The sequence below is a fragment of the Streptomyces sp. NPDC043685 genome (genome assembly GCF_056436585.1).
In genome coordinates, this window is the sequence record NZ_JBWKCH010000010.1 from 1 (window position 1) to 55,204 (window position 55,204).

The 55,204-nt window shown below is 69.0% G+C and carries 51 protein-coding genes and 15 pseudogenes; 34 read left to right on the top strand and 32 right to left on the bottom strand.

Going from position 1 to position 55,204, the window contains the following annotated elements:
• Positions 1-120: 120 nt before the first annotated feature.
• Both AC0665_RS29425 and AC0665_RS29430 read right to left on the bottom strand, forming a co-directional pair.
• Positions 121-714 (bottom strand): annotated as a pseudogene (locus tag AC0665_RS29425) (MobF family relaxase); the annotation flags it as partial.
• A gap of 356 nt (positions 715-1,070) precedes the next feature.
• Positions 1,071-1,589 (bottom strand): pyridoxamine 5'-phosphate oxidase family protein, encoded by a 519-nt coding sequence (locus AC0665_RS29430; protein WP_478610179.1) that lies wholly within the window; start codon positions 1,587-1,589, stop codon positions 1,071-1,073.
• Between the two features lie 431 nt (positions 1,590-2,020).
• Here AC0665_RS29430 and AC0665_RS29435 point away from each other — a divergent pair, with 431 nt between their 5' ends.
• Complete coding sequence (locus AC0665_RS29435; RefSeq protein WP_478706123.1) at positions 2,021-2,419, top strand: peptidase inhibitor family I36 protein; 399 nt, start codon at positions 2,021-2,023, stop codon at positions 2,417-2,419.
• Positions 2,420-2,541: 122 nt separating this feature from the next.
• Here AC0665_RS29435 and AC0665_RS29440 read toward each other — a convergent pair whose 3' ends face one another.
• Positions 2,542-3,018, bottom strand: a complete 477-nt coding sequence (locus AC0665_RS29440) for a hypothetical protein (RefSeq protein WP_478610180.1) — start codon at positions 3,016-3,018, stop codon at positions 2,542-2,544.
• 891 nt (positions 3,019-3,909) lie between these two features.
• Between AC0665_RS29440 and AC0665_RS29445 the strand changes: the two genes are divergently transcribed.
• Positions 3,910-4,284, top strand: a complete 375-nt coding sequence (locus AC0665_RS29445) for a DUF6228 family protein (RefSeq protein WP_478706272.1) — start codon at positions 3,910-3,912, stop codon at positions 4,282-4,284.
• A gap of 574 nt (positions 4,285-4,858) precedes the next feature.
• Here AC0665_RS29445 and AC0665_RS29450 read toward each other — a convergent pair.
• The 3 genes and pseudogenes from AC0665_RS29450 to AC0665_RS29460 form a co-directional block, all read right to left on the bottom strand.
• On the bottom strand, positions 4,859-5,095 hold the full coding sequence (locus AC0665_RS29450; protein WP_478610182.1) for a hypothetical protein: 237 nt from the start codon (positions 5,093-5,095) through the stop codon (positions 4,859-4,861).
• Positions 5,096-5,232: 137 nt separating this feature from the next.
• A pseudogene (locus tag AC0665_RS29455) lies at positions 5,233-5,424 on the bottom strand (GGDEF domain-containing protein); the annotation flags it as partial.
• 165 nt (positions 5,425-5,589) lie between these two features.
• On the bottom strand, positions 5,590-5,955 hold the full coding sequence (locus AC0665_RS29460) for a MerR family transcriptional regulator (RefSeq protein ID WP_478706124.1): 366 nt from the start codon (positions 5,953-5,955) through the stop codon (positions 5,590-5,592).
• A gap of 96 nt (positions 5,956-6,051) precedes the next feature.
• Between AC0665_RS29460 and AC0665_RS29465 the strand changes: the two genes are divergently transcribed.
• A complete protein-coding gene (locus tag AC0665_RS29465; RefSeq protein ID WP_478610185.1) occupies positions 6,052-6,531 on the top strand; it encodes a hypothetical protein in 480 nt (159 codons plus the stop codon).
• Positions 6,532-6,749: 218 nt separating this feature from the next.
• Here AC0665_RS29465 and AC0665_RS29470 read toward each other — a convergent pair whose 3' ends face one another.
• Positions 6,750-7,028 carry an NUDIX domain-containing protein gene (locus tag AC0665_RS29470; RefSeq protein WP_478706125.1) on the bottom strand — a complete coding sequence of 93 codons (279 nt, stop codon included), beginning with the start codon at positions 7,026-7,028 and terminating at the stop codon, positions 6,750-6,752.
• 35 nt (positions 7,029-7,063) lie between these two features.
• On the opposite strand from AC0665_RS29470, the pseudogene AC0665_RS29475 reads away from it, so the two are divergent.
• From AC0665_RS29475 to AC0665_RS29485, 3 genes and pseudogenes are all read left to right on the top strand, one after another.
• Positions 7,064-7,432 (top strand): annotated as a pseudogene (locus AC0665_RS29475) (DUF6192 family protein); the annotation flags it as partial.
• Positions 7,433-7,435: 3 nt separating this feature from the next.
• On the top strand, positions 7,436-8,281 hold the full coding sequence (locus tag AC0665_RS29480) for a hypothetical protein (protein ID WP_478706126.1): 846 nt from the start codon (positions 7,436-7,438) through the stop codon (positions 8,279-8,281).
• A complete protein-coding gene (locus AC0665_RS29485; protein WP_478706127.1) occupies positions 8,278-8,505 on the top strand; it encodes a hypothetical protein in 228 nt (75 codons plus the stop codon). Before AC0665_RS29480 ends, AC0665_RS29485 begins: the two co-directional genes overlap by 4 nt.
• Positions 8,506-8,719: 214 nt before the next feature.
• Here the strand turns inward: AC0665_RS29485 and AC0665_RS29490 are convergent.
• Positions 8,720-8,815, bottom strand: a pseudogene (locus AC0665_RS29490) (IS5/IS1182 family transposase); the annotation flags it as partial.
• Between AC0665_RS29490 and AC0665_RS29495 the strand changes: the two are divergent.
• On the top strand, positions 8,771-9,106 hold the full coding sequence (locus tag AC0665_RS29495; RefSeq protein ID WP_478706128.1) for a hypothetical protein: 336 nt from the start codon (positions 8,771-8,773) through the stop codon (positions 9,104-9,106). The pseudogene AC0665_RS29490 and the gene AC0665_RS29495 overlap by 45 nt on opposite strands.
• 499 nt (positions 9,107-9,605) lie before the next feature.
• Here the strand turns inward: AC0665_RS29495 and AC0665_RS29500 are convergent, their stop codons facing one another.
• From AC0665_RS29500 to AC0665_RS29515, 4 genes and pseudogenes are all read right to left on the bottom strand, one after another.
• Positions 9,606-10,157 (bottom strand): EF-hand domain-containing protein, encoded by a 552-nt coding sequence (locus AC0665_RS29500; RefSeq protein WP_478610187.1) that lies wholly within the window; start codon positions 10,155-10,157, stop codon positions 9,606-9,608.
• Between the two features lie 126 nt (positions 10,158-10,283).
• Positions 10,284-12,596 carry a molybdopterin-dependent oxidoreductase gene (locus AC0665_RS29505; protein WP_478706129.1) on the bottom strand — a complete coding sequence of 771 codons (2,313 nt, stop codon included), beginning with the start codon at positions 12,594-12,596 and terminating at the stop codon, positions 10,284-10,286.
• A gap of 219 nt (positions 12,597-12,815) precedes the next feature.
• Positions 12,816-13,354 (bottom strand): annotated as a pseudogene (locus AC0665_RS29510) (MobF family relaxase); the annotation flags it as partial.
• Positions 13,355-13,602: 248 nt separating this feature from the next.
• The gene (locus tag AC0665_RS29515) at positions 13,603-14,202 is read right to left on the bottom strand and encodes a TetR/AcrR family transcriptional regulator (RefSeq protein ID WP_478706273.1); all 600 of its coding nucleotides are present in this window, start codon (positions 14,200-14,202) and stop codon (positions 13,603-13,605) included.
• 55 nt (positions 14,203-14,257) lie between these two features.
• On the opposite strand from AC0665_RS29515, the gene AC0665_RS29520 reads away from it, so the two are divergent.
• The 3 genes and pseudogenes from AC0665_RS29520 to AC0665_RS29530 form a co-directional block, all read left to right on the top strand.
• Complete coding sequence (locus AC0665_RS29520) at positions 14,258-14,722, top strand: SRPBCC family protein (RefSeq protein WP_478610189.1); 465 nt, start codon at positions 14,258-14,260, stop codon at positions 14,720-14,722.
• A 125-nt stretch (positions 14,723-14,847) separates the two neighbouring features.
• Positions 14,848-15,520, top strand: a pseudogene (locus AC0665_RS29525) (IS5 family transposase); the annotation flags it as partial.
• A gap of 213 nt (positions 15,521-15,733) precedes the next feature.
• Positions 15,734-15,973 (top strand): annotated as a pseudogene (locus tag AC0665_RS29530) (DUF2399 domain-containing protein); the annotation flags it as partial.
• A 171-nt stretch (positions 15,974-16,144) separates the two neighbouring features.
• On the opposite strand, the gene AC0665_RS29535 reads toward AC0665_RS29530, so the two are convergent.
• Positions 16,145-16,549 carry a hypothetical protein gene (locus tag AC0665_RS29535; protein WP_353602669.1) on the bottom strand — a complete coding sequence of 135 codons (405 nt, stop codon included), beginning with the start codon at positions 16,547-16,549 and terminating at the stop codon, positions 16,145-16,147.
• Between the two features lie 476 nt (positions 16,550-17,025).
• Positions 17,026-18,786: pseudogene (gene mobF / locus AC0665_RS29540) on the bottom strand (MobF family relaxase).
• 257 nt (positions 18,787-19,043) lie between these two features.
• On the opposite strand from mobF, the gene AC0665_RS29545 reads away from it, so the two are divergent.
• Entirely contained in the window at positions 19,044-19,298 is a 255-nt protein-coding gene (locus tag AC0665_RS29545; protein ID WP_478706130.1) for a hypothetical protein, read from the top strand.
• A gap of 271 nt (positions 19,299-19,569) precedes the next feature.
• Here AC0665_RS29545 and AC0665_RS29550 read toward each other — a convergent pair whose 3' ends face one another.
• Positions 19,570-19,992, bottom strand: a complete 423-nt coding sequence (locus AC0665_RS29550) for a hypothetical protein (protein WP_478610190.1) — start codon at positions 19,990-19,992, stop codon at positions 19,570-19,572.
• 917 nt (positions 19,993-20,909) lie between these two features.
• Between AC0665_RS29550 and AC0665_RS29555 the strand changes: the two genes are divergently transcribed.
• Positions 20,910-21,059, top strand: a complete 150-nt coding sequence (locus AC0665_RS29555; RefSeq protein WP_478706282.1) for a hypothetical protein — start codon at positions 20,910-20,912, stop codon at positions 21,057-21,059.
• 225 nt (positions 21,060-21,284) lie between these two features.
• On the opposite strand, the gene AC0665_RS29560 is transcribed toward AC0665_RS29555, so the two are convergent.
• Complete coding sequence (locus AC0665_RS29560; protein ID WP_478706131.1) at positions 21,285-21,890, bottom strand: TetR/AcrR family transcriptional regulator; 606 nt, start codon at positions 21,888-21,890, stop codon at positions 21,285-21,287.
• 159 nt (positions 21,891-22,049) lie between these two features.
• Here AC0665_RS29560 and AC0665_RS29565 point away from each other — a divergent pair, with 159 nt between their 5' ends.
• On the top strand, positions 22,050-23,186 hold the full coding sequence (locus tag AC0665_RS29565; RefSeq protein ID WP_478706132.1) for an MFS transporter: 1,137 nt from the start codon (positions 22,050-22,052) through the stop codon (positions 23,184-23,186).
• Positions 23,187-23,908: 722 nt separating this feature from the next.
• Here AC0665_RS29565 and AC0665_RS29570 read toward each other — a convergent pair.
• Positions 23,909-24,397 carry a hypothetical protein gene (locus tag AC0665_RS29570; RefSeq protein ID WP_478706133.1) on the bottom strand — a complete coding sequence of 163 codons (489 nt, stop codon included), beginning with the start codon at positions 24,395-24,397 and terminating at the stop codon, positions 23,909-23,911.
• Between the two features lie 173 nt (positions 24,398-24,570).
• Between AC0665_RS29570 and AC0665_RS29575 the strand changes: the two genes are divergently transcribed.
• Entirely contained in the window at positions 24,571-25,341 is a 771-nt protein-coding gene (locus tag AC0665_RS29575) for an aminoglycoside phosphotransferase family protein (RefSeq protein WP_478706134.1), read from the top strand.
• A 66-nt stretch (positions 25,342-25,407) separates the two neighbouring features.
• On the opposite strand, the pseudogene AC0665_RS29580 reads toward AC0665_RS29575, so the two are convergent.
• Positions 25,408-26,179, bottom strand: a pseudogene (locus tag AC0665_RS29580) (transposase).
• A gap of 336 nt (positions 26,180-26,515) precedes the next feature.
• Here AC0665_RS29580 and AC0665_RS29585 point away from each other — a divergent pair.
• The 3 genes from AC0665_RS29585 (at position 26,516) to AC0665_RS29595 (ending at position 30,435) form a co-directional block, all read left to right on the top strand.
• Positions 26,516-27,094 carry a hypothetical protein gene (locus tag AC0665_RS29585; RefSeq protein ID WP_478610196.1) on the top strand — a complete coding sequence of 193 codons (579 nt, stop codon included), beginning with the start codon at positions 26,516-26,518 and terminating at the stop codon, positions 27,092-27,094.
• A gap of 478 nt (positions 27,095-27,572) precedes the next feature.
• On the top strand, positions 27,573-29,552 hold the full coding sequence (locus AC0665_RS29590; protein ID WP_478706135.1) for an APC family permease: 1,980 nt from the start codon (positions 27,573-27,575) through the stop codon (positions 29,550-29,552).
• Between the two features lie 400 nt (positions 29,553-29,952).
• Positions 29,953-30,435: a hypothetical protein gene (locus tag AC0665_RS29595; RefSeq protein ID WP_478706136.1), complete on the top strand. Its 483-nt coding sequence runs from the start codon at positions 29,953-29,955 to the stop codon at positions 30,433-30,435.
• A gap of 153 nt (positions 30,436-30,588) precedes the next feature.
• On the opposite strand, the pseudogene AC0665_RS29600 reads toward AC0665_RS29595, so the two are convergent.
• A pseudogene (locus tag AC0665_RS29600) lies at positions 30,589-31,064 on the bottom strand (ATP-binding protein).
• A gap of 200 nt (positions 31,065-31,264) precedes the next feature.
• On the opposite strand from AC0665_RS29600, the gene AC0665_RS29605 reads away from it, so the two are divergent.
• Positions 31,265-31,642: an STAS domain-containing protein gene (locus tag AC0665_RS29605; protein WP_478706137.1), complete on the top strand. Its 378-nt coding sequence runs from the start codon at positions 31,265-31,267 to the stop codon at positions 31,640-31,642.
• 46 nt (positions 31,643-31,688) lie between these two features.
• Here the strand turns inward: AC0665_RS29605 and AC0665_RS29610 are convergent, their stop codons facing one another.
• Positions 31,689-32,033: an STAS domain-containing protein gene (locus AC0665_RS29610; protein ID WP_478706138.1), complete on the bottom strand. Its 345-nt coding sequence runs from the start codon at positions 32,031-32,033 to the stop codon at positions 31,689-31,691.
• 117 nt (positions 32,034-32,150) lie between these two features.
• Positions 32,151-32,495 (bottom strand): ANTAR domain-containing protein, encoded by a 345-nt coding sequence (locus AC0665_RS29615; protein ID WP_478706274.1) that lies wholly within the window; start codon positions 32,493-32,495, stop codon positions 32,151-32,153.
• Positions 32,496-33,100: 605 nt separating this feature from the next.
• Here AC0665_RS29615 and AC0665_RS29620 point away from each other — a divergent pair.
• Entirely contained in the window at positions 33,101-33,298 is a 198-nt protein-coding gene (locus tag AC0665_RS29620; RefSeq protein WP_478706139.1) for a hypothetical protein, read from the top strand.
• A 648-nt stretch (positions 33,299-33,946) separates the two neighbouring features.
• On the opposite strand, the gene AC0665_RS29625 is transcribed toward AC0665_RS29620, so the two are convergent.
• A complete protein-coding gene (locus tag AC0665_RS29625) occupies positions 33,947-34,357 on the bottom strand; it encodes a thioredoxin family protein (RefSeq protein ID WP_478706140.1) in 411 nt (136 codons plus the stop codon).
• A 287-nt stretch (positions 34,358-34,644) separates the two neighbouring features.
• Between AC0665_RS29625 and AC0665_RS29630 the strand changes: the two genes are divergently transcribed.
• Positions 34,645-35,076 carry an ATP-dependent DNA ligase gene (locus tag AC0665_RS29630; protein WP_478706141.1) on the top strand — a complete coding sequence of 144 codons (432 nt, stop codon included), beginning with the start codon at positions 34,645-34,647 and terminating at the stop codon, positions 35,074-35,076.
• Between the two features lie 689 nt (positions 35,077-35,765).
• Here AC0665_RS29630 and AC0665_RS29635 read toward each other — a convergent pair.
• Positions 35,766-36,554 (bottom strand): tetratricopeptide repeat protein, encoded by a 789-nt coding sequence (locus AC0665_RS29635; RefSeq protein WP_478610203.1) that lies wholly within the window; start codon positions 36,552-36,554, stop codon positions 35,766-35,768.
• Positions 36,555-36,795: 241 nt separating this feature from the next.
• Here AC0665_RS29635 and AC0665_RS29640 point away from each other — a divergent pair, with 241 nt between their 5' ends.
• Together AC0665_RS29640 and AC0665_RS29645 are read left to right on the top strand one after the other, a co-directional pair.
• Positions 36,796-37,053: a DUF6221 family protein gene (locus AC0665_RS29640; protein WP_478610204.1), complete on the top strand. Its 258-nt coding sequence runs from the start codon at positions 36,796-36,798 to the stop codon at positions 37,051-37,053.
• A 77-nt stretch (positions 37,054-37,130) separates the two neighbouring features.
• Positions 37,131-37,574: a hypothetical protein gene (locus AC0665_RS29645; RefSeq protein ID WP_478706142.1), complete on the top strand. Its 444-nt coding sequence runs from the start codon at positions 37,131-37,133 to the stop codon at positions 37,572-37,574.
• Between the two features lie 262 nt (positions 37,575-37,836).
• Here the strand turns inward: AC0665_RS29645 and AC0665_RS29650 are convergent, their stop codons facing one another.
• Both AC0665_RS29650 and AC0665_RS29655 read right to left on the bottom strand, forming a co-directional pair.
• Entirely contained in the window at positions 37,837-38,370 is a 534-nt protein-coding gene (locus AC0665_RS29650) for a hypothetical protein (RefSeq protein WP_478706143.1), read from the bottom strand.
• 86 nt (positions 38,371-38,456) lie between these two features.
• Positions 38,457-39,047: pseudogene (locus AC0665_RS29655) on the bottom strand (transposase family protein); the annotation flags it as partial.
• A 118-nt stretch (positions 39,048-39,165) separates the two neighbouring features.
• Here AC0665_RS29655 and AC0665_RS29660 point away from each other — a divergent pair.
• The gene (locus tag AC0665_RS29660) at positions 39,166-39,297 is read left to right on the top strand and encodes a hypothetical protein (protein ID WP_478610206.1); all 132 of its coding nucleotides are present in this window, start codon (positions 39,166-39,168) and stop codon (positions 39,295-39,297) included.
• A 366-nt stretch (positions 39,298-39,663) separates the two neighbouring features.
• Here AC0665_RS29660 and AC0665_RS29665 read toward each other — a convergent pair whose 3' ends face one another.
• The 4 genes and pseudogenes from AC0665_RS29665 to AC0665_RS29680 form a co-directional block, all read right to left on the bottom strand.
• Entirely contained in the window at positions 39,664-39,885 is a 222-nt protein-coding gene (locus tag AC0665_RS29665) for a hypothetical protein (protein ID WP_478610207.1), read from the bottom strand.
• Between the two features lie 79 nt (positions 39,886-39,964).
• Positions 39,965-40,243: pseudogene (locus AC0665_RS29670) on the bottom strand (ankyrin repeat domain-containing protein); the annotation flags it as partial.
• Between the two features lie 332 nt (positions 40,244-40,575).
• Complete coding sequence (locus tag AC0665_RS29675; protein ID WP_478706144.1) at positions 40,576-42,099, bottom strand: NHL domain-containing protein; 1,524 nt, start codon at positions 42,097-42,099, stop codon at positions 40,576-40,578.
• A 189-nt stretch (positions 42,100-42,288) separates the two neighbouring features.
• Positions 42,289-43,386 (bottom strand): PLL family lectin, encoded by a 1,098-nt coding sequence (locus AC0665_RS29680; protein WP_478706145.1) that lies wholly within the window; start codon positions 43,384-43,386, stop codon positions 42,289-42,291.
• A 1,102-nt stretch (positions 43,387-44,488) separates the two neighbouring features.
• On the opposite strand from AC0665_RS29680, the gene AC0665_RS29685 reads away from it, so the two are divergent.
• The 10 genes and pseudogenes from AC0665_RS29685 to AC0665_RS29730 all read left to right on the top strand — a co-directional run.
• Entirely contained in the window at positions 44,489-45,199 is a 711-nt protein-coding gene (locus tag AC0665_RS29685) for a TNT domain-containing protein (protein ID WP_478706146.1), read from the top strand.
• 14 nt (positions 45,200-45,213) lie between these two features.
• Positions 45,214-45,459: a hypothetical protein gene (locus AC0665_RS29690; RefSeq protein ID WP_478706147.1), complete on the top strand. Its 246-nt coding sequence runs from the start codon at positions 45,214-45,216 to the stop codon at positions 45,457-45,459.
• Between the two features lie 183 nt (positions 45,460-45,642).
• Positions 45,643-46,233, top strand: a complete 591-nt coding sequence (locus tag AC0665_RS29695; protein ID WP_478610212.1) for an isochorismatase family protein — start codon at positions 45,643-45,645, stop codon at positions 46,231-46,233.
• A gap of 657 nt (positions 46,234-46,890) precedes the next feature.
• A complete protein-coding gene (locus tag AC0665_RS29700) occupies positions 46,891-47,322 on the top strand; it encodes a copper chaperone PCu(A)C (protein ID WP_478706148.1) in 432 nt (143 codons plus the stop codon).
• Positions 47,319-47,624: a hypothetical protein gene (locus tag AC0665_RS29705; protein WP_478706149.1), complete on the top strand. Its 306-nt coding sequence runs from the start codon at positions 47,319-47,321 to the stop codon at positions 47,622-47,624. Before AC0665_RS29700 ends, AC0665_RS29705 begins: the two co-directional genes overlap by 4 nt.
• 328 nt (positions 47,625-47,952) lie before the next feature.
• Entirely contained in the window at positions 47,953-48,585 is a 633-nt protein-coding gene (locus AC0665_RS29710) for a hypothetical protein (protein ID WP_478706150.1), read from the top strand.
• Positions 48,570-48,743: pseudogene (locus AC0665_RS29715) on the top strand (flavoprotein); the annotation flags it as partial. The gene AC0665_RS29710 and the pseudogene AC0665_RS29715, both read left to right, overlap by 16 nt.
• Before the next feature lie 31 nt (positions 48,744-48,774).
• A pseudogene (locus AC0665_RS29720) lies at positions 48,775-49,655 on the top strand (IS5 family transposase); the annotation flags it as partial.
• A complete protein-coding gene (locus tag AC0665_RS29725; protein WP_478706151.1) occupies positions 49,648-50,208 on the top strand; it encodes a GNAT family N-acetyltransferase in 561 nt (186 codons plus the stop codon). The pseudogene AC0665_RS29720 and the gene AC0665_RS29725, both read left to right, overlap by 8 nt.
• Positions 50,209-50,357: 149 nt before the next feature.
• Positions 50,358-50,660 (top strand): annotated as a pseudogene (locus AC0665_RS29730) (telomere-associated protein Tap); the annotation flags it as partial.
• Positions 50,661-50,741: 81 nt separating this feature from the next.
• Here AC0665_RS29730 and AC0665_RS29735 read toward each other — a convergent pair.
• On the bottom strand, positions 50,742-51,335 hold the full coding sequence (locus AC0665_RS29735; protein ID WP_478610214.1) for a TIGR03086 family metal-binding protein: 594 nt from the start codon (positions 51,333-51,335) through the stop codon (positions 50,742-50,744).
• 115 nt (positions 51,336-51,450) lie between these two features.
• Between AC0665_RS29735 and pdxR the strand changes: the two genes are divergently transcribed.
• Positions 51,451-52,902: a MocR-like pyridoxine biosynthesis transcription factor PdxR gene (pdxR, locus tag AC0665_RS29740; RefSeq protein WP_478706152.1), complete on the top strand. Its 1,452-nt coding sequence runs from the start codon at positions 51,451-51,453 to the stop codon at positions 52,900-52,902.
• A 366-nt stretch (positions 52,903-53,268) separates the two neighbouring features.
• Here the strand turns inward: pdxR and AC0665_RS29745 are convergent, their stop codons facing one another.
• A complete protein-coding gene (locus tag AC0665_RS29745; RefSeq protein ID WP_478706153.1) occupies positions 53,269-53,634 on the bottom strand; it encodes an STAS domain-containing protein in 366 nt (121 codons plus the stop codon).
• Positions 53,635-53,642: 8 nt separating this feature from the next.
• Positions 53,643-55,085, bottom strand: a complete 1,443-nt coding sequence (locus AC0665_RS29750; protein WP_478610217.1) for a PP2C family protein-serine/threonine phosphatase — start codon at positions 55,083-55,085, stop codon at positions 53,643-53,645.
• Positions 55,086-55,204 lie beyond the last annotated feature (119 nt).

A 55,204-nucleotide genomic window follows, 5' to 3' on the forward strand; every position in this document is an offset into this window, starting at 1 on the left:
GGACCGCCTGGCGGTAGTCCCGCGCGGTGACCGCCTTCGGGTAGAGGGTGTCGTACCGGCGCGGCGCCCAGTAGCGGCGGGCGAGGGCCTCTTAGGCGTTGGGCTGGTCTTCCGGGGTGCTCACGTGACTCCTCCTGAACTCCGGCCCGGCGTGTGCTGGACGCCGGGCTGCTGGGTGTGCGGCGGCGGGACCGCCGCCGGGGCGGGCTGCGGACGCAGGCCCCTTGTCCTGGATCGTGGCGGCCACCTGCGCAGCGGCGGCTTCGAGGGTCTGGCGGGTCTGCTCCACCGCGTCGATGCCGGTCTCCGACTCCACGAGGCGGCCGTCCTTCTGGTCGGCGCGGAACGGCCGCGGGTGCGACCTCGAGGCGGCGGGCAGTGCGACGGCGTACAGGCGCGGGCGGGATCTCATGCGCTCCGCTCGACGCGCGGCGCGGACCCGGGCGGCCAGAGCACCGGCAGCGAGGCGGGCCCGCTCGTACGGGGCCGCCGTGCGGCTGCGGGCCAGAGGGCGCAGCACGGCCTAGACCTCGGTGTCGCGCGGGTACAGGGCGCGCAGATCTCAGTCATCCTCCGGCCGCGCCCAACGGGGCGGGTGTAGTCGTCGACGACCGCCTGCACGATCTGTTCATCCAGGGCCGGCTGGTGTGGCCGGCCGCGTAGGACGTAGGAGAGGTGGCGGCGGGCTTCGGCGAGTAGGTGGTGTTCTCCGAACTACGCTGAAACGCTCAGTGGTCTTCGCCGGTAGGGGGCTCTTCGCGCATACGGGGCCCCTCGCCGGTACGGGGGACGAGCCGGATGACGGGCAGCAGCGCCGCGGCGGTGATCTGTTGCCGCGGCGGCCCGGACCTGCAGGCGCAGCTCGACCTCGAGCAGGGGTAACCCCTGCTCGAACGCAGCGAAGCGGAGTTGAGAGCCTGGGGGCGGGGCAGTCTCGGGGCGCTGCTGTACCGGCGGGCGCTGGGCGAGGCCGTCGCCATGGCGCTGGCGGTACGCGACGGCGCGCCGTCGACCGCCCCCCACCCACCCCACGTACGCGCAGGTGCAGGCCCTCGTCGACGGGCCCGGCGTCACGTGCCGGTGAGCTTGTCGAGGTCGGGGGCGTAGACGGTCATCCAGTGCGGGTTCAGCCGGTAGTAGACGACCTCACGGTTCCAGTCGAAGGCGTCGTCGCCGTAAAAGTCCTTCAAGTAGGCGCGCAGTTCCTGCCAGTCGGCCGTGGTCTCGGCGTCCTCGGGGTTCAGCTCCTCCACCGTGCCGTGGGTGAACACGCCGAGGTCCTCGCCGCGCATGTGCGCAACGCTGGCAGCCGGACGGGCCGCGAGATGACGGGCCTTGGCGGCGTTGCGCGCCGTGCCGAAGTGCCACCGGCCGTGCAGGAAGTGCCCGTCGGCGCCGCTGATCCGCGGTTCGCCCTTTGCGGTCACCGTGGAGAGGGCGAGCGTGCACATGCCGGTGAGGACCCCGGTGAGCCGCGCCGCCGTGATGGTACGGCCCTCGACGATCGAGCGGAGGTGTGCGGTCGAGCCGGAGAGGGAGGAGTCGAGGAGGGACTGGAGCTTGTCGAGTTCTTCAGGGGTTTCGCGCATACGTCCATCGTCGGCCGTAAACCCGACATCCTCTGTCGTCATTGATGCCACCGCCCCCTCCGCAACGATCACGGACGCTTCATCGACGACGAGTCCTGGGGCCACCACCGCCACGGCGGCCGCCACCACCCCTGACCCAACACCGTATGCGCGAACTGAACTGAACACCTCACCCACGCCCCGATACCAAACTGACGCGCCCGGCTTCCCCGGCCGGGCGCGTTTCGTCTACTCGGACCGCCCTGGCGCTGGCGAGTCGCACCGGCGCTGCGCGTCAGGTTCCTCCGCTGGAGTGAACCGGCGGGCAAAGCCGCCCGGCCGGCCCTTCGCAGCCCGTATCTCTGGTGCCGTGATCAAGAAACCTGTTGCGTGCCGGGGCCGTCGCCGCCCTCGTCCTGTCCTCGATGTGTGTCACGGCCTCCGCTTCCGGCGTGCCCAGCACACAGCGGGCCGCCATCGACTACCACGCCGGCTACGTCTGCATCTACCCCGAGATCAGTTTCGGTGGGCAGCCCTGGGTGCGGCGGGCCTCTGACGGCAGCGTGAAAGATCTTCCCTCCGCGATCCGTGACCGCGGCAGCTCTGTACGAAACAACTCCGACCGCACCGCCCGCGTGTACGAGAAGCGCAACCACAGCGGCCGGCACGTATGCGTCACCCGCAGCGGCGGCTCCATCCACGACCTGCGCGGCTACAACCTCAACGACCAGACTCGCTCCCTGAAAATCAACCGCAACGACTGCGGCTGGCCCTCCCCCACTCACCCACCCAGGCAGCCGTTCGTGCGCAGCGGTCAGCCCGGCCCGGCAAGCATCACCGCACGGGGCTGATCAGCATGCGCGGTCGCGAAGGGCGGTCGCCTACGCGGCGAAAGGCTCTGCAGGGCTTCAACCGAACGATCTTCCGGCTGGGTCGCACACGGTCACATGGGGCAGTCCCGTTGGCCCTCCGGTCAGGTGTGGATGGCGAGCTTGAATTCGGCGAGCACGAGATTGCGGGCGGCGCTGTCGCTGTGAGAGACGAGCAGCGCGAGCGGCGTGCCGACGGCGGTGAACAGGCCGTGGCCCTTGGTGAAACACTGCATGCCGGGCGACGGCGGACGGTGGTCGGTGGCCGTCGAGTCATAGCCAGTAGACAGGTTCAGCGGATCGCGGACGAAACGGTCCCGCAGCTCGGTGTAGGAGCCGTCCGCCCACTGGATCATCGCGTACAGCTGGCCCCAGCCCGCGGTGGAGGGCCAGATCAGGCCGGCGCGGTCGTCCGTGGCCCAGTTGGTGACGGTGTAGCCGTCCGGCTGGGCGGCCTGGTGCATGTTGTGCGCATCGTACGACTCGCCGGAGCCGAACGGGAAGCGGACGATGTGGTAGGCGCCGTCGGCGGGGATCGACTGCGGAGCGTCGGTTTTCAACGAGCATACGTAGACGGTCACTCGGGTCTCCCATGCAGTGGGCTGTATGACGCGGGTTTGGGCTTCTGTTTAGCACGGGCCATCAACCCTGCAGCCCCGTTCAGCATCCGCATCGAGGGCAACGGCGACACCCCGTCCTGACATGACGAAGCGGCCCCGCTCCCCTGCCGAGACACCGCGACCACCGAGTGTGGCGCGAGTCGTGACGGCGGATGTACACGGGTTTGGGTTCTGGCACAGCTTCTGTGCAACGGCCACTCTGAGTGACGGTTGAGCCTCTCAGGGCGGCATCGAAGTCGCCCGAAAATGAGCCGTCATCGAGGTGGCTGGGCTCAAAGTGCGGGGCGTGGAAGAGGTCGTGCTCCGGCTGAAGCCGACGCAGGAGCCCAGGACGTCGCACTGCCCCGCTGCGGCGAGTGCGGACGTGCATGCCGCTACGTCGGCAGCAGCACCGGAGACGGTGGGGATGCTCGCCCTGCTTCGACAAGCCGGCCGTCTGCGCGGGCTGCCACGAAGAACGACGCGTCGTCAGCCGGGACCGCAATGGCGAGCCGCGGTGCGGGAACTGCCCTGACATCGACGGTGATCCGCTGCGGGAACTCACCGAGCTGATCACGAGCCTCGATCCCACATTCACCGCAGATGCCGTCCAGGCGGCGCTTGAACGAGCCACCGTCCGGCCCGCCGGGCAGCGGCGCCTGGCTGCGTAGGTCAGAACGAAGAGCACTTGTCGGTGGGAGCTGGGAACAGTTGGTTGCTGCTGGGCCGCCGAATGTTGATGAGAAGTAGCAGCGGTCCCGGGCCACGGAAACGTGATGTCGTCAACGTGTTGACGTCCGTATCCTTCGGCGGGTGAGTCTGATCGAGGTGGGTCCTGGGCAGGTCGAGCTCGTCGTGTGAGGGCCGGGGGCGCTGGCGACCTCTGTCCGGTTGTTCGACTGGTCGCGTGCTGATGAGTACGAAACCGTCTTCGCGGTGGAGGCCGTTGCTGATGCTGTGCGTGCACGGCTCGAGAACATGACCGTCACCGTCTGGGATGACATGAGCGAGTTTTTCGACGGCCTCGCGCGAGACTTCCGTGGCTGGGAGGGGGAGCGGGTCTGGACCAGCAACCACCTGGTCCTGACGGCGACCTTCGGCTCGGGTGGGCATGTGTTTTTGGACTGGACTCTTCGGTCCGGCTTCTTTCCCGGTGACTGGAAGTGCACGGTGACGACCGTGATCGAAGCCGGTGAAGGGATGACGGCTGTAGCTGCGGACCTGCGGGAATTCCTGGGCCAGGGGTAGCGCAAGGGTTCCTGAGCGGGCGACAACTGGCCTGATGAGTCATCGCTCTCCGTGGATGTGACTTCCCCTGGCGTGTCCTCTCCATCGCCTGGCGGCAGGTCGTCGGGGGTCTCGTCGTCTGGCTGCTCTTTCACGCGCCAAGGATCCCCCACCAGAATGACGCAAGTCGTCCTGTTTTCTAGGAATCGACCAGTGCGGGACGTGCCACGGTCCGAGCCGGCCGTCGCAGGGCACCGGCAGGGCCAGCGGGTGGACGTCGTCCAGGTCCAGGTGGAAGCGGTCGGGCTGCGCCCAGGGGCCGCACGCCGCGCCGGGGTCGGTGTGGGAGCCGGTGATGCGGACGATGCCGAGGACCCCGCGGGTGGGCAGCTCGTGCCCGTGGATCGTGCGGGCCACGAGCGGGTTGCGCAGCGCGGCCCGGTCGGTCCCGGCTCCGGCGTGCAGCAGGCGCCAGCCCGGCGCCCAGGCCCGGGGCCGGTTCTCCACGCGCTTGTCGCCGTGCAGGATGCAGGCCGCCCAGGGCTGCTTGATGGTGATGCCGCGGATGTGGTCCGGGCCTACAGCGTTGGCTTTTTCACGCGGCGGCTCCCAGGGTGCTGGTGCCGGGCCGCCCGGCGCGCCGGCCGTTGATGGACGGCACGGTGGCGTGGGAGCGGTCGGCGAGTACGGCGCGGCCGGTGTGCTTGCCCGCGTACATCGCGGCGTCGGCGGCCCGCTGCAACTGCGACAGGTCCGTCGTGCCGAGGACGTCGGCGGAGGCCGCGCCGATCGACGCGGCGACGTCGACCAGGGCGCCGCCGTCGACCTCCACCGGCTGCGCGAGCAGCGTGGTGAGCTGGGCGAGACGGAGTTCGCGGCGGGTGGGTCCGATCCGTACGGCGAAGGTGACTCGTCCCCTCCGATCCTGCCGACCGCCCCGCGGCTTCCCGCCCAGGTGGTGAGGCGCTGCGCGGTGGCGGCCAGGACGGGGTCGCCGGCGGCGTGCCCGCCGGGTCCGTCGTTGATCTCCTTGAAGTGGTCCAGGTCCACGATCCCGAGCAGGGCGTGGTCGCCGTACCGGTCGGTGATCTGGCGGGCCTTGGCGGTGAAGCCGTCGCGTCCGAGCAGTCCGGTGAGCGGGTCGCGGCGGGCGGCGGACAGTTACCTGTGCAGGGTGACCGCGTGCACGGTCCAGCCGGTCAGTGGCACGGCGAGTGTGGTGATGAACAGGGCGCGTTGCCCATCGGGGCCTGTACACGCACGGTGGAGGCCATACTGGTCTCTTTCTCTCGTCTTGTACGGGATGGGTGGCCCGGGGCGGCCGACTCATCCGGGTTGGCCACCTGCCCGCAACGGGCATCCGGTGCCGACGCGCGCGGCGAGTTCGGCGCGCAGGGTGGCGAGTTCGGCCATGCGTGCGTCGACGACGTGGATCTTTTCCTCGAACAGCGCGGACAGCGCCTCCGCGACGTCCGGTGCCCCACGCAGTTCCTCGCCGTTCCGCGCGATCTCCGCCAGAGAGAATCCAAGTGTCTGTGAGGTGCGGACGTAGTGCAGCCAGGCCACTGCCTCGGGTGGGAAGTCGCGATAACCATTGGCCAGGCGCCGGCCTGCGATGAGGCCGACCTTCTCGTAGAACCGGATCGTGTCCCTGGTCATCCCCGTCTGCGCGGCCAGCTCTCCGATGCGCATACCCCGGCGCCCCCTTCGGATGATGAACTTGACCTTGGACCGTACTCCACTGTTTAGCGTGAGGCTTCGCTGACCCCGACAAGCCGGAGCCTCGTCATGAGCCATCCCTTCACCCCCGCACGTCCCGCCTATCTTCATGTCGTACGCGCGAGCGCCTGGTACGACCTCGTCATCACCGCGGGATTCGCGACACCGTGGACATACATGCTGGTGCACGACGCGCTCTCTTCATTGGGCGACGCACTTGGGTTGGGGTTCCTGCCCGAACTCGACCCATGGCAGACCCTGTACGCAAACCTGATGGGGTCGGTCGTGATCGTCTGGGCCGCCCTGCGCATCGTCCGGCCGCTGCCGGTGCACGGACTGCTCGACAGCATCGCGCGCATCCTGTTCTCAGCGTGGATGGCGTACGCGCTGGCCCACGGCGCCTCGCGGATATTGTGGCCGTTCTTCACCGTCGAGGTGGCGTGGGGCATCGTCCAGCTTGTGCCGTGGCGGCGGAACCGACACACCAACCTGGTGGACGACGACGCCGGCCCGACCGATGGGCACCCGCTTGGCACGGCAAGTCAATGACACCCGGGTTGGGAAACGTGGACAGTCCCTGCACCGGCCGCTCCTCACGCATACTCGGCTTCGCCGAACGTGGCGCCTGATCAAAGGCGCAGGTCAGTCGCTACCGCTGTCGGTCATGTCCCTCGGTGCCGGCTGTTGAGCACCAGGCTGGCCAACTGAAGCCCCGGCCAGGTGAGGCCGGGGCGGCACGGAGGAACGCCGCGTCCCTCGAGGAAGGTTCAGCCAGCCGTGACCCTCGCCAGGATGTCGGCGTGGTCGAACGCGAGGTCCGGGAGCGCGTACAGGGGCCACCAGCGGGCGGCGGTGGCGTCGTCCCCAGCCGTCGGCCTGACCGGCGTCGGCAGGGTGGCCGTGTAGGTGACGCTGACGTGCCGGCCGCGCGGGTCACAGCCGGGGGCGTCGAAGGCGCCCACCTGCCGCCGGTCGTCGGCCGGGACGGTGATGCCGGTCTCCTCCTCCAGCTCGCGGGCCCCGGCCGCCAGGCTGGTCCCCCCCACGTCCACATGGCCACCGGGCAAAGCCCAGCAGCCCTCGAACGGGTCTGGCGTTCAAGGCGATGGGCGACGACACCGCCCGCCACCAGGTCAACCGCGCCCAGGTCGAACGCGGCCAGCAGGCGCGCGAGGGCTCCGAGGAGAACAACCCGCTCGCCCCGGCGATCCGCGCGATCGACCGGTCGGTGGAGTTCCTCGACCTCGTCACCGCCTGCCACGCGTTCGTCGCGGCGGCCGGCCGTGTCGTCCCGGGCCTGCGCGACCGGCAGCTCGGTGACGACGAACGCGTCCTGGTCCACGAGAACGTCGCCCGAGTGCGGGCCACCCTGGACTGGATCGAGACGGCCGTCGACACCGGGAAGGTCGACGTCGACGGCGAACTGGCCCGGCTCCTGCGAGGCGAATAGCCGGTGCCACGCGCTTCCGAGCGCAGATCGGCGGCCTCCCAGCGGCACGCCGACACCGTCCGGTTCGTGCTCTTCGAGGCCCGCCCGGCCGGGCTGACCTTCCCCCAGCTCGTCCGCTCGGGCGAGCTGACGCCCAGCCAGACCCGCGCAGGCCTGGCCTGCCTGCGCGACATCATCGCCGAACGGGGCTGGCCGCCCCTGATCTGGACGAAGAAGGACGGCTACCGGTTCTGCACCGACACCGCCGAACTCCAGGCCTACGAACTCTCGATCGTGAAGGAGAAGCTCACCGACCTGGACCAGGGCCGGTCGGCCGAGATCGGGACCGCTGGCCAGACACCGGCGCTGCGCCTGCGCGCCCTGGTGAACCTGCCGTGGGCCGACCCGGACGCGCTGGAGGTCAGCAAATCCCGGCGTACGCTGCTTGAACAGCAGCTTGCGCACAGCGCGGTGGCCGGCGCGGTGACGATGCTGTCCCGGCGTCGGGGCGCGGAGTTGCCCGCCGCTCGCTGGGAACGGGGGCCCTTTGGCAACTCGGCCCGTTCCGTGGGGTACAGCTGCACGATCGCCGCACCGGACGGCGGCCCGGCCGTGAAGGCCTCCGTCATGCTCGCCCTGCCCACCACGATGGAGTCCACCCGTGGTCGCCTGCGCGGACGTCCTGATCGAGAATCCGGAGGCCTGGGCCGCGCTCCTCGGTCCCCGCGGGGACACGCAGCTGGGCCTCGACGAGGCCCAGCCCGTGCTGCTCGCCGCGTGGGAGGCGGCCGCCGAGCTCCTGCCCGACGTCGTCGGCGACCCGGCTGGGCTGTCGCGGGGCCGCCCCGCCCACCACCGAACTGCGGATGACGTGCGAACAGCCCGCCGACAACGGCGTCCTGCCGGATCTGGACACGCAGGTCGACCTGACGCCGCTCGGCCCCAACGACGGCGGCCCCAGGTCGCGGACGGCCGTCACCATCACCACGGCGCCCGCCATGGTCCGCGCAGAGCGCCAGCGCCTGCTGCGGGAGGCGCTGGTCTACATGGCTCGCCAGTTCGGCTACGTCGACGCCGAGGTGGACCTCCTGTAGGACCGGACTGTCTGCACGAAGACCGAGGAGAAGTTGTCGTGGCCCACCGTAGTGAACGCGGAAGCGTCAGCGTTGGACTGACCTGCGGTGACACGTCCCCGCAGGTGTCCGGGACGTGCCACCACTCGGTTTCCCCAGTGCGGAGCCGCCTAAGTACTGTCCCGTAAATGATCTTTGAGTCGCCTCGGGCGTAGCTGCCATACCGCCCGTTGGGCTATCCGGCGAGGGCGAGGTTGTGCATCCGGGCGATGCCGAGCATGGCGTGGTGGACGCCGTCGCCTTTGAAGCGGCAGTCGCGGAGGATCTTCCAAGGGAGACCGAGGGGTTCGTCCTCTCCGAGATGTCGGGCTTCGGCGGCGAGCGCCCGTGGAGCGAGGTGTCCACCGTTCTGGAGCCATTCCTCGATCATCCGGATGCCGGCGGCGACGACCTCTCGCCTGCCGACTGCGCGGTGATCCTGCCCCGGTTGGAGGCGATCATCGATCAGTGGGCGCGGGAGGGCGGCGACCAGCTCCTCAAGCAGCACATTGCGGACGCCCGCCAGTTGGCAGGCGTCCTGCGACTCTGCATCGAGAAGGACGTCCCGCTGGCCTTCCTCTGAAGCCCGCCGACCACTGATCCCACTTACGGGACAGCACTTAGCACAGACGGGCAGCCGCCCCCGGCGGGCGACGGCCCACCGCGTCGGACCAGTCCCCGCAGTCCACTGCTTCCACCACTCCACCGTGATCTGCCTGGTCGCGACGATGGGCGGCTCAGCTGCCGCGGCGTCCATGAGCAACAACCGCGCGTGCTGGCGCTTGATGGGGCCGGTGTCCGGGGCGGCCCGGTGAGGCAGCCAGGGCGCGGCGACCAGGGCAGGATCCCGCGAGCGTCCCGGGGAAGGTGTGAGCATTCGATCAAGTGCCAAGGAGATTTCACATCGGGCTGCGCCGCCAGTTGTGCAGGTCTCCTTCGGCGTCACGAAGGGCCGGCAGGACGCGCAGCGCCACTTCGCGACGGATAGCGCGCACGTCTCAAGTCGCCCGCCTGCGGCGTCCCCTCCCTGGCCCTGCTGAGGCTCTGGCATAAGCGCTGGGCCGGGGCAAATCCGGGGATTGTCAGGCGGTGACCTTGCCGAAGATGTGGTTGGCGGGAGCGTCGGGGTCGTTGCCGTAGAAGAACTCTTCGAGTGCCCCGTGGAACTCGTCACGGCTCAGTCCGCCGGAACCATCGAGGTCCAGAGCGGCGAAGACGGCGGCGCAGTCCTCGCCGGGGACGGCGGCGACCGAGCTGAACATCTGCTGGAATTCGGCCTGGTCGATCTTGCCGTCTCCGTTGAGGTCGACGAGGTCGAAGAAGCAGTTGGTGACCGGCGCGATCTGGTGCGGGTAGAACGCGCGGTCGGTCAGGACACTCTTGAAGCCTTCGGTCATCTCACGCACATCGACCTTCCCGTCACCGTCCTGATCCATCGGGGCGATGACGTTCGACCAGAACTGGTCCATCCCCTCGATGAGCCGGCGGACGGTCTCGGCATCAGGCGTGGTCTCGCGGGCGCTGATGTAGCGCTCGCTCATCTTGCGGACGTCGTGCTGGGTGATGAACCCGTCGCCATCGACATCGGCGCCCCTGAACCACTGGCCGTACTTGAGGTCTTGAAGTGCAGTCATGACTGCGTACCGTATTCACGCAGTTACGGCGGCGCAAAGGTCCGAGTGGATGCTGGGCACCGGTCGGACCTGCCGACCTGGCGCCTGACGAGGGTGAACACGCCATACCGTTGAGTTGGCTTCGTTTCACTGTTCGAGGTGTGGTGGTGTGAAGGCGAGTACCTCATCGACCGGCCCGTCGTAGACCTCGACATCGACGAGAGCACTGTGCGCACTGGGTCCCTGGGACAGACGCGAGCACCCGCGGTCCCCGGTGAGGGTGTTGGGGTTGCCGTGGCGGTCCAAGGTTCCGCTCCGGCCCGGCTGGGCTGGGTCCCACCACGCTCCGGTGGACAGCTGGATGACGCCGGGCATGACGGCGTCCGACAGGATCGCGCCCGCCAGGCAGCTGCCTCGGTCGTTGAAGACACGCACGATCATGCCGTTCTCGATACCGCGAGATGCCGCATCTTGCGGGTTGATCGTTACAGGCTCGCGGCCGTGGATCTTTGACTTGAGGCTGTGGCTACCGTTGTCGTACTGGCTGTGCAGGCGTGAGGCGGGCTGATTCGAGATCAGGTGCAGCGGGAAGCGGTCCGCCAGGTCGGCGCGAAGCCATTCCACGGGTTCGAACCACGCCGGATGTCCGGTGCAGTCGTCGTAGCCGAACGAGTCGATCTCCTCGGAGAAGATCTCGATCCGGCCCGACGGCGTCGTCAGGGGGAAGCGCTGCGGATCGGAGCGCAGTGCTTCGAAGCTGCCCGGAAACGGACCGCTGAGTGCCGGCAGTTCGACACCGCAGGCGCGTTGCCAGAAGTCGTCGAAGTTTGGCAGGGCCGCGTCGTCGCCGAGGTTCGCCCGTGTCTGGTCGTAGAGGTGCCGGACCCATTCGATCTCGGAACGCGACTGGGTGAACTCGCGCTCATAGCCGAGCCGGGCGGCCAATGCGGCGAAGATCTGGTGGTCGGTGCGTGCCTCGCCGGCCGGCTCGCGGACCTTCGGCATCGCGACCAGGTGAGGGTCGGAGAACCCCGCGGCGAAATCGTCGCGCTCCAGGCTGGTCGCGACGGGGAGCACGATGTCGGCGAACTTCGCCGTGGTATTCCACCAGGCTTCATGGACCACCACCGTGTCCGGGCGCTGCCAGGCTCGGGTGAGGCGGTGGAGGTCCTGGTGGTGGTGAAAGGGGTTTCCTCCGCACCAGTAGATCAGGCGCAGGTCCGGCAGGGTCAGGCGCTGACCGTCGTAGTCGATAGTCGCGCCCGGTTCCAGCAGGGTGTCGGCGATCCGGGCGACCGGAATGAAGTCCGCAACAGGGTTCGCCAACCGCGGCATCGACGCCACAGACGGTCGGCCCGGGGCAACACCGGTCGCGTCCATTGTCGCGTAGCCCGCGCCCCAGCCGCAGCCGGGCCGGCCCAGCGAACCCGCCATGGCCGCCAGCACGACCGACATCCAGATCGGCTGTTCACCGTGGTCCGCCCGCTGTATGGCGTAGTTGACCATGACGAGGGAACGCTGTGTGGACAGGCGACGGGCGAGATCGAGGATTGTGTCGCGGCTGATGCCCGTAATCCTCGCGGCCCAGTCGGCGTCCTTGACGACGCCGTCCACGTCGCCGGTCAGGTAGGAGGCGAAGCGGTCGAATCCCTCGCAGCAGCGGATGAGGAAGTCCTCGTCATGCCAGTCGTTGACCAGCATCGTGTGCGCGATGCCGAGCATCAAGGCGGTGTCGGTGTTGGGGATGACCGGCAGCCACTCGGCGTCGAGGAAGTCGGCGGTGTCACTGCGGATCGGGCTGACGTTCACGAACCGCACCCCGGCCTCTCGGCACTTCCGCTGCAGGTCCCGCGTCTGGTGCCGGGCCAGCCCGCCAGGGTTGACCTGGCTGTTCTTCAGAGCCAGCCCCCCGAAGGCCACCACGAGCTCACAGCTCTCGGCGATCTCGTCCCACATCGGCATCCGGGACTGGTAGCTCCACGGAGCCCCGCCGATCACATGCGGAAGGATGACCTCAAGAGCGGCGGTGCTGTACGTGTTGCGGGAGTCGGTGTAGCCCCCGCCCAGCGCCAGGAACCGCTGGAGCTGACCCTGCGCATTGTGGAAGCCACCCGCGCTGGCCCAGCCGTACGAGCCGCCGAACACCGCGCTGTCCCCGTGCTGTGCGCGCACTCGGCGCAATTCCTCGCTCACCAGCGTGAGCGCGTCGTCCCAGCTGACCTCTACGAAGGCGTCCGCACCTCTGGCCGTTTCATCGGCGCGCGGCAAGCCGTTGAGCCACCCTTTGCGTACCGCGGGTCGCAGCACACGCGCACTGTCCTCAGCAGCCGTCACCATGCCCGGGCCGATCGGTGACGGCGCGGGGTCATCACCCCGGGGCTCAATGCGCACCAGCTGACCCGAATCGACCACGGCTACGAAACTGCCCCAGTGCGTTGCCACCGGCATGCGTCGTTCCACCGTGCACCAACTCCATCCCTGAAGTCTCTCCGGCTTTCGAACAACGGCCGCTACACCATAGGGGTCCCGCGTCAGTCAGCGGCCTGCGGAACACAGGCTCCCCCTGGCGGATGCTGCCCAACCCTGACGGTGCGCACGACTCCCACCGCCGCCACTCAACCGGAGCCCGGAGCGCCTCTGTCGACCGCGACCTGACCGTCGTACGGATGCCGGACTCGGGCCGGAGCGGAACGGCCGCGGGTGCGACCTCGAGGCGGCGGGGACCCCGACGGCGTACGGCCGGGGGCGAGAGCCCCGGCGCTCCGCTCGCCGCGCGGCGCGAACCCGGGCGGCCAGAGCGCCGGCGGCGAGGCGGGCCCGCTCGTACAGGGGCGCGGACCGCTTGCGGGCCAGTGGGCGCAACACGGCCTGGTCCTCGGTGTCGCCCGGGTACAGGGCGCGCAGGTTGGCGGTCATCCTCCGGCCCCGGCCGACGGGTCGGGTGAAGTCGTCGACGGCCGCCTGCACGATGCGGTCGTCCAGGCGGGCTGGTGAGGCCGGCCGCGCAGGGCGTAGGCGAGGTGGCGGCGTGCTTCGGTAAGGAAATGGTGGCGCGCGAAGGCGCCGCGCATCATGTACATCATGGCGACGGTGTCCACGGCCGCCAGGGCGACGTCGACCACCGGCCGCACCCGCGCCCACACCGCCGCAGCCGCTGCCCGCGCCCGCGCTCGCACGGCGAACTGGTCGACGACGTGGGCACCGTACGCCCGGACCGCCCGGAACAACCCCGGCCCGCGGCGCTGCGGGTTGTCTTCCGGGCCACGGGATGCTTCCCGGCCGGTCCGGTGGTGCGCGGCGTGGAAGGGATCCGGCTATGACGTAGTCGTTGCCTCAGCCGATGCTCACCGTGGCCGTGGACAGTCCTGCCCAGCCCGCTGGGTTCGCGGCGGAGCCGAAGTGGGACGGTTCTCCAGACGCTTCGTATGTGTCTCGGAAAACCTGCGAGGCCTGATCGGTGATCTCCTCACTCCGAGCCGTAGTACAGCCGGAGGAACTCCTCCATCGCCGCGTCGACGCCGGCGCGGTCACCGGTGGCGAGCAGGTCCAGCAGCAGGCCGCGGACGGTGGCGAGTCCCAGCCTGGCTCGGTTCCGGGCCAGGGCAGGGTCCGCCCCCGCCCCGACCTCGGCGGCCACCAGCGGCTCCAGCCAGTCCGTCACCAGCCCTTTGAGGAACGGGGCGGTCTCGGGGCGGCCGCGCAGCGCGCGTCCGCAGATTTCGAAGAAGAGCCGCTCCTGACCGGCTAGCCGAGGGGCCGTGAGCTGCCGCCACAGCAGCCGCGCGACATCGGCGGGCGAGAGACCGGGCTCCAGGCGGAGCCGGGACAGCACGTCGCGCTGGCGTCGCTCCGACATCCGGACGATCTCAACGAGCAGCTGTTCCTTGGAGCCGAAGTAGTGGATCAGCATGCGGTGGCTGACGCCGATCGCGGCACCCAGCCTGCGCAAACTCAGGTCCGAGATGCCGTGTGCCGCGACGTGGTCGACAGCCGCGTCCACCAGTTGTGCGCGCCGAGCCCCGTGCGCGCCTTGCTCGGCCTCGTCTTCGGGATGCGAGTCGTCCATGGTCACCACGTCACGACTGTACCGATCGATACATGGCGCATGTACCGTGTGGTACATGAAGTCTGTCACTGTGTCGATCGACGTACCTCAGACTCCCGAGCAGGTCTACGGCTTCCTCGACGTCATGGCGAACCACGAGCGGTTCACCGACCACTACCTGACCAACTGGCGCTACACCGGCCCCGCCAGGGGCATCGGATCGTGCGCCACGGTCACCGCCGCGCTGGGCGGCACGAAGACCGACGTCACCATCGATGTCGTCGAGGCCGAGGCCCCTCGGCGCATCGTGGAACGCAACGTCAGCGCGGCAGGCCGGCGGCAGGGCCACGGCACCTACACCATCGAACCGCTGCCCACCGGCGGGGCCCGCGTCTCGTTCACGTACACGTGGGTACGCGCCCCGCTCGCCGACCGGCTGCTGGCCCCCGTCGTACGGGCCACGATGCGGCACGCCAACCGCACGGTCATGCGACGCCTGGCCACCGAGTTGGCCTGCCACGTGTCCGCCGCCGAATCCTGACGGCGGTACGTGCCGCCCCTTTTTCCCGGCGCAGGCCCGACACCCACCGGGGCCCTGCCCTCGGGCACGGACACCTCTAGCCGGCGCTGCGCCCCAACCAAGTGCGCACGCCTTGGAGCAGGCCGTTGGTCAGCGGCTGTGCATGGCGGGCACTGCCGCCCTGCTTCGGGATATCGAAGTCGACGGCCCACCGCCGGTTCCTGATCTGGTCGAGAGCGGGCGTTTGGGGCCGGCTGCACGAGGCGATCCTGCACGGCCTCGATGACGCTGGTCTCCTCGACCTGTCCCGAGCGGGCCTGGACTCCGCCCATGTTCGCGCTAAAAAGGGGGGGCGAACTCACAGGCATGAGCCCCGTGGACCGGGGTAGGCCGGATTCCAAGATGCACGTCCTGTCGGACGCGAACGGACTGCCCCTCCTCGTCGGCGTCTCGGCAGCCAACACCCACGACAGCGAAGCCTTGAAGACCATGGTCGCCGGTCACCAAACGAGACACGACCCCGACCGCAGCCATCACTTCAAACCCCGACGCCTGCACGCCGACAAGGCCTACGACGTCCCTCACCTGCGCAGATGGCTCCGTGGCAAGCGGATTGGAGTCCGCATCGCCCGCAAAGGCGTCGAGTCCAGCGAACGATTAGGACGTCGACGCTGGGTGATCGAGCGAACCATGTCCTGGCTGGCCGGTTACCGCCGACTCAACCACCGCTACGAACGCCAACCCCGCAACGACCTGGCCTTACTCGGCCTCGCGGCCGCCATCTGCTGCTACAAACGCCTCGTCCGTCTCACCACATAGGACATGGTCTTAAGGTCTGAGTGCACGCGGTGAGCTGACTTGTTCAGCCGCCCCGGCTCGGACACACGGCTTCGGAACACACCGGCGCTTCCGGCAGCGACCGCATCTGTCGTCAGAGCCTGCAGTGATGCAGCCCGGGGGAAGGGCGAGGCCACCGCCAGGGCCAGATGCCAGCTGCCTGCGCGCAGATACGCCCACTGCTGCTGCAGAGTGGTGAGGAAGGACTGCATCAGCTCGACCGATGAGGAGTCGCTGATAGCGAGCCGGGGACGGCGGCGCACGGCGATCGACAGGTGGTGCATAGCGCCATCGCCCGCTCGCAGCCAGGCTGAGGGCATCCCTCAACTGGCGCTCGGCGGCCAGACGGTCAACGCGGACTGGGGTCCGGATCTCGCCCACGCCATGACCGCCCTCGGCGTCGCGCTCCATGAAGAGGTGCCGCTCGACCTCCTGGTGGACGACCTGTCACACCGGGCGCAGACGTCGACACCTCCGTGCCGGGCTCCGGGAGCCACCTGGGAGCCGACTTCAGGGAGCGGCTCCCAGCGAGAGGTGTTCCGCCTACGGAGAGGCCGTGCCGGAGGCGGTCCGGTGTGCCGCCTCCGGCCGGTCACTGGTGAGTCGTTACTTCAGGGGGGCGCAGGTCTTCACGGTGCTGCCCTTGAACTGGGTGCAGATCAGCGTGTTCTTGGGGTACTTCGCGCCCGTGTGGGAGCCGTCCTTGCCCCAGCCGGCGTGGGCCTCCCATTTGCCGCGGATCTTGTAGACGTTGGCTTTCTTCCAGCCACTGGCGGCCTTGTACGTGCCGCCGGGCTTCTTGTAGAGGAAGCGGGCGTACAGCGTCGGCTTCCTCGTGCCCGTGATGTCGGACTTGTGGGCGCCGACCGAGTTCAGGGCACGCCAGGACTTGCCGTTGGTGTACCAGTACTCGCCGCTCGTCCCGTAGACGCCGTTGACCTTGCGGATCGTCTTGTCCGTCGTCGCCGCGGAGGCCGGCGAGACGCTGACGCCGAGCGCCAGTGCCGCCATGGTGGTCAGCGTGAGAATCTTCCCCGTTGTGCTACGCACTACATACCTCTGACGGCCGCCGTCCGCGCCACCGGGCGGCTGTCTCATCGATGGATGTATGGAACCCCGGCACAGATGAGCAGGTTACCGGGTGGGGATGGGAGGTGACGGGGGGCTTTGGGGGAGGATGAGTGCGAGGACGGCTGCCGCGAACCAGCGGATGTCGGTCAGGGCGCGGCAGCGTTCGACCACCAGTAATCGAACGGGAGTTGGGGAGGCGGTCCCGTCGTGTGTCATCGGGTTTCCCCAACTCCCTTTCGAGGTGAGGCCATTCACGCCCGCTGCGGGTGCAGCAGGCGGGCGAGGAGGTCGTCCAGGTGACCAGGCCCGTCAGTCGGCCCTCGGCGTCTCGGACCACCGCCAACGATGCTCGCCTGGCGGCGCGGCGGCCTCGAGGCGGGCGGCTTCAGCGGCGGCCTCCTGGCGGGCGAGGGTGTTCACGTGACTCCTCCTGTGGTTCGGCCCGGCGTGTGCTGGGTGCCGGGTTGCTGGGACTGCGGCGGCAGGGCCGTCGCCTGGGCGGGCTGCGGACGGGGGCCGTGGGCGGCTTCGCGCGGCCGCCGGCCGTCCTGGAGCGTGGCGGCCACCTGCGCGGCGGCGGCTTCCAAGGTCTGGCGCGTCTGTTCCACCGTGTCGACGCCGGTCTCCGGTTCCAGGAGGCGGCCGTTCTTCGGGCCGGTGCGGAACGGCCGCGGGTGCGACTTCGAGGCGGCGAGCACGGCCACGGTGCGCTGCCGGGTGCGGGAGCTCAGGCGCTCCGCACGGCGCACCGCATGGACCCGGGCGGCCAGGGCGTCAGCGGCGAGGCGGGCCCGCTCGTACAGCGGGGCGGACTTTTTGCGGGTCAGCGGGCGCAGCACGGCCTGGCCCTCGGTGTCGCGCGGGTAGAGGGCGCGCAGGTCGGCGGTCATCATCCGCCGGCTGGCCGGGCGGGTGTAGTCGTCGATGACCGTCTGCACGATCTGTTCGTCCAGGCCGGGGTCGTGGGGCCGGCCGCGCAGGACGTAGGAGAGGTGGCGGCGGGCTTCGGCGAGCAGGTGGTGGCGCTTGAGAGCGCCGCGCATCACGTACACCACGGCGGCGACGTCGACGGCCGCCAGCGTGACGTCGACACTGGCCGCACCGCGCCGACACCGCCGCGGCCGCCGCTCGCGCCCGCTCCGCCAGCCGGTCGACGACGTCAGCTCCGTAGGCCCGGATCGCTGAATCCCGCCATCGCTTGCGCAGCTCGGTCAGCGACGGCAGCTCCTTGCGCTTGGGCGGGCGCGTCTGGTCGGCGGCCTGCAGGCCAGCGCGTAGGCAGCCCGCTCCCCCGGCTCGCGCCCCTGCTTCTCTTCGTACCTGGCGGTCAGGACGGGCAGTGCGTCCTCGATCTGCTGGCGGCGGGTCGACTGCCAGCCGATGAGCCGCTGATCGATGCCCGCGATGTCCATGACGGGCCGGCGGCCGGGCGTCACCTCGCGCGGCTCCCCACGCCCACCCGAGCCGGGCGGACACCTCCTCCATGAAGTACAGGGTGTAGAGGGTGTCAGCGGCAACGATGTTGGGCCATCAGCGAGTCCGCCGACAGGTTGCCCCACTTCCCGTCGTGCGGCCGCCGCGCGCGAATCGACACCACCGCGTGCGAGTGAAGAAGTGGCCTCGATTCCGTGGCTCTGGACTCGTAGTGCCGGAAGACCGCGATGATCAGTCCGTCCTTGATCCGGGCCCGGTGCTTGCCGCCGGCCTTCGAGCGAATCTCCGCGACGGACTCCTCCAGCCACGCCAGCGTCTTGTCGCGGGCGATGTCGTCGCACAGTTCCAGCACCAGGCGGTGCCGGTCGTCCATCAGGGCCCACGCGATGTGTGCCGTCGGCGAGGGCCGGAACGTCAGGTCCATAGCCAGCCAGGGGGGTGCGCTCCTTGGCCTTGTCGGTCTCAGGTGAGCGGTTGTGCTCGATGGGCCTGCCCAGCACGGTCGCCCGCCGCGCCTGCTCCGGGCTCTTGCCCTGCGCCAGGAGCTCGCGCTCGATCCGGTCGGCGTCCGGGTGCCGGCCCTCCCCCAGGAGGAGTTCGGCCTGCCGCTCGGTCACCACGTCCCAGTCCTTGAGACCGAGCGCGGCCAGGCCCCGGCCCTTCCACACGCCGGGCGGAACACCGGCTTCGTCCTGGGCGGCGCGCAGCGGCGTACCCGCCCGGCGGTGGCCAGCGCCGACCATCACGCCACGGAACAGGTAGCGCACCCCGTACCCCGGGCGAACTGGCGACACCCCTGGGGCCACCACCGCCACGGCGGCCGCCACCATCGTTGACCCAACACCGTGTGCGTGAACTGAACCACTCACGCCCGATACCAAAATGACGCGCCCGCCCTCCCCGGCCGAGAGCGCGTCTCGTCTACTCGGACAGCCCTGGCACTGGCGAGTTGCACCGGGCGGCGCGCTGGGCTCCTCCACTGGAGTGAACCGGCAGGATCATGTTGCGCGCCGTCGCGATGGTCCTCGACCGCAATCCCGGCGCCCGGCTCGACCGCCTGAGCAGAAAGCTTGCCGGTCACGGCAAGCGTAAGCCGCTAACGGTCGCACAGTGGAAGGAGTCCATCGCGAACACCGTCGGCGGTGGCGGCTCCTCCTCCCGATCTACCCCCCTTGCAAAGCACATTGTCAACGAGTACAACGACGGGCTGACCGAGCACTTCCTAATCCATCCTGGTCGGCCCGACAAGGACTGAACCACCGTCATCGGGCACCCGCGCGCAGCGTGGGACCCTTCGCTCTGACTGGCGCGTACCCGTTCACGATCTCCCGCGCCCGGTCCAATACGGACGGCCACCGCACCCGCTCACGCGCCATACCGGTACTTGTACCCTTCCGCGCGACCACCGGGCCCGACACGAAGGACCTCTGTCCTCGACTGTCGCGTGTGAATAGGTGTCATCGTCCGGGACGGGCTTGCCCGCCGGGGCTGACCCGCAGGTTGCGGAGCAGGTCAGCCCTCGCAGGTCAGTTCTTGTCGACGGTGACCGGCCGGGCGTCCAGTGCCGTACGCAAGCGCTCCGCGACGGCCTGGTACCGCTGGGCGAAGCCGGGGTCCTTCATCTGGTCCACGGGCAGTTGCCTGTGCTGGTCGGGCCACCGACCGGCGAGCGTCCAGCCCAGTGGGCGCAGCCCGGCCCGGTTCACGTCCCGGTCGACGCCTGCCAGGTAGTCCGCGTCGACGGGCAGTTCGCCGTTCGACTGCCAGATCACCCCGTCCAGCCGGATGGGCAGGCTGGGGAAGCCGAAGAGGAAGCCCAGGCAGCGCTCCCGCAGAACTGCCGCGCTCTGCTCGGGGCTCAGTGGAATGCCCTTCTCTTCGCCTCCGGGCCCGGGGAGTGCGGTCCTGCAGTCGGCGTCCGGGAAGACGTTGATCTCTCCGAGCACCACGTGCGCCGTTGCGTTATCCCGGTCCGGGTAGCCCCACCCGGACTTTGCAGGAGGACGATCACGTCGTAGGCGTCGAGGGCGCCGGCCACCGCATCGGCGAGCGGGCTGCGGTCCGTGCAGGGCCAGCCGCGGTCGCTCTCCCGCGAGGGGTGGCGGACCTCCCACATGCAGATGTGGCGCATCAGGACACCGGGGCCGTCCGGCGAGGCCCACAGCGTGCTGGTGGTCGGCTCCGGCGGGGCTGCTGGCTCAGTCTCCTTCTTGCCCCCTCGCCCGCGTCTCAGCAGCTGTTTCTGATCCCGGGTTCTGAGTAGCCTTGGGCCCCTAGGCTGGCCTAGTGTCCGAGGACGCCGGACGGGGCCGGGGAGAGGAACTTCCGGGCTTGTGGCGAACGGCTGAGGCCGGACGCCCGGCCTGGGGCCGTGTTCTGCTCGTCGGTGTGTCGGTCCAGGCAGTGGCGGAAGGAACGGCGGCTTCGCAAGCGTCTGGCGGCCGTGCAGGGCGAGGCCGGCACGGCTGAGTGCCCGGAGTGCGGGGCTCGTTGGGTGCCTGGCGTCGACCGCCGCTCGGATGCCCGGCAGCGGTCGACGGTGGGGGCCGACGCACCGCTGCTGTTAGTCAGTGCGCTGGAGGACGATCCAAAGCACGCCCCGCCTACCGCATCACCGCCGAGCACACGTAGGAACGCGCCCCATAGCGGCGATCACCGAAGCTGATCACCGGTCACTGATCACAAACACCGCTCCTGGACACAAGCGCTGCGGGAACTGGGCATGGACGGGGCAGGGCCGGTCACGATCCGCCGGGTGGCCCCGGACAACCTCTGACGACTCCCAACGCCGTGTGCGAGTTCCGGGCGTTGCCAACCGGTGTAGGAAACCTGCCCGCGTTGTATGCCTGGCTGTAGGACCTTCGGCTTGGGTCTCGCTTTCGCGGCGGCCTGCTCTCCCGCGTCGGTGCCGGCCTGCTCGTCGCGGACGCCACCGCGGTCCTGGTGGCGGCGTTCTTTGTTCGAGCACCTCGTCGACCAGGTCGCCGACGAACCGGGCCAGATGATCCCCGAGTAGCCAGCCGTCCAGTGACGGCGGCAGCAGCAGGACCTGGTGCGGGTCTAACGCCCGGAACGTCTTGTCCACCGCTGCCGCACGACGTGGCGGCCGTTTGCCCTCGGCCGGCTCGACCTCGAACAGCCCCTCCTGATCGCGCATACCGGGATCACCCCGTACGAGTGATCACCCGGCACACGCGGGTTACCGGTCACTGCGACACGCTCCTGGCACATCCCGGTGCCGTCAGGCAGGTTCCGCAGGCGTGGGTCCCAGGGTCCGGATCGCGAGCTCGATCGCGGTGGTCAGACGCTCGAGGTCGTGGCCGGCGCGTTCCCGCACCCTCAGACCGAGAACCGTGGTGAACAGCAGTTCCACGGCGTCGTCGATGTCGAGGCCGGCGGACAGTTCGCCACGGTCACTGCCCTCGGCCAGCGTCGAGCGCAGGGCCTGCCGCGTGACCTCGAACGCGGCCTCGGTCCGCTGACGGACCTCTTCATCGGTGGTGCCGAGCTCGGTGGCGGTGTTGACCACGAAGCAACCGCGGCCGGGCGTGCCATCGGCCGGGCAGGTGACCAGCCACAGCATCCATTCCCGCAGCACCTCCCGGACCGGACGGTCCGCCGCGTCCAGCCGCTGCCGCGCCTGAGCCGACTCGGTGGCCCGGTAGTGGTCGAGCGCGCGCAGGAACAGCGTGTGCTTGTCCGTGAACGTCCGGTAAAGGCTGCTGGGCGTGAGCTTCAGCTCGTCGCCCAGGTCGCGCACCGAGGTGGCGTGGTAGCCGCGTCGCCAGAACAGCTCGGTCGCCGACGTGACCGCATTCTTCTCGTCGAACTGTCGGGGGCGTGCCATGTATTCACCTTACCCAACTTGTGGAGCGATCGCTCCCATACTAGTCTCGCCAATATGGGAGCGATCGCTCCCGAATTGTTGAAGGAGGCTCAGTTGTCGACCGCAGAACAGACCCCCACCCAGACACAGGAACCAGAGGTCCCGGAGAAAAGTCGCTGGATGGCGGTCTCCGTGGTGGCTTTGGGCACCTTCCTGCTGGTGACCGCTGAGCAACTGCCGATCGGTCTGCTGACCTCCGTGGGGTCCGCGCTGTCGGTCTCCGAGGGGACGGCCGGGCTGATGGTGACGGTGCCCAGCATCGTCGCCGCGTTCGCGGCACCGCTGGTTCCGATGCTCGTGGGGTCGCTGGACCGGCGCATTCTGCTGCTCGGACTGATGGCCCTGATGACCGTCTCCAACCTGACCTCCGCCCTGGCACCGAACTTCGCCGTGCTGGTGGGCTCCCGGGTGCTGGTCGGTATCGCGATCGGCGGCTTCTGGGCGGTCGCCAGCGGCCTGGCCGTCCGGCTCGTCGCCCCCGCCGACGTGTCGCGAGCCACCGCCGTCATCTTCGGCGGCGTCGGAGCCGCGAACGTGTTCGGTGTCCCGCTCGGCACCCTGGTCGGTGACCTCACCGGCTGGCGCATCGCCTTCTCCTCGCTGAGCGCCCTGGCGCTCGTCACCCTGATCGCCCTGCTGGCGGTGCTGCCGGGGCTGGCCGCCTCCCAGGCCATCCGGCCGAAGCTGCTGATGGAGCAGTTCCGCAACCCGGGCGTGCGCGTCGGCATCATCGCGACGGTGCTCATCGTGTTCGGGCACTTCGCCGCCTACACCTTCGTGAGCCCGGCACTGCAGAAGCTGTCGGGGATCGACGAGCGCTACGTCGGTCCGCTGCTGTTCGGGTTCGGCGCGGCCGGCATGATCGGCAACTTCGTCGCCGGCTCGGCGCTCTCCCGCCGGGTGCACCGGAGCGTGCTGATCATCTCCGTGGCCCTCGCGATCGCGATGCCGCTCTTCCTGCTGCTGGGCCAGACCGCGGTCGGCGGCGCCATCCTGCTGATCGTCTGGGGTCTGTCCTACGGCGGTGTGTCCGTGGGCCTCCAGACCTGGATGATCAAGTCCGCCCCGCAGGCCGTGGAAGCGGCCTCCTCACTGTGGGTGGCGGTGTTCAACCTGGCCATCGGCCTCGGCGCGCTGGCCGGCGGCGTCATCGTCGACACGCTCACCCTCCAGGGCGTGCTGTGGCTCGGCGGCGCCTGCGCACTGCTCGCCGCCCTGGCGATCTGGACCGCCCGCACCAACGACGCCCTGCGATGACCGAGCCCTCCTCAGGGCCCACCGGGGACGCGTAGCCACAACGGCGCCGACTGAGGCGCCGCATTGCGTCGAGCTCCAGGCGTGGCCTGCTTGCCGGTTACTGAGACACGCTCCTGGGTGCTGCCTTGAAGCCCGTTGCAGGATGGGAGCGTGGCAGCCCATCTGCGCAGTGTTGATGCCTGCTTCTTGTCAGTGATCAGCGGATCAAGGTGCAGGCCGACCTCGGGTTGCTTCTCCCGGACACCGGGTTGTGGGGGCGGGGCACTGCGCCAGGTTCCAAGATGGGGCGGACGCCATGGAAGATGCCGAGACCTGCTTGCTTCTGCGGAACGGCCGGAAGCGTCGGATCCGTCCCCTCGCCACTTCCGACGAGTCAGCATCAGTGCCTTTCATCGGTGAAGGAACAGCACCGTTTTGAGTCATGGTTTTTGGCTGGGCGGCGCAGCGTAACCGTCTGGGGTCGCCAGCCGACCTAAGTGGGGCCGACATCCTGGTGGCGGAGTCCGCCTTCGGGTGGGTCTTGGTTGGCCGGTGCCCTTGCCACCCGCTCTGCGGATCGGGCACCGGCCGCTCTCTTCAGGCGGCAGGCCGCATACGCGAAGAAAGCCCGCACCGATCGGTGCGGGCCTTGGTGTTGAGGTGGAGCGGTCAGACGGCCGCGATCGGCTCTGACGCCGTGATCACACCAGCCACGACAAGATCGCCCCACCCTCAGCACCGTCTCACTGAGGTGCCACGGAATCCCCGGCCGCCCGTCGCCGGCCAGGCCACATATCGCTATACGCCGCGTCGAAGAACTGCGCCTGCGGCCCGCGCAGCGCGGCCCCGTCGGCTATCTCACCCCGGGCGGCCTCGGCGAGGCGGGCTGCATAACGATAGGCGGCGCCCCGCAGGGGCTCGCTTCTGGCCGCCAGGTCGATCTCCGCATGAGCCAACCACAGGTCGTCGACGAGGAGGTCGAGCACGGGATCGGCCGAGGTGTCGCCACTGCCCGAGTGGGCGAATGCCGCCTTCTCCACCTGCGACGCAATGCCCAGGAACTTCAGGACCGCGTTCTTGAGCTCCGCGCGATGCGCGGCTGACTCCTGCACTTCGAGCTGCCGAGTGCTTACTCGCGAGACGAGGTACTGGCCAAACAGCGATCCGCCCGCACCGAGCGCAACACCCGCCAGAGACAACAGCGCCGGCCCCAACGTTCCCCAAGATCCCATAGCCGGAGTTTCTCAACATCAGTTCGCCGCCGTGCGAAGGCCGGGCTTTCCTGTACTCGGGGCCAGTGGAGAATCCCCAGTGGCGCCTCGTTGGGTGAGGAGGTGACTGGCCTCCATCGTCGCTGACGGTAATCGAGGTGACGCCTGTTCGACGGCTGGGTAGCGTGAACCGGGTGTCGAGCGAGGAAGTGATGCAGGACGGCGCCCACCGTCGGGTGATGCGGATCGGGGACACCGTCCGCAGACCCGCCCAGCCCTGGACGCCCACCGTCCACGCGTTGCTGCGGCACCTGGAGAATGTGGGGTTTGCCTATGCGCCCCGACCGCTGGGAATCGACGAGGAGGGTCGCGAGGTCCTTACCTACATCGACGGTGACTCCGGAGCGTCGGGCTGGGCCAAGGTCGTGGACGACCCGGGCCTGAGCAATTTCGCCCGACTTCTGCGCGACTACCACGATGCCTGCGAGAGCTTTTCACCTCCGCCAGGCGCGACCTGGTCCACGGACGCAGGTGTCTCCGGGGACGACGAGGTTATCTGCCATGGGGACTTCGGCCCCTGGAACGTCGTATGGCAGGGCAACCAACCGGTGGGAATCATCGACTGGGACTTTGCTCGCCCGGCGCCACGCTTGCACGACGTGTCCTACGCGTTGGAGTACGTTGCCCCGTTCCGCGACGATGCCGAGTGCCTGCGCTGGCTGCACTACCCGGCGCCGCCCAACCGCCGTCTGCGGCTGGAGCACTTCTGCAGTGCCTACGGCCTTGACTCGACCGTGGGGATCGTCGACGCCGTCATAGCCAGACAGCAGGACAATGCCGACCTCGTGCGCCGGCTGGCCGAGCAGGGGCACGAGCCCCAGGCCACGTGGGCCGCCGACGGGCTGCTGACCGAACTTGACCGCAGAATCAACTGGAGCAAGGCGCACCGACATCTGGTCGAGTAGCCCTCTTAAAGGGTGTTGCAGAAGGCCTGGTGGCGGCGTGTCTGGGTGATGGCTGACCTGCTGTTTTCACCCTGTCATGGCAAGGTTGTGCAGGGTGGCCACGGCCTGGACGGCGTGGTGGAGGCCGTCACCCCTTTGGCGGCAGTCGCGCAGGATCTTCCCGTTCTTCATGCGGGCGAAGGTGTACTCGACGCGGGCCCGCACGCGCCGGTGTTCGGCGTTGTCTTCCTCCTGGCCCCGCAGGAGGGGACGTCCCGGCTCGTCTGCGGTGCGGGACGATCAGACCGGTGCCCAGGTAGGCGCCCTCCGCAATCACGGTCGTGCCTGCCGCCACGGCCGGCAGGTCCGACTTCCGCCACACGTGCGCGTCTGCCTTGTTGCCGGGTGCGGGCCGGGCGGAGGCCACCACCAGGCGAGTGTCGGCATCGACGATGACCTGCACATTCGCCGAGAATCGGTAGTTGCGTGAGGAGGCTGCGACCTTGCGGTCACGGACCGGGATCAGGGTGCCGTCCACGATCCATAACCGGTCAGCGCCCGGCACAGGGCGGGGCGCCGGCTCCAGCGCAAGCAGCGGCCCAAGACGCTGGATGACCCGGCAGACGATGGCAGGTGAGCAGCCGAAGAGCGGTGCGAGCTGCCGCATCGTGAGGTTCGTGCGGTAATACACGGCCACCAGCAACACCCGCTCGGCCAACGCAAGACACCACGGCCGGCCACCACCAGGACCGTTGCCACCTCGTTCCCGCACCACCCGAAGCAGCTTCTCGAACCGCCCCATCGGCAACCCGGTGAACGTCTCCACCCACACCGGCTCAGCCCTCAACACCCCACCCATACAGGCAAAATGCCCGCCACCAAGCCTTTTGCACCATCCTTTAGCTTCTGTCTCTTTGGTCAGCGTCGGGCCCAGATGAGATGGCGGCGAAGTGGAGTGCGGCCTGGTAGGCGATGGCGAGCTTGTCCGTTCGCGTGGCCAGGCCGGAGCTGGAGGCCAGCGCCTCCAGGCACAAGGCGATGAGCTACGGCCGCCTGGTCGACAAGGAAGAGCGGATCGAAGCGGAGATCGCCGCCTTGGAGGCCCGGGTAGGCCCCGAGTACACCGAGGCGCTTGTTCACCTTGGCTGTCACGAGGGGCCGGGACGTTGTCAGTGTCGGCCGGTACGTTGCGATCATGGGTCTCTATCTGGTGAGTGTCGCCGCGCAGGACTGGTCGCGGCCGGGGGAGGACGGGTACGGGGACGTAGCCGCCGCGCTGAACATTGAGCTAGAGCGGCGCGGGCTGCCCCCTTACGAGCTGCGGCAGGCCGCACGGGAGGCGCCGGGCTGGTTCGAGGAGAAGGTCAGCCCGTCCATGGACGGCTTCGCGGCGCTGTGCAGGACGCGGCTGACCGACGCGGAGCTGTCGGCCCTTCTCGACTGGAGCGTGCTGGTGCCGTTCGCGGTGGAGGAGGAGATCGTGCTCCCCGTCGGCACCGCGTACTCCGGCGAGGAGGCAGCGGTCGCCGGGGCCCCGCGGGTGCTCGCCCTGGCCGAGCGGCTGGCCGGTGCCGTCGGACTGCCCGTGGACGCGATACCGGCGGGCGAGAACCTCGCACTGAGCCTGTGGTTCCTGGAGGGCGGGGCGGAGCGGATCGCCCGGGTGCGGCCGGGACCGTGGGCTGAGGATCTGGATACGGCCTTCTACGTGGCGCTCTACCTGCGCGCCGCGCAGTACTCCCTGCGGTACGGCTGCCCGATGACCTACGCCTGAGCCACGGCGGCGGCCGACCGGCCGGAGAGGCTGTATACGGGTCCGAGTCCGGGCCGGGGGCCGTGTCCGCCGGGTGCCCGAGCCAGTGTCCTGGCCCCCGGGCCTGGTTGGAGGGCGGCTTCACCACCCGCCCTTACGGCCGACCGTTCTTGACGGGCCCTAACGGCGAGCCCGGCTTCCTTGACGGAACTCTGACGGGCGATGGGCACAGAGGCACTGCTGCCGCCGCACGCCCAGCCCCGCGCAGGCGCGAACTCAACCTGGCGCTACACCTGTCCCGCCGTCCTCACAGTCATCGTCACCGTCTGCACCCTTATCTACCGCGCCATGCAGAACTTGGCATGACCAGCCGCCCTCGGCTCACTCAGGTAGTCAGTACCGGATGAGGGATCCGGGGCCGCATACGCGATGATCGCTGGTGCCATAGGCGGCTCCGGCGGCCATTTCAGTGATCAAGCAGTGGAAGGACAACGGGGACATGAGTGAGACGAGTCGGCCGGTGATGCCGGAGACGGTGGACAGTCCCGCCTTGCGGGCTGAGCCGACAGGCAAGGCAGCACGGTGGCTGCTGCGTCACCGAGTGCAGCCGGTGGGCCCCGCGGCCGGTGAGAGTCATGCCGAGCCGCATGCCTGGTGGAAGGTGATGTGCCTGACCGGCGTCGACTACTTCTCCAGCCTTGCCTACGTACCGGCGATCGCCGCCCTGGCCGCGGGAGCCGTCTCACCTCTGGCGACGCTGCTGATCGTGGCGTTGACGCTGCTGGGAATGCTGCCGATGTACCGGCGGGTGGCCAAGGAAAGCCCGCACGGTGCGGGTTCGGTGGCGATGCTTGAGGACCTGCTGCCGTTTTGGTGGGGCAAGCTGTTCGTGCTGGTCCTGCTCGGCTTCGTTGCCACCTCGTGGATCATCACCATCACACTCTCCACGGCGGACGCCTCCGTGCACGTGATGGAAAACCCCTTCTTCCCATCCGTCCTGCACGGTCATGAGGTCGCGTTGACGGTAGCGCTGCTACTGATCCTTGGCGGTGTGTTCCTGCTGGGCTTCAGCGAGGCGGTCAAGGTGGCCATTCCCCTGGTGACTGTCTTCCTGGCTCTCAACGCGGTCGTCATCGGCGTGGGCGTGGCGCATGTGCTCACCGATCCCGACGCCTGGTCGGCGTGGACCGGCTCCCTCACCGACCTGGGCGGCTTCGGTGATCTGGCCGGGCCGGCCCTGCTGGCCTTCCCTCTGCTGGTGCTGGGCCTGTCCGGCTTCGAAACCGGTGTGAGCATGATGCCGCTGGTGGCGGCCGACGGTGCCGACGCCGAACAACGGCTGCAGGCCCGTATCCGCAACGCCCGCAAGCTCCTCACCGCCGCCGCGCTCATCATGAGCGTCTACCTGCTCGCCGCCAGCTTCGTCACGACCGTCCTCATCCCCGAGAGCGAGTTCGAGCCCGGAGGCGCCGCCAACGGCCGTGCCCTGGCCTGGCTGGCCCACGAGCACGTCGGCGAGGCGTTCGGCACCGTCTACGACATCAGCACCATCCTCATCCTGTGGTTCGCCGGCGCCTCCGCCATGGCAGGGCTGATCAACATCGTGCCCCGCTACCTGCCCGACTACGGCATGGCCCCCGAATGGGGACGCGCCGTGCGCCCGGTCGTCCTCGTCTATACCGCCCTGTGCATCATCATCACCATCGCCTTCGACGCCGACGTCGACAAACAGGCCGGCGCCTACGCCACCGGCATCCTGGCGATGATGGTCTCCGGCGCCTTCGCCGTCACCGTCTTCGTCGCACGCAACCGACGGCGCACAGCCACCACCGGATTCGCTGCGCTCACCGCTGTCCTGTTCTACGCGCTGATCGCCAACATCATCGACAAGCCGGACGGCATCGCCATCTCCGGCTTCTTCATCCTCGGCATCATCACCGTGTCGCTGATCTCCCGCGTATCGCGCACCACCGAGCTGCGCGCCGACCGCATCGTCTTCGATGAGGCCGCACGCCGGTTCATCACCGACACCCTCGCCCACGACCAGTCCATCAACATCATCGCCAACCGCCGCCAAGCCGGCGACGCCGCCGAGTACAGCGCCAAGGAACGCGAACAGCGCGGCACCAACCCCGTGCCGGGCCTCGCCGATGTGCTCTTCCTGGAGATCGACGTCGTCGACCCGTCTGACTTCAGTGAGACCCTCACCGTCCACGGCGTCGAAGTCGACGGCTACCGCATCCTGCGTGCCGAGGCTCCGGCGGCGCCCAACGCCATAGCCGCCATCCTGCTGGCCCTGCGGGATGCCACCGGTGTGCGACCGCACTGCTACTTCGCCTGGGCCGAAGGCAGCCCCCTGAAGCACATGTTCCGCTACTTCCTCCTCGGCCGCGGCGACACCGCCCCCGTCACCCGCGAGATCATCCGCAGCAACGAACCCGACCCGGACCGCCGGCCCGGCATCCACGTCGGCGGCTGAGCCCCTCACCACGTCCACCAGCAGCCGAGTTCGCCGGTGGCACCGTCTCCTTCGACGGAGCAGAGTTCACCGGTGGCAAGGTCAGGTTCAACCACGCGCGGTTCGCCGGCAGCACGATCGACTTCTGCGGTGCGCAGTTCACCGGCAGCACGGGCCCGGGCCTGGTTCGCGCACCACCAAGGGGGCCGGAGTTCCTACAGCGGGGGCCGGCCGTTGATGGCGCCGCCGGGATCGCCGGGGGCGGGCAGCATGAAGGCCGCGGGGTGCCGGGGCTGGTGGATATCGTGCTGGACGCCTGCCGCTGGAGCGGGATCACAAGCGCCCCTTTCCAGCACGTACCCCCAGCGAGCAGCTGATGCGACTATCAGCCCTACGAGCGAGCCTGTGAAGGAGCCGCGAGGTGGGTCACGAGTCATCGCACTACCGAGAGCTCTACCGGCAGTCACTCTTCTACCGGCCCGGGAGCACGCTGCTGACCACGGTCCGCGCGTACATGGGCGGGCCCACACCGGCCCGCCCCGACGACCCGGCTGTCCGTTTCCATCCCGAGGGAGTCGCGTACCACCAGGCATTCGGATACGTTCCCGTGATCAAACTGGGCTGGCCTGCGGTCCGAGCAGTCGCCGTTCTCCCCGGACCGGTCCCGGACCGACAGGTCCTGTGCGTGTACCGGATCAACGAACCACCACAGCCCGATGTCCCGGCCGACGAACTGTTCACCGGCACTGGGCGGGGCCTCGGAAGCCACTTTCAGGCGCTGTTCGGCACGAGACTCGTGGTACATCTGCACCACGTACGGGGCCCGTCACTGAAGAAACTCGCCCGGCGCCTACCCGCCTGGACGGACGGCCACATCACCCTCACCACCGAACGCCCGAGCTGAGGCAGGCCGCCCACCAGGGCCACCTCGCCAGCACCCCGGCCGGCACCTCAGTCACCACAAGCTCCGGCCTCCTGCTCTGCGCATCTTCCCCAACCGCGCTTGGACCAGGGCATGCCGAACCTGCACGAGCAGGTCGGAACACGGCAACCGGGACTACAGCGGGGGCCGGCCGGTGAGGGCGCCGTCGGGGTCGTCGGCCAGAGCGAGGCGGGCGGTGATGCGTTTGCCGACCGGCTCGCGCTGGGCTTCGAAGCCCTGGGCGACGGCCATGACGATCTCCAGGCCGTGCTGGCCGACCCCCCGGCGTCCGCGGCGCGGGCTATCGGCAAGGTCGGGTCGGAGTCCCACACCTCAACCTCGACCAGGTCACCGACAATCCGCAGATCCAGCAGGATCGGGCCGGGGGCATACTTGCGGGCGTTGGTGACCAGCTCGCTGACCACCAACTGGGTCAGGTCCAGTGCACGTTGCGAGACGGGCAGGCCGTGCTCGGCCTGCACGCGGGTGAGGAAGCCGGCCGCCAGGCGGCGGGCGTGGGCGATGTCCCCGCCGTCGCCGTCCAGGGCCACCGAGGTCTGCAGGACCGTGTCGGGCGTGATGCCGTCCTCGCCCACCGGTGTGCCATCCATTGTCGCCGCCTTCACGAGCATGCTCACGTCCCGGCACGTACCCCGTGCCCGTGGGATAAGGCCTGAAGGCCTCCTGGTCGGCCGGCGGCTTCACGCTATCGTCACATCATCTCAGGGCCTGAGCCGGGGCCTGGTGACGGCCTTTCGGTGCGGGTGACGGCCTTTCGGTGCGCAGGCTCTGGTGTGCCAGGATCACCGGCATGGACGAGGACAACACGCCAGGTGCCGAGCATGCAGTGCCGGCGGGCCGTCTGTCCGTCACGGCCTCGACCGTCGACGGGATCCGCGTGCTGACCGTGGCTGGGGAGATCGACCACGACACCGGTGACACCCTGCGCCAGGCCCTCGACCCGTCCCGCACCCCCAGTCCCCGTGTCGTGGTGGACATGCGGCAGGTGACTTTCATGGACTCCGTCGGCATCAACCTTTTTATCACCGCCCACTGCTCCCTCGCCCAAGCCGGCGGGTGGCTGCGCCTGGTAAGCGTGGGCACGACCGTCATGCGCACCATTCAGATTGTGGGTATCGACGAGCTTCTCGACATCCGCGAAACCCGCGAACAGGCACTGACCGGGTAAGGCGTCGGTCGCCCTCTCTGTCTACTTCAGGACTTCGCTGCGCCGTTCACAGGGCCGCGCGAAAGCCGGCGGGGGCAATGTCGGGCAGCAGGCGGGAGAGGTCGAACAGGGCGGGGTCCGTCTCGGCTGCTGTGAGCAGCAGCCACAGCGGCTGAGGGCCCAGCCCGGTCACCGTCGTCCGGCGGTCCGGGCTGCTCATGGCCGGATCGAACAGCAGGTGCAGGCCGGCGATATCCATGAACGGCGTGCCGGTCAGGTCCCACTGCAGGTCGCTCACCTGCGGGGGCAGTGCGGCAGCTGCGGCGCGCAGCAGAGGCAGGGTGTCGAAGTCAATCCCCCCGCGCGCAGCGATGCGTGCACGGGTGTCGTCAATGGTGGTGGTGATGTCCATGTGGGCGCGGGCACCCCCTTCAGGTCGCCCCACCGTCGCACGGCAGCATCCGTGACCACGATCCCAACCAAGGGAATGTTCTGTGAAGCCTGTGACCGTTTGACGCCGCTCCAGGGACTACTCGGGCGAGCGTGGCGTCTTACCCGCGCACCGGTGCTGCTCGACGGCCGCCTCCAGTTGCTGGCTCACTACTGGGGGCAGCGCCTCACCCAGCGCCCAGCCGATCACCATTTCGGCCACCGCATGCACCTTGACGTTCGTGCGCTGGGAGACCTCCCGCAGCACTTCGAACCCGACCGCCTCCACGATCTGGTGAACCGTTATCAGGACACCGATGGCCTGGTCGACCGTCGCATGGGAATCGACCGCCTGTCGCAGCTGCTCGTTCTCCAACTCCAGGCGAGCCACCGCGTCCTCGCGACCGGTCTGGGGTAGGTGCCGCTGCATACGGGATGTCATCATCACCAGCTTTCCATCGCCCAGGCAGGACTCATCTCAGTACGCCTGCCCGCACTCTGAGCTGCAAGACATCCCGCGCGTGAAGCGCAGATCACGCAGAGGGTGAGGTGGGGTTCTTCGCCGATCAGGACCGACGAAGAACCCGAGAGGCTTCTCCCAACCCCTCACCCACCGAGTCGCCCCTACACCCCTACCCACACCTGCCTCCGTCGCCGGTTGAAGGTGCTGCAGCGCCGACCTCCCTCGCGGTCCGGGCGTGGGTCAGGTCAGCGGCGGACCCGGATGCAGCGGCTTGGAGGATCGGCAACAGGCCGTCGGGTCGTGATGCATACACGAAGAAGGGCCCGAATCAATCGGTGCGGGCCTCGGTGCTATGCGCCGGTTCCGGCGTCGTCGCCGGGGGTGGTCGTGTAGGTGTTGCCGCGCTCGTCGGGGCCAACCGCCCTCGGCGCTCCGCTCGGGACTCGGCCTGGTGCTGCTCCTGGTGCTCGCTCTCCCTGATGGCGTCCAGGGGAGCAGGCCGCGCAGCTGACGCCGAGGATCGCCCGCCCATCGCAGCAAACCGGCCTGTCGCAACCGACGGCAGTGACGGGCTCGTCCTGTTGATCGTGAGACTTTCCTTGCCCCGGCGCCGGGCAGAACAGCGCGGCCTTCGCCTCTGGCACGTCTGGGTCGTCCTCCCTCTGGCCTTCGTCACCGCGGCCGCCGTCGCCGCAGGCGTGTTCTTCGCTGGGTGGGACCTACTGGGCGCCCGGGAGCTCAAGGCCGAGCGCCGTATCGACTCCAAGACGCTGTTCGACTGGTGAAACTCTCTTGATCTGTCGCAGCGAAGGTTGAGCGGTTCTCATCGAAGGTTGAAGGCCCCGCTGGTTCGACTGCTGCCGGGGCTGCTCTTCAGGTCGCGGTGCCTTCAGCGGTGGCGCAGTTCGGCTGCCCAGGGACAAGGGGCGCTGGCTGCGCCCTGTGCTTCCGCCACGCTCACATCCGGGCTCTTCCCTCGCGTGAGTGATCGCGCGCCGCAGGCGTAGCCGCATGGCCAGCCGGGAGGTTGGACGGGCATGACTCGACGCATGACGGCGGCCGCCGTGGCGGCCGCGACTCTCGCCGCCTTGCTCCTCCCCCACCGCTGACGCCGCGGCCGGTTCACCTGCCGTGGCTGCGGCACACGCCCGACGGCGACATGCACCAGCAAGTGGCGTGCCGTGCAGCGCGTCGCCGTGCGCCGTCCCGGCCCCCACGACGGGCCCGTCGCCACCATGCACTCCCCCGTCCACCACTACCGGTCCTGGGTCGTGGCGATCGCGCGCACCAGCAGCGGGCCGGCCTACCGCGTGTGCGGGAAAGACGGGAGCCTGTGGCGGATCGTGCCGGGCGGACAGGTCCCGCAGACTGCCTCCGCCGAGCATGAACAGCCCCCACCACACATAGCCCGGCTCGTGGGGAGAAGGGTGCGGTCAGTGGCTGGCCAGGTAGTGCACCATGTCGTCGAGCCTCTGCCGGTTGGCCCCACTGAAGTTGTCGTGCTGCTCACCGTCGACGATGGCAAAGAATGTGGGGACTTGCCTGATGCGGAATTGGTGCGCCAGCTCTGGGGTGCGGTCGATGTCAACGGATGCGAACGTGACGGTCCCGTGCTCCATCGACTGACGGTCGAATTCGGGCTTGATCGCGCGGCAGGGGCCGCACCATGTGGCTGTGAACATGACGATGAGCCTCGGCTCGTTGTCGAGCAGCTCACTGAACTGCTCGACGCTGTTCACCTCGATCACCGCGCTGGCGTACTTCACCGTGGCGGGAGTCTGGACGCTCGCGGGGTGGGGTACGGCCGTCGAGACGCCAGCGTACGGAGCGGTGGCGAGCGTCAAGCCCACCACGACAGCAGCGGTCCGGCACAGCCGACGACAACGCGGCGCTGCCGGCTGGAGGGTGGAGCGGGAGGTCTGGCGATCTGTGTCCATGCCCCTACCGCTACCGGCTCCTGTCAGGTGATATCCGCCGAACGGTGCCTCGCCACCCGCAGGTTCAGGATGACAACCCAGACGGCGTAGCAATGCCTTCGGCCGCCTACCCGGCAGGGCGGGGCGGCTGCGCTGTGGGAGAGCCGTTGACGGCGTGGAAGGGACGCCGCATTACGTGGTCCCTGCCTGCCCCGATGCTGACCGTCGCCGTCGACAACCCGGCCCTGTCTGCGGGTGCTGCGGGCGAACCGAAGTGGGACGGCTACCGCGCGCAGCTCGCCCTCCACACCGACGGCCGGGTGCTGCTGCGCTCCCGACAGGGGACGGACATGACCGGCTCGTTTCCCGAGATCCGGGCTGCCGCCCTCGCGCAACTGCCGGTCGACACCGGCCTGGACGGCGAGCTGGTGGTGTGGGAGTCGGACCGGCTGGCATTCGAGCGGCTACAGCAGCGCCTGACCCGCCGCGGCAGCGGTGCCGTCGAGGCGGCGCGCCAGTGGCCTGCGCACTACGTCGCCTTCGACCTGCTCCACCAGGGCGACACCGACCTGACCGGCTGGCCGTACGAGCGGCGGCGCGCAGCGCTGGAGACACTGTTCGCGAGCGCGGCCTGGCCGCGCCACTGACGCTGTGTCCATCGCCCACAGCCCGAGGTCGCAGCGCAGTGGGTGGCATGGACGGCGGCCGGGCCGGAGGGGCTGTGCTTCAAGCGACTCGACGGTCCCGGCGCCCGCTCAGACCACAAGGAGGCGAGGTAGGTCGCAGTCGGTGCGGACGGGCTCGACGTTCTCCGCTGGGTGGAGCGCTGGAGACACCCTGACTGCCACTCTTGTGCATCCCGAGTTGGTGGTCGAGGTCGGCGTCGACATGGCCCGTGATGCTGGCGGCCGGTGGCGCCATCCCGCACGCCTACACCGCGCCCGCACCGACCTCTCCCCCACTGACGCCCCCCTCATGTCCAGCCGCCGTGACCGGGCCATCGAAGAGCACGCCCTGATCCCGGCCGGCCCACGCCGAGGTGAGATACGACGACATCGTCGAACAGTCGTGTTCATTCAGGTCGTGCTCTTCAGGCAGAGCGCTCGGTGCTGGTCGCAAACGACGATGACGACTCCCGCGCCGCCGGTCACGGAACCTGATCCCTCCGCGTTGGTCTGCTCCGGCGACTTGGTTGACCTGTTGCTCCGGGTGCCAGCGCAAGACGCATAAGTACGGCCGCGGCGGCTCGCCTCTGCACCAGTGGTGCATGGCACCGGGCAGGCCGACGACCGCCCGGAAGAGGCATCTGTCCCGAGAGGAGGGATGGACGCTGCGCTTATGGTCGAGTGCCGTCGATGTGCTCGAGCAGGGTTCGGGCTTCGACGGTGCGGCTGTGGTTTGGGCCGAAGGAAGCCTGGCACGCATCATGAGCGGCTGCAGCCTGGTGACGGGCATCGGGAGCCCGTCGCAACCCCCACAAGACCATGGCGAAGACCAGTTGGACGGCGCCCGTGTCTGGGTGGCGCTGGTCATCTGGCAGAGTGCGGTACAGCTTGTCGGCGTCCTGCACTTCGGTGAGGGCCTCTTCGTGGCGGGCTTGGCCGTTGAGGCTGCGAGCCAGGCCGAGTCGCAGGACGACGGACCCCCGGTCACGTTCGCGATGGGCGGCCAGGGCCTCGCGGGCGACTGCTTCAGCCTCCCGGTGGCGCCCCTGCGCATTGAGGGCGAAGACCTGCCCATTGCGGGCGGCCGCTGCCAGGAATGACATTTCCGGGCCGGTACCGCGGCCCGCGGCCTCGGCGACGGCCGCACATTCCGCCTCGCACTCGGCGTGCTGACCGAGCGAGATCATCTGCTGGGCGCGGTCCGAGCGCAGCTTCAGGGTCAACCAGTGATCGGCTCCAAATATCCTGCTGAAGGCAGGCAGCGCTTCGTCATAGGTGGCGAGTGCCTCGGCATGGCGGCCTTGGGCGCCCGTCGCGAGCGCGGCAATGTTCAGCGCCACGGCTGCGTACTCGTCGTCGCGCGGCCGCGATCTGGCCACGGCGCGGGCTTCGGCCTCCGCGTCGGCATAACGCCCAGCTTGGTAAAGGGCTTTGGCCTCCGCCACAGGCGTCCCCGTCATTTGTTGGGCGTCGCCGCGGCCACGCCGTCGTAAGAATCTCATGACCGGGAGCATACGGATGCTGCGCAGGCTACGGCATCTACCAGCGCGTCCGCGCCTATCTGCACTAGAAGCGCACCTCGCCGCGGTCGGTGGCCGCCCGGCCGCCCTCGTCCCGGACGGTCGCCGGATGGATCCTCAGCCTCCCGGTGCCAGGACCGCTATGTCGCCGCCGAAGCACCTTGCCCGCGAAGATGGCCGCATGGATGACCTTGTGGAGTTCCTCATCGCACGCATCAATGACGACAACCACGCCTACGCCTACGTGGCTGGCACCCTGGGCGGCGATGCCGTTCTCGACAGCCACCTCCCCATGCTCGACCTGATCGAGCAACTGGCGAACGACTACAAAGCCATGGACCCCTCCGACTCCCGCTCTGCCGGCCTGGCATACGCGCTGCGAGTCCTTGGCCAGTCATACGCCGAACACCCCGCCTACCAGCAGGAATGGCGCCCGTAGCCTTTCAAGGAGACAGTCCCTAGGGGCCGGAGTTGACGCGGGTGCGGCCGTGTGGGGTGCCCAACGGGGCGGCCCGTGTGAGCCAGGAGGCCCTGGCGGTGCAGGTCCGCAAGGAAGACGAGCGCTGGATGCGCGACCAGCGGCAGGCGGCGTATCAGGCGATGCTGGACGCCGGCCACCGACTTCACGATGCCATCATGGCCAGCTTGAAGGCCCAGAGGGACGCGCAGTTGATGGAGGGGATCCAAGCTGTTATCCGGGTGTCCGGTAGGGCAGCACGGCTGCTTGAGATTCCCGGCCCGCAGAGTGTTGTGGACGCTGGAAAGCAACTCGTGGCAGCTCACAGCGCCCTGGCCAGCTGTCTGCCGCTCAGGCCTGAGGAGGCACCCCGCTGGAACAATGCGATGGAGCGCCGCACGCAGGCCTCTAGGGCGTTTCGGCAGGCCGCACGCAGTGCGCTGGGCTATGCCGCCGTCGATGCCGTGGAGTTGTCACCGTCCGAGGACGCCAGCCGGGGCTGACTCCGTCGGGCGGCGCCTCGTGCATCCTGCTCGGCCTGCCAGGCCCGGAAGGTGCGGCCTTTCATCCGCCGACGGCGCTGGGGGATGTTGTTGGACGGGATGCCGACCGGGGCGGGGCCGAAGTTCTCTCAGTGAGCGCGCGGGCGACCTCACTCCGAGAATCCTTGGAGATTTTCCAGGGCTTCAGGGGCGAGGGACGCCTATTGGCAGTCCTCGGTTTCTAGTACTCCAGCCGTAGTTCGCAATCATGGCGAGTCGCTGCTTATGGCCCGTAGACGAGATCCACGCCACCACTGGCTTCAATGAGCCAGGACAGCGAACCGCTGCCGAAAGGCCAGCCAGTGGTGGCCACCTGCACCCAGCCGCCCGATTCGTCGGTTCCTGCGTGCCACCACCACCAGCTGCGATCGTCTCCCATTCCTTCTTCAGTCGGGTCGAAGTAGTACAACCATCCCGAGAGCGTCCACGGTCCCTGGTCGAGGGCCGCTCTCTCCTCTGGCGTCATAGCGCGCCATTGACGCAGCCACGCCCCCACGTCGAAGGGCTCGCCACGCTCCTGTTCCGGGGGCTCGGGCGCGCACCGCTGGATGAACCAGGTTGGCAGCAGCTGCGGCCAGAGCTCTTCTGCCGGCCAGTCAACCATTTGGGAGACGACGCACGTCAGTACCGCACGCGCGTTGTCGATGACCTGGGCCGGATCCTCGGCAGTGAACCGGAGGCGCACGAGAAACGGCCGGGGCTCGTCGTCATCCTCGGTGCTCGGTCCAGATCGAAGGCGCCGCAGCTCGCCTGTCATGATTTCCACGGTGAGGAAGTATGCACCGGCACCGACCTCGCGACATCTCGATATCGCCCCACGCAGGGGACACGAACCTTTATTAGCTGGACAGTTGCTTGCCGTCGGTAGTGACAGGCTCGGACACGGGCTTGGTGTCGGCGGCGCCAGTGTGACCAGCGCAGGCGGTGTGCCAGGCCGTGGACCGGGCTGATCAGGGCCGCGAACAGGTGCTGGATCTCGTTGCCGGTCAAGGGGATCAGGCCTTCGAGGGCGGGCCGGTCGCGGCGTTCGGTGGCTGCGGTGACGGCAAGGAAGGAGTGGGCAAGCATTGCGAGCGTGACCCAGCGATGCCAGGAGGTCCAGCGGCGAACCTGGTGCTCGTCCAGGCCCGTCAGGCCCTTGCCAGCCTGGAATGTCTCCTCGATCGTCCAGCGCCGTCCGGCCACCCGCACCAGTTCGGACAGTGCCATTGGCAGGGGTGAGAAGCAGCGGTAGAGGGCGAGCCCGCCGGTGCGACGGTTGCGGCGGACCAGCAGGCTCCAGTTGCCGGGCCGACCGGTGGGGTCGCGGATGTCGACCCGTGCCCAGTCGTAGAACCGCTCGCCCTTCGCGCCCGCTCCAGCCGACAGCCGCTGCCAGGCCCGCTTCGGGATTCGCGCGGTCAGGGTCTTCGCCTGGAACTTCCCAGCGTGCGTGACGCTGACCGGGCACACTCCCGCCGCACCGCCACCGCCGAGGAAACCGACGGGCGCGGCCGTCCATAGGAGCGTCGGCGGACACCGGGCCGACCGGGAGCGGCACGGAGCAGGGCCAGTGACCAGGCGGGACGAGAAGGACGGCCTCGGCGTCGCGGCGCGGCTCGACGCCACGGCCCCTGGCGGCCCGCACCGTCGTACGCACGCTCAGGGGCTGACGCTCGGCGCCGAGGAGACATCCGCCGTCTAGCACTGACGGCGGGCATGGGCAGCGCGGCGGAGACCCTGGCCGGCGACCGCCGCGCCACCAAGGAGCATGTCGGCACCGGGCGAGAGCCGTGCTCCGCCTCGCCACGGCCGCCGCGGCCCTGCTGCGGCACCAGGACACCACCGTGGCGAGCAGCACGTCGGAGCTCACGACCGCCGTGCTCGCCGAGGCTGAGGACGCGGCCCGGGGGGGGGGAAGCGGCGCTGACGGCGTTCGAGGGCGCAGTTCGCGCCGATCTCGAACCTGCTCCGTCCCGATGGCGGCCGCGCCTTCGGCGGGCACGTTAACGGTCCGGGTACCGACGGGGGATGCTGCGGAGGTGAGAGGCTCGTGGGTGCGGGGCGACCCTCAGCTCTCCGGCTCGCGTGGGACGACACGGGAGAAGAACTCTTCCACCGTCTTGGCGGCGAGATTCCCGTTCGTGGTCGCAGACCGCCGCAGCGCTTCGCCCGTCACCTGGGCAGGAATGTCGACGTGCTTGTCCGCCTCGCCCATGATCTCACCGACGTACCACTGGGCCGAGGTCGGTAAGTGCTGGATGAACCAGCCGAGCATCCTGGCCAGGGGCACCGACAGGATGAGGTCGAAGTCCTTGAGCTGGCCGTCCCGGCGTTCGCTGAGGCGCAGCGAGGTAGCGAAGTCCTCCAGGGCCCTGGTTGCCGCTCTTGGGATTGGCGTAGAGGCCGTAGCAGAGGGTGCCAGCGGACAACCGGGTCAGCACGCCCGGCATCTGCGGCGCGTATCCCCAGGGCTGGGTGACCACGCAGCCGCCCGGCACGGACGTCACGCCGACGATGTGCAGGCTCTCGTCCATGTCGTACGCGTAGGGATCCTCCAGCAGCTCATTCAGCACTCGGAGGAGTTCGCCGTCCACCACCGGCGTCGCCTCAAGACGGCGCACCGCCTCGGCCGCGTCGATGCTGCGGACGGGGCGGAGCGAAGCTCGTTGATGGCCGCGCGATTCAGCCCCGTGTATGAGTAGTGGTCACGCTGGACGGTTCCAAAGAAGAGTTCCTGCGGCACCCTGTCCCCCTCAGCCCTCCTCGTCCGGCGGAACCCGAACGCCTGAATGATGATCTCGCAGGCCACTGACATCAAGCAGGAACACTTGACGGGCCGGAGCGGAGGGCAGCGGGAAGCGGGCCCAAGGCAGAGGCTCCCACGGCGCCCAAGACAACTGCGGAGAAGCCACCCAAATCCGAGTGACACCAAGGTCGCGAGGGGGGGCAGGGGCGAGTCCGCCCCTGCCCCCGTCGTGTGTCACATGGGCAGCAACTGCCACTGCCGCGCCCGGTGATCACCCTCCGCCCCGTCCTGCCGGATCACCGCACGGGCGTTGGTGTCGACCCGCAGCAGCAGACCACTGTTGTGGTTCGCGATCTCAAACACCCGCGGGGTGTCACTCACCGCGCCCACCGGGATCAGCCGCCACTGCTGGTGGTGCGCGTCCACGCCCTCGTAGGCGCGCTGCGCGACCACCGCGCCCGGTCGCTCTTGGGCCCCGACGACTTCCAGCACCTTGCCACTGCGCACGTTCTCGATCCGGTAGAGGACCTCGCCGTTGTCCTGGCCGGCCACGACCAGCCGCCACCGCTGGTGATCCCTCAAAGCGGTGAGGGTCTGCTGGACCTCGGCCCCGTCCGCGGTGGACTCCCGCACGACCGCCATCCGCAGCCTGCTGCGAGCATTCGCCCAGGAGACCACTGTGCCCGACTCGGGCAGCCCGGCCATCCTCACCGACGCAACCTTCCGGACCAGATTGTTGGCCCAGTCGGCGATGTAGAGCGTGTCGACGCAGTCCACGGCGAGCCCGCTGGGGTTGTTCAGTTGGGCCGACGTCGCGAGGCCGCTGTCACCGCCGGAGCCCGGGGCGCCCGTGCCGGCGGCCGTGCTGATCTTCCCATCGGCCGTGACCTTCCGGACCCTGTGGCCGTTCCATTCGGAGATGTAGAGGACACCGGTGCTGTCCACCACCAACCCCATCGGAAGGTTCATCTGGGCCGACGTCGCTGTGCCGCCGTCACCGCCGGAGCCCGCGGTGCCCGTGCCGGCGATCGTGCTGATCTTCCCGTCGGCGGTGACCTTCCGGACCCGGTGATTGGCGTGGTCGGCGATGTATAGGCCGTCCGCGTCATCTACAGCCACCGCGATCGGGCAGTTCAGCTGCGCCGAGCCAGCAGGGCCGCCATCACCCCCCTTGCCTGGTGATCCGTTCCCCGCGAACGTGCTGATCTTGCCGTCAGTTGTGACCTTACGGACCCGGTGGTTGTAGTACTCGGCGATGTAGAGATTGCCGACACTGTCCACAGCCAGCCCGAACGGGCCGTTCAACTGGGCTGCGCTTGCGAGGCCGTTGTCACCGCCGGAGCCGGCAGTGCCCGTGCCGGCGAACACGCTGATCTTCCCATCGGCCGTGACCTTCCGGACCCGGTGGTTATTGGCATCGGCGATGTAGAGATTGCCGACACTGTCCACCACCACCTCGCGCGGGTAGTTCAGCTGGGCCGAGACAGCAGGGCCGCCATCTCCCCCTTTGCCTGGTGACCCGGTACCCGCGAATGTGCTGATCTTGCCGTCAGTCGTGACCTTCCGGACCCGGTGGTTGTTGGCATCGGCGATGTAGAGATTGCCGACACTGTCCACCGCCACCCCCAACGGACGGTCCAACTGAGCCGAGACGGCAGAGCCGCCGTCGCCCTTCGACCCCGCGGCGATGCTCCCTGCGATCGTCCTGATCGGAGGAGTGGAGTACTCACCCGCAGTTCCCGCTTGAGCAGTGCTCATCTTCATTCCTTCACCGTTCACCGGCCGCCTGCTACAGGCGGTTGTTGGTTGATCTCAGACGTCACAGAGGCGATCAGAGTGGGTTGGTCACTTCTTGGTGATCGTTGTGGAGCAAGTCGAGGTAGGCGCGCGGTCTGCATCCAAGGCGACGGGCCGTAGGTGACGACATGCAGACGGAGGCAGTACCTGTTAAAGGGCGTCGCCCCGCTGACCTGAGTCTTCGGCTGAGGCAGGGCGAGCGTTCAGATGGCGTCCTGCTGCCTGCTGGCCGAACATCTGGGCGATGTGCCAGACGGCGTGGTCCGTCCCGTGGAAGAACACGTCCAGACGTCCGTGCCCGTCGGTGGCGATGACGGGTTCGCCGCCGATGTTCTGCGCGATCTGCTCCCAGGCGCTCCAGTCGGTGCCGTTGACGATGGTCTGCTCGTTGACCCACAGGTGGCCGCTGCCCCAGTGGAAGGTGGCAAGCCTGGCGTCGGCGGCCCGGGCGACGGCCGGGTTTCCGGTCAGGGTGCCGCCGAGGCTGCTCAGTGTGGCCCAGCCGTTGTAGTCGTCGGTCTGCGGCAGGTGCCACAGGGCGTCGTCGGTGCCCCGGAAGAACACTTCCAGGCGGCCGTCGGCGTTGGTGCCGACGACGGGGTCGCCGCCGACGTTCCGCACGATGTTCCGGGGGCTTTCCCAGGCGTTGTCGTTGGCGTCGCGCTGGCGGACGACCCACAGGTGACCATTGGTGCCGCGGAAGAACACCTGCAGACGGCCGCGGGCGTCGGTCGCCACCGCCGGGTCACCCGACAGGGTGCCGCCCAGGGCGGCAGGGCCGGTCCAGTTGCCGTAACCGGACTTGGTGGTCTCCCACACATGCCACAGAGCGTTGTCGGTGCCCCGGAAGAAGGCCGCCGGGCGGCCGTCGGCGTGCAGCCCGGGGACCGGATTACCGCCGATGTTGTCGGCGAGCACCTTCCCTGCGCCGTAGCCGCCGTTGATGACCGTCTGCCAGGGATGTCCGAGGTTGCCCTGCCCGTTTTTGAAGAACACCCCGATCCGCCGCGCGGCCGTGTGCAGGGCGGCGGGATCGCCGGCCAAGGTGGCGGCGCCCAGGTTCTCCCACTCGGACCAGCCACCCCAGGTCTGCTGATGACAGTGCGACAGCGCGTTGTCCGCCCGGCCACGGGCGAACACCTCCAGCCGGCCGTCCGAAGAGGGCGCCACCGCCGGATTACCGGTCAGCTGCCCGCCGAGCGAGGACACCGGCCCCCAGGACATACCCGGCGTCGAAGGAACCGTCATGTTCTCCCCCTCCTGTTTCACCCCCGCGCCCTCCCCAGGGGTGTGACTTTAGGCACACGATCAACTACCCATCGTTATCACCTGGCAGGCCCACCCCTGGTGGCATGACGAAGCGTCAGCAACACGCCGTAAGCAGGCACGTCCTTCAACGCCCCCCTGTACAGCGCCCCCTCACCACCACCCCATACCAGCCAGCAAAGCCCACTCGCCGGTACACCCGGCTGTCCGGCCTGCGCCCGCGCTGGCGCTCGAAGACACCCACCGTCTCTGGAAGAGCCAGCAACGCGGCTTGGATCTGCCATCCGCCCCGACCAGCACGATGCCCCGCACCCTGCTGCACATGGGCGCCACCGCCTGCGCCCATCACGACGGCGACAGCCAACAGGCCTGCCGCCATCACCGAGGTCGAGCACCTGGCCACCCGAGACTTCCTCGCCCACCACACCGCCGCCGACCTGCCCTGCGACAACCAGGGCAACCGCCGCAGCGCCTGAACCCCCAACCACCAGCCCGGTCCCGCCTCGCCGCGGCCGGGAAAGCCCCGGGGCACACCACGTGCCCCGGGGATGTGGTGCGTCACGGGCGGTCAGGAACCGCAGATCGTCACCGCCCTGGCCGATGACGTCGCCCCTTGGGCGATGTTGGCGTGGCCGGCAACGGCCTTTCCCAGGACAGGGACAACCGGGAGTTCCTGAAGGAAGAAGGCGATGTCGCGCCGGCCGTTCAGCGCGCCTCCGCGCCCGTCAGGGTCGCGAACACGTTCGCCAAAGTCGCTGCACTCCTGGCCGGAGGCGGGGCGAGTCGTGTCCGGCTGTCGGCGGCCTGGACGGGGGAAGTGACACCGAACACCGCGCCTGAAGACCTGCTTTTCCACCGCCGCCGTCGTGGGGCGCAGCGCGCACCCCCTTCACGCACAGGCAGGAGAACGCCTGTCCCGGTGCTCACCTCTTCGGTGTTCTCCTCCTCGTCATCGCTATCGCCGGCTGCATCCTGCTGACAGGCGGCCAGGCAGCGCGCCCTGGACGCGCGAATCCATGCCGCGGCCCCAGCCCAGATGCTGACGCATCCACATGCCGGCCTGCCCCCCGGGTGGGGCCGCCCGATGACCAGTGGAGTACGACCCGTGAACCACCACCTGCGCGGCGCCCTGCCGGCCCTTGCCCTGGCGATGACCACCGCCCTTGCTCCCACCGCGCAAGCCGTGGCGCCCGGCGAGGAACCGCGCACGGCGTCGGCCGAGCCGTACCCGGCTCCTTGCACGGGCGAGTACCAGGGCGATGCCCGACTCGGACCCGAGCACCTGCCCCGCGCCTGGGAGGCACCGGTCGGCCCGCTGCTGAGGAACTATCAGCGCACCGGCGGCCTCTCCGGCGCGGCATTCCTGGCCAAGTATTGGAAGGAGGAGGACTCCTCAAGTCCGGGCGGGTGGAAATATCCGCCCAACGACGGCTTCGCCGAAGTCAACGGCGAGATCGACAAGCACGTCGATGTCCTGGAGCCTGGTGAGGATCTGGACCGCTTCGGCTCGGAGTACGGCTCCTACCTCGCCCCTGCCGGCGATTCTTACGCCAAGCGGGCGCTGCCGCCGCAGAACCTCAACACCCGCGAGGCGAAATACCCGTGTGACTACCACCGGTACACCGTCAAGCGGCCCTTCCCCGTCTGGCAGGGCCGCATCGCACCCTGGTTCGAACAGCCCGGCGGCGGCCAGCAAATCAAACTCGACCCTGCCCTGCTGCCCCCCGGTGACGGCCAGCGCCTGAACGTCAAATGGCTCCTCAGCCACGACTACCTCGCCCCCGCCGCAGGCTGACCCGGAACTTCCCCGTGGACCGCCGCACGCTGCGCACCGTCCTGCGCTCCAAAGGGGTGCAGGACGGCTACTACTGCCTCGAAGGTGTCCACGAGCCCGCTCCCCTGCCCACCGACTTCCTCTACCTGCGCCGCTCCCCCACCCACCCCGGCATGTGGGAAACCGGCGCATATGAACGCGGCACCTGGCAGACCATCACCGAACACACCAGCGAAGCAGACGCCTGCACGCACCTGGTGCATCTCCTGACCGCCACTTGAACTTCAGCACCCCGGCTGCCGGTGAACTGCCAGAGCCGTTGCCGGTCAAGCCCGGATCGTGGAGACACTTATGCTCCCGTGCGCCCCGCCCCGGTCGAGTGAACGACCGGCAAGTGGCGCGCTGCCTGCTGAGGAAACGGTGACCATCAGCAAGAGGCCCACCCCCGAGGGAAGGACTATTCCGTGCGCCGTGCACTGATCATCGTCGATGTGCAGAAAGACTTCTGCGAGGGAGGCAGTGTCCCGGTGAAGGGCGGTGCGGACCGGGCCGCGGCCATCGCCGATCTTGTCCGGCGCGCTGACGGACAGTACGCCTACGTCGTTGCCACCCGTGACCACCACATCGATCCGGGCGCCCACTTCTCCGACCACCCCGACTTCCGGGACTCCTTCCCTGTGCACTGCGTCGTCGGCAGCGACGGAAGCGAGTTCCACCCTCACTTCGCACCCGCCGTCGACGCCGGGCACGTCGACGAAGTCGTCTTCAAGGGCGCGCACTCCGCCTCCAAGAGCGGTTTCGAGGGCTTCACCCAGGACGGCACGGCCCTGTCCGACTGGCTGAAGGCCCGCGACATCACCGACCTCGACGTCGTCGGCATCGCAACCGATCACTGTGTCAAGGCCACCGCACTGGACGGAGTACGCGCCGGCTTCACAGTGCGAGTCCTGCTCGACTACACCGCCGGCGTCGCCGCCGACAGCACCCGCACCGCACTCGACGAACTGCGCCGGGCCGGTGTCGCACTGAGCGGCGAGCCCGTCGTCGTCACCTGAACAAACCGGCCGCGCTGACCACAAAGGCCCGGCACACCGGGCTCACCCCCGCCCCGGGACGTGTCCTCCTGGCCAGGGGCCCCGGGCCGCTGTGGAGGCACTGCACGCCGGCACCATCCGTGCCACGATGCCCTCTGACTCGCCCTCAGCGCTCGCTCTGGCTCCTTCGCCTCCGGGACCTTGGGAGCTTCCGGGGCGGAGCCTCAGTGAAGTCACTCTTCTTCGGCGTGTTCTCCAGGACCGCGCCCTTCTTCAGGCCGCTGCCCTGTGGCATCTTCGAGCACGCCTCATGAAGCTCGAAAGGCCGTTTCGCGCCCCGTTCAAGCACCGCGTCAGGCATGTCGCCCTGCCACCAACGTCCCCGGACAGCACACCTAGTTGCAGGTGATGTCAGCGACTTCGCGGTCCAGGATGTCGACCCCGCCCTTGTTGGAGGGGTGAGTGGTGGGAACTGGCCATAGAACAGGACCATCGGGACGCCAGTTACTGACGCAAGAGGGGCTCGCCCGCTGCTACCAGCTATCTCCTGCCGCGGGACGGCGTGGCCGTGTTACTGCCGAGTCGGGTGGTCTCCCATCGATCACCTTGCGCGATTACTCAGCCGCAGAGTGTGCTTGCGCGGGGGCCGATGCGCGGCCCGAGCAAGGAGTCATACACATGGCGATGCCGGTCACCACCGATATCACGGTCCGGGAGAAGTCCGCCTGGATCCGCTGGCTTCCGAACGCCCTGCCAGCCGCTGGCTACATCACACTGGACAACTCCTCCGACCAGAGCATCGACATCACCAAAATCGCCAGTCCCGACTCTCAGAGGATCACGATCTACCAGACCGTCCCCGACGCCGAAACCCCGAAGACGGTCAAGCTGGACAAGGTCACCCTGCCCGCCCAGGGAGAGTTCACCTTCGTCCCGGGCCAGCAGCACCTCATGCTGGAGAGGCCGACCCATCTGATCACCCCCGGCAACGTCGCCCGCGTCATCTTCTTCCTCAGCGACGGCAAGGGGCATCAAAGTCCGGATCCCCGTCAGCACTTCCTCCCCGCTGTAACTGACCGCGCCCACACGCCCCCAGGAGAACCGGAATGACCACGTACCACCTCGACCTCGGTGACGACCAGGGCGAAGCACTCGACTCCGTCACCAAGCTCACCCTCGTCCACACCCCAGTCGACATCGACACCTACGTCGCCGACGACTACAACGCCCCCGTGCCACTGTGGGGCAACGTCATCCTCACGCGCGGCGACGTCCGCAACCCCGCCACCACCGCCTGGGTCGAGAACGTCGAGAACACCAGCACCCACCAGGACGTCGTCCTCATCGCCGGCGACCCTGACGACCCCGACGCCTTCGCCATCAGCTTCACCGACATCACCGTCGAGAAGTAGCCCCGCCCACCCGCCGCCGCGTAACCACTGCCCAGGCCGACGCCGGGGGCTCCTGCACGTCGACACCAGCGCCCGCACAGCTGGACCGCCTACACGGTCTGACCTTCCGGCCGGCCTCCCCGCCACGCACCGCGCCCGGCCTCCCCGCCGCACGCGGTGCAACCGCAGCTGTCGGTTCTCTGAGCACCTCTCATTCGGCTCTGCGGTTCCTCCTGCGTCCGTGAGGACACATAAGCCTCCGAGGCGTAGCCGGAACGGGCATGATCGCTCGCTCGTCCGGGTGGTGATGCGCGCGCGGCCACTGCTTTCGTGGGCCGGCGGAGCGAGGATGACGGCCATGAATACGTCGAGTGATCAGGTCGGCATCGAACGTCGTCGGTTCTTGAAGCAGGTTCTGGGCGTGACCGCCGGAGGCACCTTTGCGGCCGCCGCTGCCGGTTCCCCCGCGCGTGCGGCGGACATCCTGCCGACGCCGGGGACTGCGGTCGATACCAGCATCGAGGTGACGGGCGCCGTGATGACCTCACTGCAGGGGCCTGCGCAGCGGGCAGTGCTGCACTTCGTCGGCCGTCGAAGGCAGAAGGTCCTGGCCGGGGGAGCAGACCATGTGCGGCTGGAGACGCTGGACTTCATGGCGCAAGCCGAACACCCGCAGTTCGGCATGATCACCATGAGGCTCCCTGTAATCCACGAGCAGGACGGCGGCATCCTGAAGGCTCTGGGACCAAATCAGCTCCAGGAGACGTGGCTGGTGCGTCCGACGCTGCGGTTTGACCGATGGGGTGATGTGCCCGGCCCCATGGAATGCGCGGCGGAGGGCCAATTCACACTGGTCGGGAACAGCGCGCAGTGGCCCCCGCCACCGCCGGGCGCAACCTACGCGCTGCAATCCTCGGTCGCGTTCTCGAACGGTGACCTGCGTGTCGAGTTCACCGATTTCCCTGCGAACATCAGCGCCTGATCGTCCACGTCACCTACGCCGACAGCCGTGCGGAACGGCGCTTCTCCCGCGCCGTAACCGACGCCTCCGGCACCTGGCGCACGCCGTCTCCGGTCGGCGCCAGCGGACTTGCCGCACTCGGCGAGCGCGCGGCAGCCGACCATGTCACCCAGCGCGTGTCTCTTTGATGGGTTGGTCAGTTGATCAGATGTGTCTGTCCGATTAGTGATCACTGATGCGATGTGGGACCGGATCGCGCCGCTAATGCCGGCCGATCCGGCCCGCGGCAGGAGGTGGGCCGACCATCGCAGCACGCTTGAGGCCATCGCGTGGAAGTACCGCACCAACTCGCCATGGCGGGACCTCCCCGACGAGCTCGGCTCATTCCAGACCGCCCACAAACGGCTGATCAGATGGGCCGTCGACGGCACCTGGGAGATGATCCTTGCCGCCGTCCTGGCAGCGGCGGACGCCGATGACGACATCGACTGGACGGTGTCAGTGGACTCCACGGTCGTCCGGGCCCACCAGCACGCTGCCGGAGCGCTCAAAAGGGGGCGGCCCACCGCGGCGAGCCCGCTGATCACGCGCTCGGACGCTCCCGCGGCGGGCTGAGCACCAAGGTCCACCTGGCCGCAGACGGCCACGCACGGCCCCTCGCCTTCACCGTCACCGCAGGCCAGGCGGGTGACGCGCCCGCCTTCGAGACGGTGATGTCCCGCATCCGCGTGCCCCGCACTGGCCCCGGCAGGCCCCCGACCCGGCCCCTGGCCGTTCTGGCCGACCGCGCGTATTCCTCACGCGCCATCCGCAGCCACCTGCGGCGCCGGGGCATCCGCGCGGTCATCCCGCAGCCGTCCGATCAAGCCGGCCACCGCCTGCGGCGAGGCCGACAAGGTGGCCGTGGCTCTGTCCGCGAGAACGGGCAGCGGATGTACACCGGGTGGGGAGGCAGCCGCTGCCCGAGGGGGAATCGAAATGTTCACGGGCTTCGACGGCAGTACTGGCACGAAAAGGGTGCTGGTGGGGTGCGTTGGAAAAACGGATGGCCGGGGGTGAGCGTGACGCGGCAGGATGCTCCGCATGACATTGCCTACCCCCGAACTGCACACCGCCCGCCTGCGACTGAGGCCGTTCACCGACGCCGACGCGGCGCCGCTCTACGCGCTGCACAGCAGCGCCAACGTGCTGCGTTACTGGGACTCCCCGCCTTGGACCGAACCGGCCCGCGCCCAGCGCTTCATCGCGACGTGCCGGACGATCGCAGAGGAAGGCACGGGAGCGCGGGTGGCCGTCGACCGCGTCTCCGACGGCGCGTTCATCGGCTGGTGCGGCCTTACCAACTGGAACCCCGACTTCCGCAGCGCGTCGCTGGGCTACGTCTTCGACGCCGCCGCATGGGGCCACGGCTACGCCACGGAGACCGCGCACGCCGTCCTGCGGTGGGCGTTCGACACCCTGGACCTGAACCGCGTCCAGGCCGAGACCGACACCCGCAACGTGGCGTCCGCCCGGGTCCTGGAGAAGCTCGGCTTCGTCCGCGAGGGCACCCTCCGCGAGGACTGCGTCGTCAACGGCGACGTCTCCGACTCCTGGGTCTTCGGCCTCCTCCGTCGCGAGTGGCACCCGACGGCCGGCCGCTAGGACCGAGACCTGCCCGCCTCCCCCACCGGTTCCGACCGTCCGCACCGCTGGAGCATCCAGTAGCTCGTAGGGTCCGCCCGGAACGGCAACATTCTCATCGGCGTGGGGCGGGTGCTGTCGCTTCTCGTGAACATCGAACACGTCGCGGTCCGGGTGCCGCCGTCATCTCCAAAGCGCGGGTCAACATGCACCGCAAACTGCGCAACATGGCCACGATGACGGGCCTGTACCCCCTCGCCGTGCTCTCCGACTGCGTCGTCTACCCCTCACCGGGCGCGAGCCCGTTGGACTTCCTCCCCTACGCCGCGTCCGGCAAACCCCAGCCCGGCGCCTTCCGCCTCGGCCCCACACCTGGCCTGGCCAAGCTGGAGGGCGTCCAGGAGATGCTGTGGGCGGTCGGCCTCATGGAACAGGGCTACAACCCGGCCCGCCACATCAAAGACCCTGGCTGAGGACCGGCTGGAAACACTAGGAGCTCTCGCCGGACGCGAACCCTTCAGCTGCCCCGGCCTGGACTTGGCACCAGCGACTCCTCAGGATGGCCCCGGCGTCCAGGACGGGTCGCGGCCGAGCAGGGCGAGCAACCGGTCGCCCGCCGGGGCGTCGTCGGGGACGGCGATCTGTCGGCGGAATGCGGCGCCGGCCCCGCGGCCCTCGTCCGGGACCCGGGTTGCTACGCGCAGTGCGGCGTCGGTGAGTTCGGCGGCGGGCTCCCACGGGGCTCCGATCGTCGCCGCGACGTCCCAGGCATGCACCACGTAGTCGAGCAGGTGGAAGCCGATCGCTATCCGTCCCGGAACAGCGAAGTCCTCGCCCACCTCAGGCAGCGCTAACCGCCGCTCCAGCACTTCGTCGTCTGCGAACGCCGCGGTGACCTCACCCACCGATGCGTCATACGCTCCTGCCGGGTCATCGCCGAGGTCGCCGTCGCGCCATACTGCCCACGGCTCCCCCGCGCCGCGGGCGGAGGCGGCGAACCCCTCGTTCTGGCTGACCAGATGGCGTAACAGGCCGTACAGGGTCCAGTCCGCGCATGGCGTCGCCAACCTCAAGTGGTGGGTCTTCACCTGGGAGACCACCTCCCCCGTCAGCAGCAGTGCCTGGCGGTCCAGTTGTCGTATGTCCATGTCAGGAGCATAAAATCGCACAGCGGTCCAGCTCCAGGGCCAATAAGCTGTCAACTGATTGAGCCAATTGCCGGGCTGAAAGCCCACACCAGCCGAGCCGGAACGGAAAGCCGAGATGGACGTGCACGTCAGGCTCGACGGGCAGCGCGACCTGTCCGGCCAGATCTACCGCCAGCTGCGCGCCGCGATCCACGACGGGCTGCTACGGCCCGGCGATCCGCTGCCCCCGACCAGGGAGTTGGGCCGTCGCCTCGTGGTGGCCCGCAACACCGTCGGCGTCGCCTACGAACGGCTCGTCGCCGAGGGCTACGCGGACAGCAGGGTCGGCTCCGGGACCTATGTGCGTGCGACGGGCCTGCCCACGCGCGAGGCCGCGACTGCCAACGACACCACCGGCTCGGGACTGCGTCCGCGCGCCCTGTGGTCAGGTCTGTCCCCATGGGCGGCTTCGGACACCACGGGCCGGACCACGGTGGCCCACGACTTCCGGGTCGGCCTGCCGGACGCCCGACTCTTCCCGTACGAAGCCTGGCGTCCCCTGATCGCCCGGGAACTGCGTCCCTCGGCGGCCGGGGCGGTCGGATACGGCGATCCGGCCGGCCACGCCGGGCTTCGGGCAGCACTCGCCCGGCACATCGGACTATCCCGTGGCGTGCGGACCGGCCCAGACGACGTGCTGGTGACCACCGGCACGCAGCAGGCCCTGGACCTTATCGGACGGGTGCTGCTCGAACCGGGCGACCGGGTGGCCGTCGAAGAGCCCGGGTACCCACCGGCCCGGCTATCGTTCCTGGCGCAGGGCGCCGAGGTCACGGGCATACCGGTGGACGCCGAGGGCCTGCTGGTGGACGCCATCCCGCCGGACACCCGCGCCGTTTACGTCACTCCCGCCCACCAGTTCCCGCTGGGCATGCCGATGTCCCTGCGGCGCAGAATGGCCCTGCTGCAGTGGGCGCGGCGGCACGGCGCGGCGGTAATCGAGGACGACTACGACAGCGAATTCCGGTTCGGCGGGCGGCCGGTCGAGGCGCTGCAGAGTCTGGACAGGGACGGACACGTCATCTATGTGGGGTCGTTCTCCAAAGTGATGCTGCCCTCCCTGCGCGTCGGCTTCCTGGTGGCGCCCGCCTCGCTGCGCGGAGCACTGCGCACCGCGAAGTACACCGCCGACTGGCACACAGCAGTCCCCACGCAGGCGGCGCTCGCCCGCTTCGTCGACGACGGGCTGCTCGCCCGGCACGTCCGCCGGATGCAGCACACGTACGCGACCCGGCACCACACCATCGCCCGTGCACTCACCGAACACTTCACTGGCCTGGCCGAGCTGGTACCGTCCGCCGCGGGCCTGCACATGACCGCCTTTACCCAAGGCGATTTCGCCGACCCCGTCGCCCTCGCGGACCGGGCCGCCCGCGCCCGGGCAGCCGGCGTGGCGGTCTACACCCTGGCAGAGGTCGCCGCAAACCGGTCCGCACGCCCGGGCTTTGTCTTCGGCTACGGCTCGATCAGCGCCTCGGACATCGAGCCGGGGCTGCACCGCGTACTCGGCCCGTCTCAGGTCTACTGAACGCGGGAGAGGTCGTCCCGATAGGGGCCGACCAGTCAGCCCGGAAGCCGAGCTGCGCTCCGCGTGGTAACTCGGTTGGATGGGCTTGGCCGCCTGGGTGAAGATGCATGCATGAGCCGAGATAGATGAGGTACGCGCAGCGATCGCTGGTGTGGTGCGCCTTATGGACCCCAGCGTTCGTATGACACGATCGCTATCACCACCACAACTCAGATGCTGCAGACCAGCGACGCCAACCTCCACGACCTCGGGACGGAGTGCCGGGCCATGCTGACACTCCTGCAGAATCGCGGGCCGCTGCTCGACGCCGCCTCGACGACGTCAACCGCCAGCCGGAACGGGTCAGCGTGATCAGACCGAAGTTGCTTACCTCTTTGCGGAGGCGGGCGTGCTGTCAGTCACGTCGGTGGCTGTGGCATGGACAGGCAGGAGCGAGTCGACGCCGGTCATGCTGAGCATGCGCATCAAGCGGTCGGGGACGGCGGCGAGGCTGAGCGAGCCGCCCGCTTCCTGAGCCGCGTGCCAGACGCCGATGATCGCGCTGAGGCCGGCGGAGTCACAGAAGCCGACCTGGGCCAGGTCCAGGGTCAGATGCGGGTGTCCGTGGCTAATGATCTCCAGGGCTTCGGAGCGCAGGGTGGGCGCGGTGTTCACGTCCACGTCCCCGACGATCGTGGCGATGGCGATGCCGGGGTGGGGGTGCTGGACGGTCAGGTGCAGTGTGTGGGTCACGTCGGTCATCACTCCTGGCCGAAGTGTTCGGGTGCGGCGGTGGTGTGGGCGGTGGCGGCGACGCCGGTGTCGGGTGCTGTTTCGGGGTCAGACACGGACAGGGCCAGCAGGGCCACGTCGTCGCCGGCTCCGTCGGGCAGTGAGGCCAGCAACGTGACGGCGTCTTCCATCAGGGCGGTGGCGGTGAGGGGGCCGGTGCGCTGGTGGAGGAAGCCGGTCAGGCCGTCCTCGCCGAGCATGGCGTCCTGGGTGGTGCGGGCTTCGGTCAGCCCGTCGGTGTAGAGGAACAGGCCTTCCCCGCGGGCCAGCAAGAAGGTGGTCTGGGCGAAGTGTGCCTGGGGGAAAGCTCCGATGAGCATGCCGCCCTTGGGGCGTACCGCCTTGACCCATACCGCGCCGCTGTCGTCGGGGCGCAGATGGTAGGCCGGCGGGTGGCCGCCGGTGGCCACGGTGACGGTGAAGCCGCCGGCCTCCCGGGGTGTCAGGAGGCCGAAGAGGGCGGTGCAAAAGCGGCTTCCGGCGGTGACGTCGGCGAGCAGGGCGGTATTGAGCGTGCTCAGGACGGTGACCGGGTCCGGGTCGATCTGGGCCGCGACGCGCAGGGTGTGGCGGGCCAGGGCGGTGACGGTCGCCGCCTCGGGGCCCTTGCCGCACACGTCACCGAGGAAGAAAGCCCACCGGCTGCCGTCGACGGGGAAGACGTCGTAGAAGTCGCCGCCCACATCATGGACGGAGGCGGTGCGGTAGTGGCAGGCCAGCTCAAGGCCGGGCACCACGGGAAGCGCCGGGGGCAGCAGGGTGCGCTGGAGGGTGGAGGCGAACGCGGCGATGGCGCTCTTGTCCTTCTCCGCCCGTTCCCGCGCCGCTCGTTCCACCTCCCGCCGCTCCTGCTCGCTGCGTAGTGCGCGCAGCGCCGACAGCCGCAACTCCATCTCGTCCAGCACGATCGCTGCAAGATCGGCCAAGGTGGCGGTGTCGTCCTCGGTGATGGAGCGCGGCTTGGTGTCCAGGACGTTGACCGTGCCCAGCCGGTGGCCGTCGGGGGTGATGATCGGTGCGGCGGCATAGAAGCGCACACCCATCTCCCCGGCGACCAGCGGATTGTCCGCCGCCACGGGATCACGGAGGGTGTCTGGGATGACCAGCGCGTCATCGCGCAGAATCGCCGAGCCGCACAGGCCCGGATCGCGGCCGATCTCCTTGACGCCCTCCAGGCCGTGTGCGGCCTTGAACCAGATGCGGTCGGTGTCCACGATCGTGACCGTGGCCACGGGGACATCGAAGAGGCGGGCGGCCATCGCCGCCACCCGGTCGAACGCGCCGTCGGGCGGAGTGTCGAGGATGTCGTAGCGACGGACCGCCGCAATACGGGCCCCCTCCACATCCGGGTCCGGGACCAGCTCGGGGCGACGCCCTGAAGCCGGGTCGGTGGCCGAGGCCTGCTGGGTCATCGGCTTTCCGTTCCATTGATGGGCCGCCGCGAGCGGCACGAACCGACGCAGCCTAAATCGAGTAGACGTCCGAAAGCCAATGCCAGGGGACGTGATCGCGCTGCGCGGGCTGCTGTGGC

Excerpts from the sequence above, each read along its gene's own strand:
- AC0665_RS29500 (WP_478610187.1), bottom strand. The coding sequence starts at position 10,157 with ATGACTGCACTTCAAGACCTCAAGTACGGCCAGTGGTTCAGGGGCGCC.
- AC0665_RS29515 (WP_478706273.1), bottom strand. The coding sequence starts at position 14,202 with ATGGACGACTCGCATCCCGAAGACGAGGCCGAGCAAGGCGCGCACGGG.
- AC0665_RS29605 (WP_478706137.1), top strand. The coding sequence starts at position 31,265 with ATGGACGAGGACAACACGCCAGGTGCCGAGCATGCAGTGCCGGCGGGC.
- AC0665_RS29685 (WP_478706146.1), top strand. The coding sequence starts at position 44,489 with ATGACCAGTGGAGTACGACCCGTGAACCACCACCTGCGCGGCGCCCTG.
- AC0665_RS29705 (WP_478706149.1), top strand. The coding sequence starts at position 47,319 with ATGACCACGTACCACCTCGACCTCGGTGACGACCAGGGCGAAGCACTC.
- AC0665_RS29640 (WP_478610204.1), top strand. The coding sequence starts at position 36,796 with ATGGATGACCTTGTGGAGTTCCTCATCGCACGCATCAATGACGACAAC.
- AC0665_RS29610 (WP_478706138.1), bottom strand. The coding sequence starts at position 32,033 with ATGGACATCACCACCACCATTGACGACACCCGTGCACGCATCGCTGCG.
- AC0665_RS29570 (WP_478706133.1), bottom strand. The coding sequence starts at position 24,397 with ATGGGATCTTGGGGAACGTTGGGGCCGGCGCTGTTGTCTCTGGCGGGT.
- AC0665_RS29460 (WP_478706124.1), bottom strand. The coding sequence starts at position 5,955 with ATGCGCATCGGAGAGCTGGCCGCGCAGACGGGGATGACCAGGGACACG.
- AC0665_RS29680 (WP_478706145.1), bottom strand. The coding sequence starts at position 43,386 with ATGACGGTTCCTTCGACGCCGGGTATGTCCTGGGGGCCGGTGTCCTCG.
- AC0665_RS29560 (WP_478706131.1), bottom strand. The coding sequence starts at position 21,890 with ATGGCACGCCCCCGACAGTTCGACGAGAAGAATGCGGTCACGTCGGCG.
- AC0665_RS29430 (WP_478610179.1), bottom strand. The coding sequence starts at position 1,589 with ATGCGCGAAACCCCTGAAGAACTCGACAAGCTCCAGTCCCTCCTCGAC.
- AC0665_RS29700 (WP_478706148.1), top strand. The coding sequence starts at position 46,891 with ATGGCGATGCCGGTCACCACCGATATCACGGTCCGGGAGAAGTCCGCC.
- AC0665_RS29535 (WP_353602669.1), bottom strand. The coding sequence starts at position 16,549 with ATGGCGGCACTGGCGCTCGGCGTCAGCGTCTCGCCGGCCTCCGCGGCG.
- AC0665_RS29735 (WP_478610214.1), bottom strand. The coding sequence starts at position 51,335 with ATGGACATACGACAACTGGACCGCCAGGCACTGCTGCTGACGGGGGAG.
- AC0665_RS29590 (WP_478706135.1), top strand. The coding sequence starts at position 27,573 with ATGAGTGAGACGAGTCGGCCGGTGATGCCGGAGACGGTGGACAGTCCC.
- AC0665_RS29520 (WP_478610189.1), top strand. The coding sequence starts at position 14,258 with ATGAAGTCTGTCACTGTGTCGATCGACGTACCTCAGACTCCCGAGCAG.
- AC0665_RS29650 (WP_478706143.1), bottom strand. The coding sequence starts at position 38,370 with ATGACAGGCGAGCTGCGGCGCCTTCGATCTGGACCGAGCACCGAGGAT.
- AC0665_RS29635 (WP_478610203.1), bottom strand. The coding sequence starts at position 36,554 with ATGACGGGGACGCCTGTGGCGGAGGCCAAAGCCCTTTACCAAGCTGGG.
- AC0665_RS29615 (WP_478706274.1), bottom strand. The coding sequence starts at position 32,495 with ATGATGACATCCCGTATGCAGCGGCACCTACCCCAGACCGGTCGCGAG.
- AC0665_RS29545 (WP_478706130.1), top strand. The coding sequence starts at position 19,044 with ATGTTGCGCGCCGTCGCGATGGTCCTCGACCGCAATCCCGGCGCCCGG.
- AC0665_RS29585 (WP_478610196.1), top strand. The coding sequence starts at position 26,516 with ATGGGTCTCTATCTGGTGAGTGTCGCCGCGCAGGACTGGTCGCGGCCG.
- AC0665_RS29565 (WP_478706132.1), top strand. The coding sequence starts at position 22,050 with ATGGCGGTCTCCGTGGTGGCTTTGGGCACCTTCCTGCTGGTGACCGCT.
- pdxR (WP_478706152.1), top strand. The coding sequence starts at position 51,451 with ATGGACGTGCACGTCAGGCTCGACGGGCAGCGCGACCTGTCCGGCCAG.
- AC0665_RS29725 (WP_478706151.1), top strand. The coding sequence starts at position 49,648 with ATGACATTGCCTACCCCCGAACTGCACACCGCCCGCCTGCGACTGAGG.
- AC0665_RS29630 (WP_478706141.1), top strand. The coding sequence starts at position 34,645 with ATGCTGACCGTCGCCGTCGACAACCCGGCCCTGTCTGCGGGTGCTGCG.
- AC0665_RS29750 (WP_478610217.1), bottom strand. The coding sequence starts at position 55,085 with ATGACCCAGCAGGCCTCGGCCACCGACCCGGCTTCAGGGCGTCGCCCC.
- AC0665_RS29710 (WP_478706150.1), top strand. The coding sequence starts at position 47,953 with ATGACGGCCATGAATACGTCGAGTGATCAGGTCGGCATCGAACGTCGT.
- AC0665_RS29675 (WP_478706144.1), bottom strand. The coding sequence starts at position 42,099 with ATGAGCACTGCTCAAGCGGGAACTGCGGGTGAGTACTCCACTCCTCCG.
- AC0665_RS29485 (WP_478706127.1), top strand. The coding sequence starts at position 8,278 with ATGACGTGCGAACAGCCCGCCGACAACGGCGTCCTGCCGGATCTGGAC.
- AC0665_RS29465 (WP_478610185.1), top strand. The coding sequence starts at position 6,052 with ATGAGCCATCCCTTCACCCCCGCACGTCCCGCCTATCTTCATGTCGTA.